This is a genomic window from Halopseudomonas oceani, from assembly GCF_002903165.1.
In the GTDB taxonomy this organism is placed as follows: Bacteria; Pseudomonadota; Gammaproteobacteria; order Pseudomonadales; family Pseudomonadaceae; genus Halopseudomonas; species Halopseudomonas oceani.
Genome location: NZ_PPSK01000008.1, coordinates 114,851 through 161,067, shown reverse-complemented (window position 1 = coordinate 161,067; position 46,217 = coordinate 114,851). Strand labels below are relative to the sequence as shown.

Below are 46,217 nucleotides of genomic sequence, written 5' to 3'. Positions count from 1 at the left end.
TCTATCACGGTCGATGACGGCAATGGCGGCACAGCTACTCAGGACGTGACTGTTACCCTGACCGGCAGCAACGATGTGCCGGAGATCAGCGTGGGCGATGTAACCGGCGAGATCACCGACGGCACCGATCTGACTGACAATGGCTCGATCAGCTTTACCGATGTAGACCTGACCGACCGTCCGACGGCGACTGAGGCGACAAAGTCGGTTACCGCCAAGCGGGCCGATGGCACCACCGATCTGCCGCTGACGGCCGAGCAGCAGGCGGCAATTGAGAACGCCTTCAGCATCACCCCGATAGTGGGTAATGACAATGACGGCACCATCAACTGGACCTACGATATTGATGCCAGCGATCTGGAGTTCCTGGCTGAAAATGAAGTGGTCACGGCGGTGTTTACCATCACCGTGGATGACGGCCAGGGCGGTACTGACACCCAGGACGTAACCGTTACCCTGACTGGTAGCAACGATGCGCCGGAAATCACTGTAGACGCACCGGCCGATTTCACCGAAGCCGCTGATGCCTCCGCGCAGGATCTGACCCAGAGCGGGCAGGTACATTTCAGTGATGTCGACTTGACCGATACCATTGACATTTCCTTCTCATCAAATGGCGACATCAGCTGGACTCGCGGTGACAGCACTGTGGTTGGGCCGCTACCGGCAGGGCTTGCGGAAGCGCTGGTGGCTGCGTTCAATGCCAGCGGAACAGGTCTTGATAATGAAGGCCAGATTGCCTGGACCTTCGATGCTAGCGGTCTTGATCTGGACTTCCTTAACGCGGGCGACCAGATCAACTTCAGCTACACCGTGACGGTTGAAGACAGTGAGGGCGCTACTGATCAGGCTGTCGTGAGCTTCAAGGTGGTTGGTACCAACGATGCACCTGAAGTAAGTGCACGTGAGCTGACTCGTGAGGAAATCACTGTTCAGCTGGGTGACCGCTATGCGCTGGAAGTGGACAGCCTGTTCGCGGACAAAGACTCGACGCTAAGCAGAGAGGATCTGGACTTCAGCATCAGCGGCCTGCCGCGCGGTCTGGTTTACAATCCGGAGACAGGTTCGATCTCAGGTTCGCCGCGTGAGCCTGGCGTGTTCGAGGTTCAGGTAACCGCAATCGATGCCGAAGGTGCCACTGTGACCCGGACCTTCGAATTGACGGTAACCGCCGTAGCAAACGAAGCGCCGGCTAACCCGGACCCGGGCGCCACTCCGCCGTCGGCTCCGCCGACCGATTCCGAGCCGGTTGAACTGCCGCAGTCCGGAATGCCTGACGGGCTGGTCAGCGAATCTGGTGACACGCGGGATCCGGGGGACTCCAGTGGCTTTATGCCGCCGTCCGGCCTTGGCTTCGAAAGTGGTGTTGAAGATGCCATGGGCGAGGGGGACGCGCCGTCCGATGACCAGCAGGGTGCGGGCAACGGTGGTGATGGCCGATCTGAGCAGGTCATTCTGTCCGAGCCCGGTGCCATTGTCGTGCAGGTCAAGAATACCGATGGGTCAACGACCGTTCGTGCCTCTGTAGATGTCAACGTCAATGAATCTGGGCAGGTGGAGTTCACGCAGGTTCAACAGGACGCATTCGATGTCGTCTCGCTGGTGGTAACCAGCATCCAGAGCGACTCCGAAGGGCAGGTGGTCATCGGGATTCAGGACACCAGCACCAGTGGTGGTTCTCAGCGTTACAGCGGATCGCTGTCTAGCGGCGAACAACTGCCTGGCTGGATTCAGCTGGATGCAACCAGCGGATCGGTGACTATCAGCAATCCTCCGGCTGGCCAGAAGGAGGTCAGTATTCGGGTTCAGGCCATCGGGGCCGATGGTCAGATTCGGGTGCTGGAGCTCAAGCTGGACCTGGAGGAACTGTTCAAGCGAGCTGCCACAACTGATGGCGAGGCCGTTGAGTCCAGCGAGAGCGACACTGCTGGCTTCATCCCGCTGAATGACCAACTGGCGGCTGAAGTGGCAATGCGTGATCAATACGGCAGTCGCCTCGTCACTATGCTACAGGCGGTTTAAGGTGGCTCAGTGAGCGACACTGTTGCAGCCCTGCTTGGGCTTGAACAACAACTGCGCAAGGCTTCAGACCTTGCGCAGTTGTCTTACACGCTGGTTAACCAGACGCACACATGTGTTCCCTATACCCAGGCGGTGCTGCTGGTAGGGGAACGCTTGCAGCGACCTCAGGTCGTTGCTGCCTCTGACCTGCCTACGGTCGATTACACCTCTCCCTACATTGCCTGGGTCGAACAACTGTCCAAGTTTTTCATTGGCCAGGGAAATGGGGAAAAGCAGGCGTTGCTGCGCCCCTCTGACCTTGATACCGAGTTGGCTAATGAGTGGCGTGAACTTGAATTGCCTGATTTCGTATTTTGGCAACCATTGCGCGTTGAGGCACGTAATGGCGAGATAGCAGGGGTGCTGCTGCTGTTGCGTGACAAAGCCTGGAGTGAGGCTGAGCAGAGTGTGTTACAGCACCTGGCTGGCAGTGCTGGGCATGCCTTGTTTGCGCTGCGCCGAGGCTACCAGCTGACTCAGCTAAGGACGAGCCTGCAGAATCGTAAGGTCTGGCTGGTGGGCGCAGCGGTATTGTTTCTGGTGATGATGTTGCCGGTGCGTCTGAGTACTCTGGCTCCGGTTGAAGTGGTGCCACGGTCGCCGCACGTTGTAGCTGCGCCGCTGGAGGGGGTTGTCAGGCAGGTGGTTGTCAAACCCAACCAGCAGGTGCAGCCGGGCGATCCGTTGGTCTTCCTTGAGGATACCGAGCTTGCCAGTAAAGAGGCGGTTGCAAGGCAAGCGCTCTCTGTGGCTGAGGCAGAGTTGCGAACGGTGCAGCAGGGTGGTTTTCTCGATCCTAACCAGAAAGCGAAGCTGGCCGAGCTGGAGGCCCAGGTTCGCTTGAAGCAGGCTGAATGGCAGTTCGCCAGGGATCAGCTGGAGCGCTCAAGTATCAAGGCAGATCAACCCGGTGTTGCGGTTCTCGACAACCCGGACGAGTGGAAGGGACGACCGGTTCGGGTTGGCGAACGCATCATGCAGGTAGCCGATCCCGCCAGAGTTGAATTCAAGGTCATGCTGCCGGTGAAGGATTCGATCTCCCTGATCCCGGGGGCTGAGGTGAAGGTCTTTCTGGACAATGATCCTCTGCACGCGTGGTCTGCTCACCTGAGTGAGTCCAGCTATGAACCTAAGACCACGCCGGACCAGCAACTGGCGTACCGTTTGATTGCCCAGCTGAGTGAGGCTGAGCAGGGCAATGAACCGCCTCGCATTGGTTTGCGCGGGACGGCCAAGGTGTACGGTGAAAAGGTAAGCGTGTTCTTTTATCTGTTCCGGCGTCCGATCACGTCGGTACGGCAGTGGCTGGGATGGTAGAACTGCGTCTACCGGCACTCAGGCAGGACCTGAAATTGTTGCCGGGTGGGCATGATGAGGATGGCGCGCCGCGTTATCTGCTGCACGATCGCGTGCGTAATCGCTATTTCACCCTGTCTGCGGACGCGTTGGGGTTGATTCGCCACTGGCAACCCGGTCGTACCCTTGATGACATGCAAACCCATTTGCAAGCTCAGGGGCTGGATCACGAGCCTGATGAGATTCGTGCTTTTATCGATTTTTTAATCGCCAATAATCTGGTGCTGGCTCGCAGTGAAGGGGCGTGCAACACCTTTACACAGCAGCGCGAGAGCAGCCGGCTCAGTCTGTGGCAATGGCTGCTGCACAACTACCTGTTCATTCGCATCCCGCTGTTTCGCCCTGACGCCTGGTTGAATCGTATTGGGCCAAAGCTGTCCTGGCTGTTTACCCGCACGGCCCATCGGGTGGTTGTCATGCTGGGACTGATCGGCTGCCTGCTGGTGCTACGTCAATGGGACAGCTTCAGTGCCACCTTTATCTACTTTTTCAGTCTTGAAGGCTTCCTGCTTTATGGCTTGACGCTGGTTCTGGTAAAGAGTGCGCACGAGATGGGACACGCGCTGGTGTCGCAACGGCTTGGCTGCCGGGTGGCATCCATGGGCGTGGCGTTCCTGGTGATGTTTCCGGTGCTCTATACCGATACCACCGATGCGTGGAAGCTGCGCTCGCGGCGCGATCGCTTGCGGATTGTCACCGCCGGCATGAGAACAGAGATCTACCTTGCATTAATTGCAACCTTTCTCTGGGGGCTGCTGCCTGACGGCTCACTGCGCAGTGCCGCGTTCTTTGTTGCGACTACCAGTTGGATCACATCGGTACTGGTCAACATCAGTCCATTCATGCGGTTTGATGGCTACTACGCGTTCTCTGACTTGATCGGGGTGGAGAATCTTCAGACCCGGGCGTTTGAGCTTGGCCGCTGGCGTCTGCGGCGTTGGCTCTGGGGCTTGGATGATCCTTTGCCGGAGCCCATGCCGAGAAGCCGCGCGCGGCTGCTGATCCTGTATGCCTGGGGCACCTGGCTGTATCGGTTTTTTCTGTTTCTAGGGATTGCTCTGTTGGTGTACCACTTTTTTTTCAAGGTACTGGGTATATTCCTTTTCATTGTCGAGGTGCTTTGGTTCATTCTCATGCCCATACTCAAGGAACTACGAATCTGGCGAGAGCGCCGGTCGGATTTTCACTGGACAGGTTGGCGCATTGCAGCATGGTCTTTACCTCTGCTGGGGCTGCTATGGCTGCTCCTGCCGTTGTCGGTAGACGTTCATGTCCCTGCAGTGCTGCGTGCTCAGCAGGTCCAGTCGTTGTTTGCAACGGAGCCTGCTCAGGTTACCGCTGTCGGAGTTGAATCAGGCGAGCATGTGACTGCAGGGCAGGTGCTGGTGCAACTGGAGTCGCCTGGGTTGAGCAGGCAATTGAGTGAAACCCTGGAACAGCTGCAACTGGTTCAGCTGAAATTGTCCCGCCAACCGGTGTCCCGTGATGATCAGACGGCGCAGGCGATCAACCGGGAGCGCCTGCAGCAATTGAATGAACAGCTGGCCGGGCTTCGTCTGCGTGAGCAAAAGCTAACTATAACCGCGCCATTTAGTGGCTTCGTCGGGGCGATGGAAAGCTTGTCCGAGCATCAGTGGGTTGGTCGTGATGAACCAATTCTGACGCTGGTCAATAGTGAGCAGATGGTCGTCGAGGGGCTGGTAAACGAGCGCTATCTGACATCGGTTGAGGCTGGCCAGAGCGGCGTTTTTATTGCCGCTTCCGGTGAGGAGTCGGGGATTCCAGTCAGACTTGAGCAAATCGATATCAGTGCGGTACCCGCGCTGCCTTACGCTGAACTTGGCTCTGACGCGGGCGGGCCAATTGCGGTGCGCCGGCAAGACGACCTGCTTGTTCCGGAGGCTGCTCACTATCGTGTCGAGATGGCGCTGGCCGAACCCGCACCGACAGCGCTTCAGCTGAAAAGGGAAGTAGGTGTGGTGGTGGTTGAAGGCAAGCGCCGGAGTGCACTGCTACACCAGTTGCAGCGCCTGGCTGCCTTGTTTATTCGTGAGTCCGGGTTCTAACACCAGCAGGACTCAGGCAGGTGCGCATCAGCGGATACACAGACAACCCCTAGCAAGCAGCCCGCCCAGTTCCTGCATGACTGCAGCGTTATCATGTTGACTGGTGATCATCGCCTCAGCCAGCGTGCAGCCGGTGCCGAAGCGGTTCAGAAGGTTGGCGCACAGTGCACTTACCGGTTCGGTGCGCAGTTCGAACTGCTGTCGCCATATCAGTACGGTTTCGGCCCGCCAGTTGTCCGCTGTCGGCATCGGTTGGTCTGTCATCTGGCTGTGCCATATCTGAAATACCGGGCTCTCGGCTGCTAGCAAGGTGACCGAGGGGTGCCAGACCAGGCATTGCTCCAGCTGGGCAGCAAGCGTGTCGTTGGTTTCGGCAAGCTGGACAGGGGCGCGGTTTGCCGCGTGGAACGCCCTTACCCGCGCGGCTTCGAGTTGGGCAACGTCACCCAGCCAGGGCATGTGTTGCAGCGCGGGGAACTTCAGCAGGTATTCGCCAAAACCCTCGCCATAGTGGTGCAGTGCCGGGTTGCTGGGTGGTCGGCTTGCGACAAACACGGCGGCGACGGCAGTAAAGTAGTTGCTCCCGAGCAGGCGTTCCAGTACCGGGTATATCTGTCTTAATGCAGCGGTCCGCGCGCTGCGCACGTTGTTGCGGTAGATCTCGAAGCGTTGTGCTGTTTCAGCGGCATCGCCGCTGAACAGGTCAGTGGGTATGGCGCTTTCCGGCGCTGTCAGCGCCCGGATAAAGCGTTGCTGGTGCAGTGTATTCATCCGTATGCACCCGCAGCAGGCGTTATTGCCTTGCGCTGGTGACGGCGTGCCCGTTCGACTTCTCGGGTGAGGGTTGTCCAGCTCGGTACATCAGTGTCCCACTCGATAATGGTAGGGCGCTGGCCTGCAATGCGCAGGAACTGTGCGTAGAGCGCCCAGGTCTGATCAGCGACGGCGCTGCCATGGTCATCAATCAGCAGAGAGCGGCCACTGGCGAGGGTATGCATGCTGTGCCCGGCAAGGTGGATTTCGCCCACCTCGTCCAGCGGTATCACCTGCAGGTAGGCATCGACGTCGCCGCCATTGTTGTGGCAACTCACTCTCAGGTTGTTCAGGTCCAGCAGCAAGCCGCATCCACTGCGCTGTACCAGCTCAGCCAGAAACTCGGCTTCGGGCATAGCACTGTGCGCGAACGTCAGATAGGTGGCCGGGTTCTCAATCAGAACGCGACGCCCCAGCGTGTCCTGCAGCTGGGCGACGTGATCTACCGTGCGGTTGAGCACCTCCGGGGTGTAGGCGATGGGCAGGAGGTCTGCAAGGAACTGCTCGCTGTCGCCAGCCCACGCGAGGTGCTCAGACACCAGTGCGGGCGGGTGACGCTCACACAGGCAGCGCAGCTGAGCCAGGTGGGCGGCGTCAAGCGGGGCGGCTCCGCCCACTGACAAGCCGACGCCGTGGATGGACAACGGCAGCAGCGCATGCAGCCGCTCCAGCTGATGATGCAGGATTCCCCCGTCGCCGAAGTAGTTTTCCGCGTGGATTTCCAGCAGATCAATACGGCTGGTGTCGTTGATCAATTCCGCAAAGTGTTGCGGCTTGAATCCGACACCCGCACCGCGGGTCAGGGGGACGTGTTGCATGACCTGCTCCTATGGCCGCTTGACCGGGGTCAGCGAGCCCATACCATGCGGAGTTTCGATGCTGGTGCAGGTACCGGTTGGGACCAGCGTCCAGGCATCACCCTGGTAGTCAATTTTGGATGTTCCGGCGCAGGAAGTACCGGGGCCGGCGGCACAGTCATTCTGGCCTGCCAGGGAGATGCCGTAGCATTTTTCCTTGCCGGCATTGATACCGGCGGCACTGGCGTGCTGGCTGGCGGCAAGTACAGCGCCGAGCAGCGAAGCGGCAAGCGCGGTGTTGAAGTGTCGACGATCCATGATGAATGTCCTCTTTAAATGGATAGGGGTGAGCTCGCGCATAGCCCGGCGCTTAACGCGCCGGTGTGCAGTGCAGGGCTCGTGGAGTGGATACCGGGTGTAGCCAGCGGCTAATCAGGTGATCAAGCGACAGGCGCCCACCGCCGTGCAACAGCAACAACAACAGTGGGACCGCCCAGGTGCCATGGGTCGCCCAAGCTGATGGGTAAACCAGCAGCTGGATAACCAGGGTCATCACCAGCAATCCAAGGGCACCAAGCCGGGTTGCCAATCCCAACAGCAGCATCACCGGTAGCAGGTGTTCGCCGATCGTTGCCAACGCAGCAGCAATCACCGGATCAATCAGCGGCAGGCGATACTCTTCCTGAAACAGGTACAAGGCTGTGTCGTTGAGTTGCCAGCCATCGACCTTGGTGCGGCCTGACTGCCAGAACACAGCACCGGGGAAAATGCGTGCGACCAGCAGCAAGACGTCCTGCAATGGTGCTTGCAGGGACCAGGATGCAGTGGGGGAAAGCATGATAAATACCTCTCGATTGGGTAGTGCATGCGGCTACGTCAGCAGGGCCGGGCAGCCGCATCGGGTTACAGCGCGTTCGGCGCCAGGTCCTTGATCAGCGGCCAGTTGGCGTCAGCCTTGGCAATGTTGCCCGACACGTCTTCGGCCCACTTCTTGAACACATCGGCGTTAACATTGAGGTACAGCTTGCCGTCGACAACCTTGTACTGGCTCGGATCTACATCCAGTTTCTTGCCCAGTGCGGCGCCCATCGCGCAGTAACCGCCGTATTGCGGAACGTAGGCGGTGGGGTTGGCCTGAAAGGTCTTCATGTTCTCGGCGTTGGCGAAGTAGTAGAGGGCGCCTTCGTGCTCAACCGCGAAGCGGCTGCTGCCCTCGGCTGGTTCGCCCTGGAAGTAGGAAACGGTGTCGTAACCCTTGAGAATGACGCGCTGCTCATCGACGTTGATCGCCGATGTAGAGGTTTCGTCATAAGCGTAGGTGCTGGTCGCGGTCAGCAGTGCAGCACCGCCAAAGCCCAGGGCAACGGCCAGCGAACTGGCGATAAATGCGTTCTTCAGTGTCATGGTGTAGCTCCTCGATTAATGCAAATTCAGTGGTGTGTTTTGTCGTGCTGTGCAGCGACGGTTTGAACTGTAAGTGCATTCAAAAAATCAAAGAACAGCCTTATTTTGAAAGTTACTATTGTTAAAAATGAAATAGTTGGTCTAGGCTGGCCGGTATCTAGTGGGAGCTGCAGATGGACAGATTCAAGGAAATGCAGATTTTTCAGGCAGTTGCGGAGGAGCAGAACTTTTCCTCTGCTGCGCGTCGGCTTGGCATGTCTGCGCCCAGCGTAACGCGTGCGGTCGCGGCGCTGGAGCAGCGTTTGGGCACACTTCTGCTGGCTCGAACTACCCGCAGCGTCCATGTGACGGAGTCAGGCCAACGTTACGTTGAGGACTGTCGACGCATTTTGGCTGAGCTGGATGAGGCCGAGGAATCGGCTGGTGGTGTACATGCCCAGGCAAGAGGGTTGCTGACGGTGACAGCGCCGGTCTTGTTCGGTGAGCTATTTGTGACCCCGGTGATGGTGGACTATTTGGCAAATCACCCGGCGGTACAGATCAAGGCGCTACTGGTCGATCGGGTCGTCAATATGCTGGACGAGGGGATTGATGTTGCCGTTCGTATCGGTGATTTGCCCGATGGCAGCTTGCACAGTGTTCAGGTCGGCGAGGTGAGGCGGGTGGTGTGCGCGTCGCCCGGATACCTTGCCCGTCACGGTCGGCCAACCCACCCGCGTGATTTGGAGGCGGCGTCGGTGGTGATGTCCGCCAGCAGTACCTTGCTGACCGAGTGGCGCTTCGACGGTCCAGATGGCTGCATTCAGGTGGTACCGCAGCCACGCCTGGTGGTGACCGCCAACCAGGCTGCCATCAACGCTGCCCGGTTGGGGTGGGGCATCACCCGGGTGCTTTCCTATCAGGTGGCGGAGCTGGTCAAGGCGGGGACCCTTGAGATTCTGCTGGATGATTACGAGTTGGCGCCGTTACCGATCTATGTTGTCCATCAGGGTGGCCGACGGATTCCGGCCAAGGTGCGTGAGTTTGTCGACTTTTGTGTAGAACAGCTTTCAACCAATACTGCTCTGCAGGGCAAGGGGGCTCGCTGATGGATCGCTTTCAGGAAATGAGTGTATTCGAGGCGGTCGCGGATGAACTCAGCATGTCGGCTGCTGGACGCCGGCTGCAGCTGTCGGCGCCAACAATCACGCGCGCCATCGATGCACTGGAGAAACGGCTCGGCGTCGCGTTGCTGCGGCGCAGTACCCGCGGCGTCGAAGTGACGCCGGCTGGTGAGCGCTTTCTGGCCGATTGCCGCCGCATCCTTGCGGAGGTTGCCGATGCTGATCGGTCCGCCAGCGGTCTGCATACCTCTCCTCGTGGGCGGTTACAGGTATCCATGCCGCTGTTGTTTGGGCAATCACTGATGACGCCTATTCTGCTCGAATACCTGCAGGCCCACCCTCGGGTCGAAGTGTTTGGTGTCTATCAGGACCGGGTACCCAATCTGCATGAGGAGGGGATAGAGGTCGCGGTGCAGGTGGGGGCGCTGCCGGACTCTTCGCTGTTCGCCGCCAAGGTGGGTGACGTGCGACGTATTATCTGCGCCAGCCCGGACTATCTGAATCAGCATGGTACACCGAGCCACCCCGAACAGTTGGTCGACCATCAGATCGTGCACTCATCTGCCGATGCCCGCACGCCTGAGTGGCAGTTTGTGCAGCAGGGTGGTGTCAAGCGCTACCCCTTGCTACCGCGCTTGAGCTGCGCCACTAATCACGCAGCCATCGCTGCCGCCGAACGTGGTGCCGGGCTGGTGCGCTGTATGAGTTATCAGGTGCATGAGTCGCTGATGGCGGGTAGCCTGCAACCGGTATTGCAGCGTTTTGAGCTACCGGTTTTGCCTGTTCATGTGGTGTACCGCGAGGGACGGAGAGCGGCTGCTCGGGTGCGCAGTTTCGTCGATTTGGCGGTAGCGCGTTTGCGGGTTCATCCAGCGTTGAATAGCGATTAATTTCATTTTTCGCAATAAAGGATTGTGAACTTAGGTTATTCCGCACTTCTGTGTAAGCAAAGCAAGATAAGACTCCCGAGGGCGTGTGCACTGTCGTACATGCCCGTTTTGCCAATCGCAAGCAATGGAGTCTCCGATGTCACACCCTATCAAGTTCTACCGTTATCCGCTGTCTGGCCACGCGCACCGCGTCGAATTGATGCTGTCGCTGCTGAACGTCCCCCACGAAACGGTGTTTGTCGACCTGGCCACCGGCGCGCACAAACAGCCGGCGTTCCTGTCATTGAATGCGTTCGGCCAGGTGCCGGTCATCGAAGATCGCGGCATGGTGTTCAGCGACTCGAACGCCATTCTGGTCTACCTCGCCAGTCAGTACGACGAGGCTGCTCGTTGGCTACCCCGCGACCCGGCAGGTGCCGCCCGGGTGCAGCGCTGGTTGTCGGTTGCTGCTGGTGAGTTGGCTGCAGGACCGGCGCGGGCGCGGCTGATCACGCTGTTTGGTGCACCTTATGACGCCGAATCGACGATCGCAGCTGCGCACGACCTGTTCCGTCTGCTTGAGCGCACTCTGACCGCCAGCAGTTACCTCGCAGGCGAACAGGTGACCATCGCGGATATCGCGCTCTACAGCTACGTGGCGCACGCACCCGAAGGTAACGTGTCGCTGGCCAACTACCCGCGGGTACAAGCCTGGTTGGCGCAGATTGAAGGCTTGCCCGGATTTGTCCCGATGGCCCGCTCGGCAGTAGGCCTGCAGAGTGCGTGAGGTGGTCAACGCAGGTTACAGAGGAGGTTGTCATGAGTAAGGCACAAGTCTGGCATTCGGGAGAGCGCGAATTGCAGCGTCGCCTGGGTGTTGCCGAGCGCATGGCCGAGATCGGACCGCGCCTGCTTAATCCGGTACTGCCGGAACAACATCGCGGGTTCTATCCACTGCTGCGCTTTGTTGTGGCGGGTGCGGTTTCACCGGATGGCAACCTTTGGGCTGGCCTGCTGGAGGGAGAACCAGGCTTTGCCTGGTCTCCCGACCCCACGTTGCTCCGGCTGAATACGGTAGTCAGTCGTGTGGATCCCTGCGCGGATGCCTTGCTGGCGACTGGCGCTATTGGTCTGCTCGGAATTGATTTGCAGACACGACGGCGCAACAGGTTGTCCGGCCAGATCAGCGAAGTCGACTCGAAGGGAATCAGCGTTCGGGTTGAGCAAGCGTTTGGCAATTGCCCACAGTTCATTCAGCAAAGGCAGCTGGTGGCCGGTGCCGAGGCGCCGGCGGCCGATTCCAGCGTGGTTAGCTCGAATCTGCTGACCCCTCGTATGCGGGAGCTGATTGCCGCTGCTGATACCTGCTTCGTCGCCAGTTGTCTGCCGCGAGAGGGGGGCAGCCCGGCGGTGGATGTCTCCCATCGAGGCGGCTGGCCCGGTTTTGTGAAGGTCTCTGAAAACCGTTTGACCCTGCCCGAATTTGCTGGCAACCGCTTCTTCAACACCCTTGGTAATCTATTGATGAACCCGCGCGCGGGACTGCTGTTTGTCGATTTTGCCAGTGGTGATCTGCTTCAGTTGACCGGTCGCGTCGAGCTGGAGTGGGAAGCACCTGATGCCAGTCGGTTTGAGGGGGTTGAGCATCTGTGGCATCTGGAGGTCGAGCAGGTTGTGTGGCGTCCGGGTGGTTCGCGGTTGCGCTGGCAGTTCGAAAGCTTCTCCCCCGCACTGCGGCGTACCGGCGTCTGGCCAACGGTGTGAGCGGCGGGGGCCTGGCTGAGGTGGTCAGCAGGGGGCAACCGCGTCGACCTTGACGCGTTGTCTCCACTGCGCCGGCGACACACCCATACGCCGGCGAAAGGCGCGACTGAATGACGACAGGTCGCTATAGCCAAGCATGTCCGAGAGACTGGTGATGTCACAGCGCGAGGCCTGCAGATGCCAGCAGGCCAGATTGACCCTGACGTCCTGCAGCAGGTCTCGAAACACCAGGTGCTCCTGCTTTAGACGCCGCTGCAAGCTGCGCGGATGCAGGTTGAGGAGGGCGGCAATGCTGTTGACGCTGATCTCTTTCAGACCGAGCAGTTCCGTGATCAGGTTGCGAATATTCAGCTCCAGATTTTCTTCCAGCTGGTCGCGAGCAGCCTGAATGTAGCCTGCGCGCTCAACTTTGTGCCCGTGTGCCAGCACGGGCAGTGGGCGCCGAAATACTGCAGCCGGGTAGTTCAGGCTGTCGTGCTCCTGATCGAACAGTACCTCGCAACCAAAGTGCTGCTGATACAGCTTCATCGGCCCGACCTGACTGTGTGCAAAGGTCACGCGCAGTGGTCGCAGTTGTTCGCCACTCAAGAGGCAGGACATGCGGTGGAACACGGCGAGGGCCATCTCGTGGTACTGCTGGGCCTGATGATCAGACTGACCCAGCTCAACACGCGCCACCTGAACCCGTCCGGCGAATTGATGCAACTGCCAATGCTCGGCGGAGCTGTGCAGACTCATGTAGCGCTGGGCAATGGCAAAGGCTTCACGCAAGGTTGCGGCGCAGCTCAGTACTTTGCCGAGCAAGCCAAGGTCTCCAACGCTTTGATGTTGGGCCAGGCGCATGCCCAGATCCGGCCGATTGAGTCGACTGGCTGCCAACGCCAGCATCTGGTGCAACTGGCCGATTTCAATCGGGTTATCGGCAACGCTGAGCTGGTCGGGGTCGACGCCAACCTCACGCAGAATGGGCTCGGCATGCTCACCGACCTCGGCGAAGAAGCCGTTGATACTCGCGCTGCGTACCACGTATCGAGCCGCCATCCGTCTTCCTTTGAACAGGCACTGGTAGTCTGTTCAGGCTATCGACTGGCAGCAGAATCTCAAGTTCGAATCGGCCAATAATATGATCAAAGTGGCCAATTTTGCGGGTAATCCCTGCGTGGCTATTTGTTTGTTGGCGATGGCTTGCCGTTGCTGTTTCTGGCCGCCTTGAAGCGCCGCCGCCACTGGGCCGGAGACACCCCCATGCGCCGTTTGAATGCGCGACTGAAGGAGGAGAGGTCACCGTAACCGAGCATGTCAGAGAGCGTGGTAATGCCGCAGCGCGACGCTTGCAGGTGCCAGCAGGCCAACCTGATACGCACATCCTGCACGAGATCACGAAATTCAAGCTGTTCTGCTTTCAGGCGCCGCTGCAGGTTGCGCGGGTGCAGTTCGAGCAGGGCGGCAACCTGATCGAGCGTAACCTCTCCGAGCCCGATCAGCTCGGTAATCAGGTTGCGCACCTGCAGTTCGAGGTTGTCTTCGAGTTGTTCGCTGGCGGAGCGCAGGTAGTCCTGTTCAGTGCCTCCCGGGTCTGTCACTTGCTGTGACACCGGTTGGCTGAACAGGGCTTCAGGGTAGACCAGGCTGTCATGCTCCTGATCGAACCAAACATCGCAGCCGAAATGGCTGGTGTACTGCCTGAGCGGGCCGACCTGGCTATGAGCAAAGGTTACCCGCACCGGACGCTGCGGGCGACCGCTTATCAGTTGGGTGAGCCGGTGAAACACCGCGAGAGACATCTCGTGGTACTGCTGAGCCTGTGGGTTGGTCGTACCGTGTTCTGCGCGAATGACATGGACTTGGCCGGCGAGGGTTTGCAGCTGCCAGTGTTCTGCGTTGCTGTGCAGGCTCATGTAGCGCTGGGCGATACCAAACGCCTCCTGCAGCGTCCGGGCGCTGGCCAGCACATTTCCCAGCAGGCCCAGCATATCGAGCCCCTGATGGCGGGCCAGGCTGATCCCCAGATCGGGACGGGCCAGACGTACTGATGCCAGCGCGAGCAGGCGCTGCAGCTGGGTCACGTCAACCGGCAGATCGGCGGCATCGAGTTGCTGCGGCGTAATGCCAGTCTCCTGCAAAAGTGCTTCTGCGGCACTGCCTGCCTCTGTCCGAAAGCCGCTGATGGCTGCGCTGCGCACGACATAGCGGAGTGTCATTGAGAGATCCTGCGCGAGGGGAATGGATACTGGAAAGCTAATCTCAGGTCGTAAAATGTCAAGTTTTGAGCTCGGCTGGTATTTAGTCTGGTGCCTCAATAAAAACAACAGAGGCTCCAGGCATGTTCGACGTGGTTATCAAAAACGGGCGCTTTTTCGACGGGACGGGTACGGCCTCACGCATTTGCAATCTGGGTATTCGCGACGGCGTGGTGGCTGAAATATCGGATCGCCCATTGCCTGAGTCAGGCGCGCGGGTGATCGATGCCAGCGCGTGCTGGGTTACTCCCGGCTTTGTCGATACGCACACTCATTATGACGCCGAGTTGATCATTGCACCGGCTTTGTCTGAGTCGGTTCGCCACGGCGTGACCACGGTACTGGTCGGCAGCTGTTCGCTGAGCATGGTGTGCTCTGAGGCTGAAGATGCTTCCGATATCTTTACCCGCGTTGAAACGGTGCCACGCGAGAAGGTGTTGCCGATTCTGCAGCAGCACAAGACCTGGAGCCGCCCCTCCGAATGGGTTCGGTTTGTCGAGCAGCAACCACTTGGGCCCAATATCATCAGCTTCCTTGGTCACAGTGACCTGCGGGTTTCGGTGATGGGCCTGCATCGCTCGACTGACCGCGCCATTCGCCCGACCGAAGCGGAACTGCAGCAGATGGAAGGGTTACTGGAAGAGGCGCTCGATGAAGGCTTCCTCGGGATGTCGAGCATGTGCCTGAAGTGGGACAAGATTGATGGTGACCGCGAGTGGTCAAAAAGCCTGCCAAGTACCTATGCCCGCTGGAGTGAGATGCGCCGCCTGAACCGGCAGCTGCGGCAGCGCGGTCGCGTGCACCAGGGGGCGCCGAACGCGGCCAATCCGCTACAGATTTTCCAGTATCTGGGGGAGGCGGTGGGGCTGTTGCGCAAGCCACTGAAAACCACCCTGATTTCGATGCTTGATCTCAAGGGCAACAAGACCGTCGCGCCAATGGCCAAGTTGGCCGCCCGAGTGACCAATATGCTGGGTGGCGACTTTCGTTGGCAGGTGTTGCCAACGCCATTCGCGATCTATGCCGATGGTATCGACCATGTGGTGTTTGAGGAGTTTGGCGCTGGCGAGATGGCGCGCAACCTGAAAACGGAAGTCGAGCAGAATGCGCTGTTTCAGGATGAGGCTTACCGCCGCAAGTTTCGCAGATTCTATGCCGAAAAGTTCTCGCCCCGGGTCTGGCAACGTGATTTTGGCGACGCCATCATTCTAGAATGCCCGGAGCCAGGTTACGTGGGCCGTGACTTTGCCGATATCGCGAACGAAAAGGGCGTGCACGTAGTCGACCTGTTTCTCGATCTGATGGTCGCATACGGCCGCAAATTGCGCTGGTTTACCGTGATCGGCAACCACCGCGTCGACAAACTGCGCAGCATGGTCAGCAATCCCGATACCCTGATCACCTTTTCGGACGCCGGTGCGCACATCCGCAATATGGCGTTCTACAACCTGCCGCTGCGCTTTCTGCAGCTGATCAAAGAGTCGATTGACCAAGGCGAGCCGGCCATGACCATGGAGCGTGCGGTGCACCGTTTGACGGGGGAGCAAGCCCGGTGGCTGGGCGTTGACGCCGGAACGCTGCGGGTGGGGGATCGTGCCGATGTGGTTGTCATCGATCCGGCAAAGCTCGATCAGCCGCTGGATGCCCAGTGTTGGGCAGAGATGGAAGGCTTCAACATGGAACGTATGGTCAACCGCAATCCCGGCATCGTTCGAACCGTATTGATTAACGGCAAGGTTGCCGTGGAAGAGGGAGAGCCGGTTGCGGCGCTGGGCAGGACGCAGGGTTATGGCAAATTCCTGCGCGCGGGTGAATGCAGCAATGGCTGATGCGCTGCCCGGCCCGGTTATGCCGGGGCCGGGCTGTCGCTGATCAATGATCAGGCCGGGTTTGCAGCAGGTAGTCGCTTGCCAGCATGCTCAGTGCTCGCACGCCGGTGACCAGCGCCGCATCGTCAACCAGGAATCCGGGTGAATGGTTGGGCGCGGCCTTGCCCATCTGTGCCATGGGCGTGACGCCGAGGAAAACGAATAGACCGGGTGCTTCATTGGCGTAGAACGAGAAGTCTTCCGAGCCGGTGACCATGGGCGATACCACCACGTGGTCATTGGCAGCCCGGCGCAGGGTCGGCACCATGCGCTCGGTCAGTTCAGGGTTGTTGGTGGTGGTCAGGTAGCTGTCGATGATCTTGACCTCGGCCTGTGCGCCGGCCGACTCTGCGATGCCCTTGGCGGTGCGTTCAATGCGCTCGTTCACCCGCTGCTGCACCTCATCACCGAAGGTGCGTACGGTGCCGGTCATGACCACCTCTTCTGGAATGATGTTGTGGCGGGTGCCACCATTGATGGTGCCGATGGTCACTACCGCCGGGGCGGGCATGATGTTGGTCTGGCGGCTAACGACGGTCTGCAGTCCGTTGATGATCTGCGCACTGGTGACAATAGGGTCAACGCCATCCCAGGGCTGCGCGCCATGGGTCTGCTTGCCATGAACACGAATGTGCAGATCACCGGAGCTGGCCATAACCGGGCCGCTGCGGTAGCCGATCAGGCCGGTTGGCATGGAGGCAGTCACATGGAGGCCGAATACCGCTGCAACCTCGGGGTTTTTCATCACCCCTGCCTCGACCATCTGACGGGCGCCGAAATGGCGTTCGCCGTCATACGCATAGTCGCTCGGGCCTTCCTCTGCCGGCTGGAAGATAAACTTCACGCTGCCGGGCAGATCCTCTTTGACGCCGGCCAGTACCTCGGCGGTTGCCATCAGGATAGCGACGTGGGCGTCATGACCACAGGCGTGCATGACTGGACGCTCTTCGCCGAGATACTGCTGGCGTACAGTGGAGGCGAATGGTAGCCCGGTTGCCTCCAGCACGGGTAAGGCATCCATGTCGGCACGCAGGGCCACTACCGGGCCCGGCTTGCCACCTTTGAGCAATCCAACAACGCCGGTGGTGCCTACTCCGGTCTGCACCTCCATGCCCAGCTGACGCAGATGTTCGGCGATCAGCGCAGCAGTGCGCTGCTCCTGGTTGCCCAGCTCCGGATGCTGGTGGATGTCATGACGCCAGGCGACCGCCTTTGGCTGGATGGCCTCGGCACTGCGTGCGAGGCGTTCATTAAGTGAGTCGTCAGCGGCGTTGGCGGCTAGGGCCAGTGGTAGCAGCAGGGTGGGAAGCAGGACGTGACAGCGCATGGGGGTGTCCTTTTGTTTTGGTCGTTTTTGAGGTCAGGCGGGCTCGCAGACGGCTCGGCGAGCAGCCGAACCAGAAGCGAAACTGGCGATAGAACTGGCTGGTCTGGCGGTAGCCCAATAACAGTGCCAGGGTGTCGTCGGCATGATCGGAGCGCAGATACTCCAGGCAAAGCTGCTGGCGTACGTCGGCAAGGAGGTCGCTGAACGGCTGCTGTTCGGCGGTCAGCCGCCGCTGCAGGGTCCGCGGCGCGACTGCCAGCAGGCTGGCGCAGCGTGAAAGCCGCGTCTCGCCGCGTGGTAACAGGGCCGCGAGCAGTAACCGCACGGATTCGCTCCAGCAATGATGGACGCTGCTGCGAATCAACTGGCGCTCCCTGCGCGCCAGGCGGCCGATGTTGGGCTTCCTGGTAGTTAGTGCGCGAGCGAGCTCCAGCGCCGGGAACCGGAGCTCCACTCGCCGCGTGCCCGGCAGCGCCACTACCGGTATTCGCAGCCAGCGCCGGCCCGCGTCCAGTGCATCGGCAGAAAGTCCGGCAATGCCTGCACTGGCCTGTTGCAGGCCAAGCCCCTGGCAGGTGCGCATTACCGCGTAAAGCGCAGCCAGCAATTGCTGCTCCGTAGCGTTGGCAGCAGGGTTTGGGGTGACCACGATGCTGGCCTGGGCTGCGTTTTGCTCAAGAATCAGGCTGGCCAGATCACTGTTCTGAGGAAAGTAGCGTTTACTCAGGTTGATCGCATCGCGCAGGGTTCGGGCGTTCCCCAGGTAGGTGGTCGCGAGAAATGCTTCGGTGTAGTCCAGATGGCTAAACGCGCGCACCAGCAGCCAGGATTCCTGCTGCTCCTCTGCCAGTTCAGTTACCAACTGACGGATGGCTGCCAGCGGTATCCGGCCGGCCTGCGAGGCAGCGTCCAGTTGATTGCGTAGCAGCGCGGCATCCAGCTCCTGGGCGGGCACGCAGGAACGCAGGCCTTTGATGACCTTTTCAAGGTGCTTTCTTGAAGCTGTTGGCACTGCTTGTAGCATGACTGAGGCAAAAACCAGAACGGCTTAGGAACAGTAAGTGTCGCCAGCGCAGCCCGAGCCAACAAGTGCGGATTGCGCCATTCTATCAATGCTTGGCCCAGCTCATTGCTGGCGCCAAAGGCGAGGGGCTGTTTATCCGCCCGGCGATGCATGAGTCAACCATCACCGGGTACTCGCTGCCCGGTGATGGCTTTTATCGTTCCGGGGCGTGGGAGCGCTGGTAGTCAGGAAAGACCGCCTTGCGAATAATGGCATGTACCCCGAGGTTGCCGTCCACCACCTGAGTGATACCAAAGTCCACCGCCACCGAGATCAGCGAAATAGCCTCGTCTTCCGTCAGTCGATGCTCGGTCATCAGGTAGTTGCGGGTCTTGCGGAAGGCGTCGCGCATCGCGGCCTCCAGCGACGAGCTTTTATACACCTGGGTCTGTGCGCTGGGGCCGAGTTCGGATTGGTAATCGGCAAAGCTCATGCCCTGCAGCACCCACTCGTTATCGGTCTCCAGAAACGGGTGGCTGAGGCTGCCGAGAAACTTGCCTGCCAAGTCGCGCTGTTTGTGCAGCACTAACTGAAAGACGCCGGTCAGTGAGCATTCGATGGCGGTGCCGCACAGCTCCGAGTCCCCTTGCGAGGCATGCGGGTCACCAACCGAGAACAGCGCGCCAGCGACTGATACCGGCAGGAACAGACGGGCACCTTTGCCTGCGCGCCAGTTGTCCATGTTGCCGCCAAAGTAGCTGGGCGGAATGGAGTCGACCATGCCGGATTCGCGTGGGGCGACCGCCATCACGCCAAAGTGCGGGCGCACCGGGATGCGGGCCTTTTCCAGTACCCCGAACTGCTTGTCGATGGTGTTGTGATCAACGGGCACGCCGGGGTAGTCGATGGTCGGGTGAACCACGCCGAACGGGTCGGTCTGCGGCGTCCAGCGAAAGCTGTAGACCGCCTTGGCGTGGGGCGGCTGGGTGTGCTGGTGCACTTCATAGACGGTAACCACCTCGCGCTTGCGTGGTTCGGTCAGCAGGTCGTCATACTGAAATCCCCACCAGGCAGCGGCGTTGCTGCCGAAGTGGCGGCCTTCGTGGGCTGGATGGCAGCTCGGGCGCGGCAGGATATCGAGAATCCGCACTTCCAGTACATCGCCGGGTTCGGCGTCGTGAACGTAGACCGGGCCGGTGCAGATATGCACGCCAAAGCCCTCGCCGCAGCCGCGGCCGAAAATGCTGGCGTCGGCCGGGCCAGCGCCGCGGCGGTCGACGTTTTTCTTGTCGCGGGTCCAGTGAAAGACACTTTCAGCGCCGGGGTCGCCAGCGACCATCCGCTCGCAATCGTCGGTGGCGTGTTGTGACAGGGTTTCGATGGTAACGATGTCGCCGGAGCGCACGCTCAGTGCGGGTTTCAGGTCGCGGCTGAAATAGCCCCAATGTACCGTCTTGTCTGAAGCGGGCAGATAATACTGGCTGCTTCCGGCATGGCGGGTTTCGTCGGCCGGCAACGGGTGACGCTTGGGCGCAAGCCGCAATGACTGGGCATAGCGCGCGTGCTCGTCTAGCACGTCGAGAAATGAGCGGCGGTGTTTCTGCAGATCATCCTCGGCGGGTTGCTGCGCGGTGACCGACGAGCGCACGGCCGGGGCAGTCTGTGGTCGTCCACGCTGCAGCTGCGCCTGCAGGTCACTGGGCGGTGCGGCGCGGTAGGCTTTGGGTGACATGCCAACGTACTGGGAAAAGCTGCGGCTGAAATTGGCCGCGTCGTTGAAGCCCCAGCGAAAGCAGAGCTGCGCGATGCTGAACTGGGCCAGCGCCGGATTGGCGAGGTCCAGACAGCAGTGCTGGATGCGGCGGCCCTTGAGGTACTCACTGAAGGTCGTGCCGCTGTTCTTGAACAGCTTCTGCACGTAACGGGCGGACAGTCCTTCCTGCTCCGCGAGTTGTTCAATATTCAGCTCTGGGTCTTCCAGGCGAGCGTCGATGGTACGACAGACCCGACGCAGATGGGCGAGTTGCACGTCGGTGGTTTCGTCACTGCCGTTACCCTGCGGTTGCGACAGACTGGCTACCAGCAAGTCGCCGAGGGTGGCTTCCAGCGCCGGCAGCTCGGCGCCGTCGAGGTGCTGGAGTTGTTCGGCCAGCGATTCGAGCAGGCGCAGGCACACGGCACCCATGCCGCGGCTTGCGCTGATGCGGTTGTCGGCCAGTGCGCTGTTGCGCACCAGTCGCAGGAGAAAACTGGCGGACTCGAGTCGGACCAGCATGGCGCGAAAATCGGTCTGCAGCACCAGCTGCCAGTGTTGGCTCGGGTCCAGCAGGATAATGTCTCCCGGGGCCAGCGCGAGCGGATGATCGCTGGCCAACAGGTGTGCGCTGCCGCTCAGCAGGGCAACGACCAGCACGCTGTTGCGGCCGTGGCTGGCGGGCAGGGGGGTGAAGCTTTGTGGTGCAGCGTTCATGTGAACGAACACCGAATTGTGCGCCGTGGCGCATAGCGCAGCGTGATCACTGCTGTCGCGCCGGGCCGGAGCGGCGGACCTGCTGGCCAGCCCGATCTGGGTGAGAATGTCATTCCAGACGGGCTGGCGCAGTGCTTCAGGTACGTTGTTGGCGGAGAAACGTTTCAGCTCGGTCACGCGGGTGTCCGTCGCAGGTTGAGTGTCTTTCCACGGAGCAAGTCCTGTGCCATAGGTTCAGCTCCGACGAGCGGGGAACATCGATTTTTTCAGCACGGCGTGCACGCCCCAGTTACCGTCCACCACCTGAGTAATGCCGAAGTCGACCGCAACCGACATCAGTGAGATGGCTTCGTCTTCGCCCAGATTCTGGGTGGTCATCAGGAAGTGGCGCATCTTGTGGAAGGCATCGCGCATGGCCAGATCCACCGAGGACTTGCTGTAGATATCGTTCTGCGCGTTGGGACCCAGTTCGGCCAGGTAGTTGGCGTAGCTGAAGCCGTGCAGAACCCAGTCGTCCTGAGTTTCCAGCAGCGGATAGTTCAGTTCGGCCAGTGCGGTTCCGGGCAGGTCGGCCTTCTTGTGCAGGATGAACTGGAAGGTGCCGGTCAGCGAGCACTCGATCGCTGTACCGCACATCTCGGAGTCACCTTGCGAGGCGTGGGGGTCGCCGACCGAGAAGTTTGCGCCTTCGACCGCGACCGGGAAGTAGATCTTCGCGCCCTTGCCGATGCGCCAGTTATCGATGTTGCCGCCAGTGTGATTCGGCGGGATAGAGCTGACCATGTCGACTTCGGCCGGCGCAACGCCGATGGTGCCGAAGTGCGGGCGAATCGGAATACGGATGTCGCGCAGGATGTTTTCGTTGTGAGAAACGGTCGCGTGATTGACCGGAATGCCCGGGTAGTCGATGGTCGGATGCACCACGCCGAACGGGTCGGTCTGCGGCGTCCAGCGGAAGTTGTACACCGCCTGCGCCCAGTTGCGTTCACCGGTGGCATCGACTTCGTAGATGGTGACGACTTCGCGCTTCTTCGGCTCGCTGAGCAGATCGCCGTACTGGAAGCCCCAGTTGGCAGCAGCGTTACTACCGAAGGTTTTTCCCTTGAAATTAGGGTTGCCGCTGGGGCGTGGCACCACGTCAGCGATGCGCACCTCGAGAATATCACCGGGTTGCGCGCCCTTGATGCGCACCGGGCCGGTACAGATATGCACGCCCGCGCCGCCACCGGCACCAATCGGCGCGTCCATCGGACCTGCGCCACGACGGTCGACGCCTTTGCGGTTGCTATCCCAGAAGAACACCGCTTCGGCACCCGGATCGCCCTTGACCATCCGTTCAGCGTCGTCGTTAGCGTGGTGGGTAAGGGTTTCCATGGTGACGTAGTCACCGGATTCGATTTCCAGCACCGGCTTGGCGACTTTACTGAAGTAACCCCAGAGCACGGTGTCCGGGGTGGCCGGAATGTAATAGTGACGTGGGCCCGGTGCATCCGGGTCGCTGCCGGCGACGCCGCTTGCAGCATGTGCCATCGGCGTCATGCCAATGCCCATGGCGCCGAGCCCGATGGCTCCGCCGCCAACCAGCGTATTGCGCAGAAAGGAGCGGCGTGCGGTGTCGAACTCTTCCAGCACGTCCTTGCGGTTGTCTTCGGTGATACCGTGGGTACAGCCCGGTGTGCAGATGTGATCGCTCATGTTGGTTCCCCATGTCAGGTTTCGACCGCTCTGGCGTGCGGTTTGTATCCGGATTATGTGGCGACACGGAAAACCACTCTTGTCAGTAGGCGCACTAATCCTTGTCGAGCCGGCGGGGGGTGTGGGATTCGCCTTGGTTGTTCGCGCAGGGGAAACCAGTAAAATGCGCCGTTCGCATTTTTCCTGTCTGCTCCTGGAGTTGCTGCATGTCCAACCTGTTAACCCCGCCGGCGCGTCTGGCGCCGCTGTGTCTGGCCTGTCTGCTGGGTTCGCCCGCGTGTGCGTTGGCACAAGATGTTGCTGAACTGGACGCCGTTACGGTAACCGGTGAGAGCTTTGATGCGGTTGCCAGGGCGCGTGATGCTTTGAGCGAGGTGCCGGGCGGCACCAACGTGGTCGACATGCAGCAGGTCGAGCAGGGGCGAGTGGCCGGTGTGGCCGATGCGCTGGCCTATCAGCCGGGTGTGTACGCGCAGTCGCCGGGTAACGAGGGTGTGAAGATCAGCATCCGTGGTTCCGGCATCAACCGTGGGCCGGGTGCACATGCCTCCGGTAACCATATTCTGCTTGATGGCCTGCCGCTGACCGGCTCGGGCGGTACGCCCTATGAGCTGCTGGAGCCGTTGTGGCTCAATCGTGTTGAAGTGCTGCGCGGGGCTAACGGGTTTGACCGTGGCGCATTGGCACTGGGCGGCGCGGTCGACTACATCACCCGCAGTGGTTTCGACGCGCCGCGTCTGCAGCTGCGGCTGGAGGCGGGCAGTGATGGCTACCTCAAACGGCACCTTGCGTCCGGTCAGGTCATCGGTGATCTGGATTATTACGTCGGTATCACCGACTTGCACTACGACGGTCAGCAGGATCACGCCGCCGGCAGTGGCAAGGGTGTGGTCGCCAATGTTGGTCTGCAACTGACACCGGATCTGGAGACCCGTTTCTACCTGCGTTACCGCGAGACTGAACACCAGACGCCGGGCCGCCTCACCCAGTCGCAGATTGACGACGATCCGACCCAGGCCAATGCAGGCAATATTGCGCGCGATGCCAAACGTGAGCAGCCGGGCAGCACCTGGCTGGCCAACAAGACCACGCTGCGCCTGGACGACGTCAGCACGCTGGAAATGGGGCTGGTCTATCACCATTACCCGATGGATCTGATGGAAAGCCCATATCGCATCCGGGTGGATTACAGCGATATCAGCGCCACGCTCAATTACAAGCGTGAGCACCAGCTTTTTGGCCTGAACGCCAATACGACTGTCGGCTGGCGCACGACCACCAATTTGCCGAGTAGCGATGCGAAGGAGACGGCCTATCAGCCGCTCAACGCCAATGGCACCGTCTACCCGGTCGGCACTTTGATGCGCGAGTACACGCACCAGGGCTCGGACAACGTACTGCACGTCAGCAATGAACTGGAACTGGCTCCCAGGTTGTGGCTGACCAGCGGCCTGGCGCTGATCTACACCCAGCGTGAGGTCGAGGTCACCTGGCCCGACACCAATGAGAAACTCAACGAAGACACCTGGGACTACGCGCCGCGGCTGGGCCTGCGTTACCAGCTGGAGTCCGGCACCGAGGTGTATGGCAATCTGTCTCGTTCGGTTGAGCCGCCGCACCCGTGGTCGATGATTTGGGGGTCGCCGACGCGCTTCCCGGTCAGCAATCAGCCCTGGAGCAATCGCCAAAGCACTCCGGTCAGTCTGGATAACCAGACTGCAACGACCTTCGAACTGGGCGCGCGCGGGGACTCTGCGGTCGGTTTGTGGGATCTGGCCTGGTACTACTCGCGGGTCAATCACGAGCTGCTGACCATCGAGATTGAGCCGAATATCTTTGCCGAATCCAACGCCAGCGCCACCGTGCATCAAGGCATCGAAGCCGGGCTCACCAGTACCCTCTGGCAGGGGGAGGAATTGGGCACAGTGGCACTGCGTCAGGCCTATACCTTCAGTGATTTCCACTACCGTGACGACGACGCCTTCGGCAGCAATGCGTTGCCGGGGCTGCCGCGTCACTACTATCAGGGCGAGCTGCGCTATCAGCATCCGGTCGGCGTTTATGTAGGCCTGAATACCCAGTACGCATCCAAGGTGCCGGTGGATTACGCCAACTCCTGGAATGCCGACTCGTACACCACCTTTGGTGCGATTGTTGGTTATGACGCGCCTAAGCAGGATTGGCAGGCCTGGCTGGAGCTGCGCAACCTCACCGACGAGCACTACGCCGCAACCGTTACTCCCGGGTACAACGATAACGGCTCGGAAGCCGCGCGCTTGACGCCCGGTGAAGGTTTCGGGGTATACACGGGCTTGTCCTGGAGCTGGCTGTAAGACCAGGCGTAACCAGTTGACCGCTCATCCAATCGACTGGAACCTGAGGGTGGGTCTGCTTGACTGAATTAGTAGGTACATACTGATTCAGTCAGGAGGCACGCTATGTCATTTGATCAACAGCACCCGGGCGAAAACAACCTGCCGCATTCGCCGCTACCCGAGCTTGAGCCGCCCCACAGTCGGTGGGAGGGGCCGCTTGAAGGTGAAGAGCTTAACGAACTGGATGCGGGTGAGGTCTGCCGCAGGCTGCATGAGGACGATTGAGCACGAACTGCGAAATCGTAGTTAGACAGTCAGAGTGGCAGCTCCTGCGAGCGTGCTGAGTGGCACCGGTTTACTCAGGTAGTAGCCTTGCACCATGTCGCAGCCCAAAGCGCGCAGTGTTTCCAGCTGCGCGGCGGTTTCGACCCCCTCGGCCACGACCTGCAAATCAAGCTTGTGGGCCAGCAGGGTAATGGCTTCGACGATGGCAAGATCGTTGCCGTCGTCGGGCAGCCCCGACACGAAGGTGCGGTCCACCTTCAGTACGTGCAATGGCAGACGCTTCAGGTAGGCCAGTGAGCAGTAACCCGTGCCAAAGTCGTCAATCGCTACGGTAACGCCGAGTTCCCGCAGCGATTCCAGGGTCGCGCGCGACGATTCCAAGTCGCTTATTAGCATCTGTTCGGTGATTTCCAGCTCAAGTTGCTCTGCTGGCAGCCCGGTGTCGCGCAACACGCCTGCCACCTGCTCGGCAAGCCGCTGGGAAGAGAACTGGCGTGCCGACAAGTTGACCGCCACCCTTGGCGCATGACCGTGCTCTGCTGCGAGAATGCGCATGTCCTGGCAGGCCTGGCGCAGTACCCAGAGCCCAACGTCATCAATCAACCCGGTTTCTTCCAACAGCGGGATAAAGTCGTTCGGTGCTACCAGGCCACGCTCGCTGTGGTTCCAGCGCAGCAACGCTTCAACGCCGCAGACTTTACCGCTGCGCAAGCTCGCCTGGGGCTGGTAGTGAAGGACGAACTCCTTGCGCTCCAATGCACGGTGCAGCTCGGACTCCAGCGCCAGTAGCCGATGCTGGCGCTCATTCATGGCCGGGGCATAGAAACGGAACGAGCGCCCACCGATGGCCTTGCTCTGGTACATGGCCGAGTCGGCGTTGCGCAGCAGGGTTTCGACGCTATCGCCATCATCCGGGTAAACGGCCACGCCGGCGCTGAAGCTGACAAAGATATCCTGGCCGGCGATGCGCACCGGCTGTTCGAAGGCGCGTTTGACCTTGTCGAGAATGCCCGGAATGGTGTCGGCATCTGTCAGGTCGCTGGCAACAATCACAAATTCGTCGCCACCGTAGCGGGCGAGAATATCGTTGGGTCGAATATGTCGACCGAGGCGCACGCTGATTTGCTGCAGCAATTGGTCACCGATACTGTGGCCCAGGCCGTCGTTGACGCGCTTGAAATTATCCATGTCGAGAAAGATGACCGCTGTCAGGTGTTTAAGCTGCCGCGCGCGGTTCATCTCGGTCTGCAATTGCTCGGCCAGTAATACTCGGTTGGCCAGTCCGGTCAGCAGGTCGTGGGTCGCCTGGTGCTGAAGTTGGGCCTCGAACTGCTTGCGTTCGCTGATGTTGCGGGCAATGGTTGAGTAATAGGCGATACGTCCGCTCTGATCGCGGTGCGCCATGACCACCTGGTGCAGATAAATATGCTGTCCTGAGGCATTCTCCAGCATCGACTCACGCTCCCAGACGCCGTGCTTTTCTGCCTGAGCAAGAGCCCCCTGAATCAATTGCTGGGCTGCGTTGAGGGCATTTTCCGCTCTTGCCTTTCCGGGCTCGTCGTCAGTCAGGTTGAGGGCGGTAGCGAGCAGGGTGTGGCCTGCCTTGTTAAGGTAGATTACCTTGCCTTTGGCGTCTGCAATGGCAACTACATCGGTGGTAGCTTCAAGAATCGCGTTCAAGCGGGTACGGTCTTCGTCCGCCTGGACACGGTCGGTGATATCTCGGCCGGTGGATACAAAGTGGGTAATCTGACCATCCTGGTTGACCAGCGGGGTAATGACTTTTTCCTCGAAGAACGTCTCGCCACTCTGCTTGCGATTGATCAGGGTGCCGCGATAGACCTGCTTGCTCAGCACGGTTTGCCAGAGTTCGGCGTAGGTGGATGGGTCCTGGTCCTGTGATTTGAGCAGGGCAGGGGTTTGCCCGTGGGTACTGGCTGGCCCATAGCCAGTTAGCTGCTCGAAGGCCGGGTTAACGTACTCAAACTCACCCTCGCGATTGGTGATGAAAATGCTGTCTGCGGCCTGCTCAACCGCCTGGGACAGCTTGCGCAGCACCTCCTGTGCCAGTCGATGCCGCTTCTGCAGCGCCTGATCGGCGATTGCCCGTTCAACGGCTGGCGTCAGCCGGGAGAGGTCATGCTTGACGATGAAGTCCTGCGCCCCGCCCTTGATTGCCGCCACGGCGGCCTTTTCGCCGAGCGTGCCGGAGACGAAGACAAAAGGAATATCCGGATCAAGCTCCCGGACGACGCGCAGCGCGCTCGCACCGTCAAATAGAGGCATGGTGTGGTCGGACAGCACCACATCCCAACCGCCGTCGGCTATGCGCTGGCGCAGATCCTTCTCCGTTTCCACGCGATCCCAGCTGATCTCACAACCCTGGGTTTCCAGGTGATTGACGATCAGCAGTGCGTCATCTTCGTTGTCCTCAAGCATGAGGACCTTCCAGCTGTTACCAGATGCGTCCCTGGCCATAATGGTGCTCCAGTCAGGTGTCGATCGCTGGTTGGTTCAAACCGAGCCAGTAGTGGCCCAGCTGTTGTGCGACCGTGACGAATTCATCAAAGTCTACCGGTTTGCGTATGTAGCTATTGGCGCCGGACTGGTATGCCTGCAAGCGGTCACTTTGTTCCAGAGATGAGGTCAATACAACCACGGGAACCAGTCGTGTGCTGTCGTTGGCGCGCAACTGGCGCAGAACTTCAAGTCCATTGAGTTTGGGCAGGTTAAGGTCGAGCAGTATCAGCGCCGGTATCTGTCGATGTTTGTTGTGTTGCTCTCCGTAAAGCTGCTGCAGTGCTTGTTCTCCGTCTTCAGCGATCATCACCGGGGTATTGATGCGGTTGCTCTTGAGTGCGTGCAGCATCAGGGCGATGTCGTCAGGATTGTCTTCGACCAGCAGTATCGGGCTTTCCATCATTGCTCGCTCTCAAGAGTTTTGAACTGCAGGTAAAAGGTGGCCCCCTGTCCGACGCTGGATTCAGCCCAGACCCGGCCGCCCAGCTTATTCATGACGCGTGAGATCGATGCCAGGCCAATACCTGTGCCGGGAAAATCCCGTGCGCTGTGTAGTCGCTGAAAAGGAATGAACAGTTTGTCAGCATAGCTCATGTCAAAGCCGACTCCATTATCACGCACGAAGACGACGTCGCCGTCTTCACTCCCGACCCGCCCAACCTCAATCCGGGGATGTTCGGTGCTACCAGTGAACTTGAAAGCGTTCCCCAGCAGGTTCTCCATTGCAACGCCAAGGAGTGCGGGGTCTGCGAGCACTTTGATGCCGGGTTCGATGTGTACTTCAATCTCGCGCTCTGGTTGACTCTCACGGAGGCGCTCGATTGCGCCGGTCGCAACGCGGCTCAGGTTGACACTGGCCAGTTTGACGTCCGCGCGAGTCACACGGGCAAGCATGAGCAAATCGTCAATCAGCGTGCTCATGTTCTGAGCGGCCTTGCGGATCCGGCTGAAGTAATCGGCTTCCTGATCGTCGAGTTTGCCTTCGAGGCTGGTTTGCAAAATCTTGCTGAAACCGTCGATGGCCCGAAGTGGGGCTCTGAGGTCGTGGGAAACCGAATAGCTGAATGCTTCAAGCTCTCCATTGACTGCCTGCAGTTCCGTGTTTTGTCGGGCCAGTCCGTCGTTGAGTTGACGAATCTTGCGCTCGGTCGCACGGCGCTCGGTCGCGTCTCGAATGGCGCAGAAGACCAGCGGGCCGTTTGGGGTCTGGATCGGGCTCAGGCTGATCTCGACCGGTAGTCTACTGCCGTCCTTACGCTGGGCGCTGAGGCTTAGCCCCATGCCCATCGGTCGCGCTTTAGCGTCCTGCACATAGCCTTGACGGTGGTGGACGTGGCGGTCTGCTACTTCGGTTGGAATGAGTACCTCCACTTTCTGGCCGATCAACTCCTGCTGGCTGTAATCGAACATCACCATCGCCTGCTCGTTCATCAGCGTGATAGTGCCCTCGGTGTCGGTCATGAGGATGGCGTCCGGCGCCGCTTCGATCATTGCCCGGAACTTGGATTCGCTGCTGGCCAGGCTGGACTCGCTGGCGCGGCGCTGGGCAATGGAGCGGGCAAGCATGAGTGAAAGCAGGGCAAACAGGAGAATGACCAATCCCGCAGCCTGCCAGAGCGTTCGTCTGGCAGGCTGATTGCTGCCATAGAGCTGGTCGTAGGTCAGCTGGGAGACCAGATACAGGCGCCCCAGTGATTGGCTGAGGGGAATGTCGTTGCGTGGATCGAAGTCGACGCTGGCGAACCGATAGACGGCATTGTTCGTTGTGGCGCTGCCGTCATTGTCTTCCCGAATCATCTGACTCCACAGCGATACGTGTTGCTGTGACAGATTGGCGTTGCTGCGCTCCGGTAGCATGAAGCCCCACGTTTGTTCAGGGCTATCGGCTTTCAACCAGTAGCCATTGGCATTGACCAGCCATAGGGCCGCACCATTGGGTTTATCCATTGCGGCAAGAGCATCGAGCAGATACTGACCCCGGTAGTTGATCACCAGCAGACCACGAGTTCGGCCGTCTGCGCCGGCAATCGGAGTCGCGACGCGGATGGTTGGTTGAAAAGGGCGCTCGACCTCTCCGTGTTCTACATTCAGGTCGAATGGCGACAGATAGACGCTGCCGACGGGCTGTTGCAGCCCTAACTGAACATAGTAACGGTGGCTTTTGTCCTGCAGTTTTGCCGGCGGCAGTACCTGAGGCTGGCTGCCGACCAGTTCGACGCGAACCTGTTCGTAGCCGTACTCATCGAGCAGGCGAATTTGATAGTACTGAGGATGGAAGCGCTGAAAGGTATCAAAGGTGGCTGCTGACTGCGCATCGGACTCAAGCAGAGCGAGCTGTCCTGCAAGGTAGAGAATGTCAGCCTGGATGCTTTCCAGTCGGTCACTGAGCAGCGTCCGGGCGGAGATTACCTGCGCTTGCTGCTCAATAGCCGCGCTGTCTCGAAGGCTCTGCCGCTGGTTATAGAGCAGGCCAACCGTTACGACGACGGCCAGCAGTGTCAGCGGTAACCAGATGAGCAAGAAGTACCGCAGCGTGTCTCTACTCTGTGCCGAGCGGGTTTGCATTGTGTGATCATCCATGGTGCACGTGGGAACAGAGATCCTGACTTCTAGGCAGTATAGGCAATGCCCCCGATTGTGTTGCTCAATCTCGCGTCAGTTCGGCTCTGAATAACATTTCCAGCCGCAGGCTAAGGGCCCAGCGTGGCTTGAAGTCCGCCTCGCGTGGGAAATGCAGCTCGGGGACTAGGTCCCAGAACAGGTACTGGCGATGGATGTCGCGGCGATAGTTGGCCTGCAGGTAGTAGTCATTGACCCTGGGACTGGACGCGCTACCGCCGACCATGACTGCGGCGTAGCGAATAGCACTTCGTTTGCCCAGTACCTTGTTGAGTTGCGCGCTCTGCGAAAATTCCAGCTTGTCGTAATCCTCCTGCCATTGCAGTTGGCTGACAAAGCGCAGGTGGCGTGTACTGTCCAGTGGCCGACCGACGTCCCAACGGGAGCGCGCAGAATAACCGTCATGTTCGAACCAGGAGGCGCGGTTGTAGCTGGATAGTTGCCACGGACTGTCGCCCAGCTGCCAGAGCCGCTCGGCGCTGTAGCGCAGGTACGGATTGACCGGCCAGTGCAGTTTTACGCCGGCACCGAGCCGGGTCTGCCAGCCCTCGCGCTTGTCGCGGCTGCCGATTCGGCTCAGCCCTGCCACTGTGCTACCCAGATCATTGGTGTCATTGCGCAGCCGTTCGGCACCTTGTTCTTCCAGGGTGCCACGGCTTTCTTCAGGGTCGCTCTCAATAATCAGCCGCAGACGTTCCTCAGTGGTGGGGACATCCAGTTTGAAGCGGATGCCCTGATCAATCTCCAGCCCATCGGACTCGCGCCAGTCAACATCGGTGCTCAGACGAAGGTAAGATTCATTATCGATGGTGTGGCTGTCGATGGTGCCGAAAAAGCCGTCGATATTGCGGGCGGTGTTGTCGACCCAACGGGTAACGCGGTCGTGAATAGGGGTAATAGTGTCGATGGCCCAGGGCGCCAGGTCGGAGTCGTCTGCTTCGTCTGCGCTGGTGGCGCTGGCAGTTAACAGCAACATCAATGCAAGGATACATCTGCTCATGCTGTTTTCTCCTTTCTCCATGGCTGAGTATAGCTATTGTGACGGATGGCAGCGATGCGCCAAGGGTGTAGACTGCGAGCCTGTAGGGCGCTGTATTCAACGGCGATCCGTTGGGGAGGCGTCATGCTGGAGACTGTGCAGGCTTTGATGGTAGTGCTGGTGTCGCTTTGGGCGATCCCGGCGCTGTGGTTCCATCGTCCGCGTCGTCTGTGGTTGCGTTATCTGCCGCTGAGTTGCTGGCTGCTGGTTATGACCGTGGTGCTTAGTCTGAACTCCCGTGGTGAGTCGCTCGATGCTTTCCTGTGCTTCCTCGCCGCCTTTGGGCCTGTGCTGCTCTGGTGGCGTGGCGTCCTGCCTCGGGGCGACTGCGACTGGGCTGATGACATGGCCTACACCACCACGGGGACAGTGGACGGCGATACCCTGCGGCTGCAGCGGGTGCGCTGTTTTAACTGGCGTAGTGCCGAGGATTACGACATCCGCTGGCAGAGCCGCGAGTACGCGCTTTCGACGCTGCAATCGGTAGATATGCTGCTGTCGTTCTGGGGCCATCGCTCAATTGCCCATATGCTGGTTTCCTTCGGTTTTGCCGATGGTCGGTATTCGACCTGGTCGGTTGAGATTCGCCGCGCCCGTGGCGGAGACTATTCGGCGATTGCCGGGTTCTTCAAGCATTTCGAACTCAATATCGTGGCCAGTGAAGAGCAGGACATCATCAAGGTGCGCACCAACTACCGGGATGAGGACATGTATCTTTATCGCACCCGATTGACGCCAGCCGCAGGCCGGGCGCTGCTGCTGGGCTACGTTGAGGTCGCCAACCGGCTGGCGGTGTCGCCGCGCTTCTATCACACGCTACACGCCAACTGCACCAACGTGGTGTTCCGTCTGATGCAGCGTATTCGGCCTGATTTGCGCTCGGATATTCGTTTGCTGCTCAGTGGCTACCTGGATGCCTATGTGTATCGCGAGGAGGGGCTGCAGCCGGGCTATTCGTTGGCGGAGCTTCGGCGCCGTGGCCGGATAACCGAGCGGGCGAGGGCAGTGGCGCCGGACGACGACTTTTCCGCCTGCATCCGCAAGGGGGTGCCGGGCTGTGAGGATGAACACCAGGCAGGACGCCAATATCAAGTTGCTGGCGTAACGGCGCCGTTTTGAGGAAAGGAACACGCATGAAAGTAGGTCTGTTGCAGTGTGATGACGTGAACGAGAGCCTGCTGCCCGCGCACGGTAACTATCCGGAGATGTTCGAACTGGCGTTGCGCAAGCGTCTGCCGCAGATGGACTACCGTATCTATCCTGCGCATAAGAGCGAGTTGCCCGGCGATCCTCATGAGTGCGATGTGTACCTGATTACCGGCAGTAAGCACGGTGTCTACGAGGAGCAGGAGTGGATCCGCGAGCTTGAGCGCTTCATTACTCAGCTGTGGGATCTGCGCAAGCCGCTGATTGGTGTTTGCTTTGGTCATCAGGTCATGGCGACAGCCATGGGCGGGCAGGTTGAAAAATCCGACCGTGGCTGGGGTGTAGGCGTGTCGTTCAACCAGATTCTTGAGCCCAAGCCTTGGATGCAGCCGGTTCAGGATAAGCTGGACCTGATTGTCAGTCATCAGGATCAGGTGGTCGAGCTGCCGCCGCAGGCGCAGGTAGTCGCCAGCAGCGATTTTTGCCCGAACTATCTGCTGCAGTACGGCAGCCACTTCCTCAGTGTGCAGGGGCACCCCGAGTTCGAGAAGGGCTACTCCGAAGCGCTGATGGATATGCGCAGCCTGACTATTCCTCCTGCCAGAGTGCGCGCTGGCAAAGTTTCATTGCATGCAGACCTCGACAGCGACTTGATGTTTGACTGGATTATCAACTTCCTGCGGCAAGCCCAGGGCTGATCCGGCTTTTGCCTGACGCGCGGCATCGGCGTATGCTGCGCGGGTTGACGTCTGCGCGGGAGCGCCGGCGTTTCAGCTTATACACCAACGGTGCCGCCATGATTTTTATCTCCAATCAGGTTCAGCTCGGCGACTGGGAAGTCGAAATGACGGCCGTGCGCGCGCAAGGCGCGGGTGGCCAGAACGTCAACAAGGTTTCCAGCGCGATCCACCTGCGCTTTGATATCAACACCTCCAGCCTGCCGCTGTTCTACAAGGAACGTCTGCTGGCGCTGCGCGATTCACGCATCACCAGTGATGGCGTGATTATCATCAAGGCGCAGCAGTTCCGTACCCAGGAAATGAACCGCGAGGATGCCATCAACCGGCTGCGTGAGATGATTCTGGCTGCGGGAGTGGTACAGAAGAAGCGCCGCCCGACCCGCCCGACCCGCAGTTCGCAGGTCAAACGGGTAGACGGTAAGGTCAAGCGGGGGCAGACCAAGCAACTGCGTGGCAAGGTCGATATCTAGGGCCGTTTGCCCGAGCAGCCGCAGCTCGGGCAAACGGTCAGGCTCGCACAGCCGCTAGCTGATGACCGGCACCAGCACCCTGTTGGCCGCGCCGGGCAGCGTACGCAGACTTTTGGCGCGCGTAGTATCCAGACTCCAGGTAGGTGCCTTGATGGTATCAACGAAGCGCCAGTCAGCAACCGCATCATTGGCGGTGAAGGTCACCATCAAATAGCCGCGCTGATTGGCATTCAGATAGTCCAGGCCGTCGACCAGCGTGATAATGGCCTGCTCGGCAGCTGGCACCTCGGCATCGCTCAGCCCCAGATACTCTTCCAGGCCCGGTGAGCTGACTGACGCGGTCGCAAATTCCACGCCGACCGCATCACCGCTGAGGGTGGCCAGGTTGTTAGCCCAGGCGTTGTGGGTGTCGCCAGCCAGTACAACCAGATTCTGATTCAGACCCCGAGCGGTGCCCAGCAGCACTTCGCGTTCGTAAGCGTAACCATCCCAGGCATCGAGGTTGTAGGGAATCACGGTTTCAATACGCGCGATTTCCGCTGCTGTCAGTGTCGGGTCGCCGCCTTGCTGGCGCAGTTTGATGGTGACCAGCTCGGTCAGCAGGGTAGTCAGATCACCTGAGCCGGGGTTCTGCAGTGCTGTCAGCATCTCCGCTGGCAGCAGCATACGGCCCATCAGGATCTGTTGGCCCAGCACTTGCCAAATGGCAGTCGAGGTCGCGAGCTGGGTCTGTAGCCAGTCCAGCTGCGTCTGGCCGAGCAGGGTGCGGTTGCTGTCGCTGACGTCGGCAGCAAAAGCCGTTGCGTCAAAGCCACCGGCGCCTATGTAGTTGGCATAGTCCAGTTGCTGGTCGCGGCCAATGATGCGGGTATCAAGCATATGTAGGCTGACCAGATCACCGAAGTCGAAGCGGCGATAGATGGTTTCTTCGTCGTCGGCCGAAGCAGGGCGCACTGGCATCCATTCAAAATAAGCCTGCAGCGCTGCCAGTTTGCGGGCGGTAAAGTCACCTTCGCCGTCGTTGTGGTTTTCTGCACCATTACGCCAGGTATCGTTGGCAACCTCGTGGTCATCCCACACAGCGATAAAGGGCGCGGCTGCGTGCAGCGACTGCAGGTCGGTGTCGGTGCGATACAGCGCATAGCGGCGGCGGTAGTCGGTCAGCGAAAGAAGCTCGCCGGCATTGTTTTCGGGCAACAGGCGGCCAAGCGCTGCCGCGTCTTGGGTGGCGTATCCACCATTGCCGTATTCGTAGATGTAGTCACCCAGGTGAATGACCGCGTCGACATCCGCTTCCGCCGCAGCGGCTGCGTAGACGTGAAAGTAACCCGCCGGGTAGTTGGAACAGGACATCACCGCGAAGCGCACCTGATCGATGCTGCCTGCCGGCAGGGTTTTCATTCGGCCGACCGGTGAGATTACCTCTGCGGCCTTAAACCGGTAGTAGTAGGTGGTACCTGGCAACAGGTTCTGCGCATCGACCTTCAGGGTGTAATCCCGCGCAGCGCCGGTGGTTGCTGTGCCGCTGTGAACCAGGTCGGTGAATGCCGCGTCAGTCGCTATTTCCCAGCCGACACTGATGTCGGCGCTGCGGCCATCGAGCGGAGTCACACGGGTCCAGATGATGACGCGGTCAGCGAGCGGGTCCCCGCTGGCTACGCCGTGATTGAAGCTCAGCTCGCGAGCAGCGTCGTCTGAAGAACTGCTGGAAAGGCAGCCTTGAAGGCCGCTGGATACCACGATGGTGCCGACAGCGAGCGCTGATGCACGAAGAAAATCACGCCGGTTGAGTCCGCTCATTTCCTGCTCCTGATGATGTTTGGGCTGGGGCAGAAGGGTGGCAGTGTGGTGTGACAGGCTGACGACGGGATGGTTAAGGCTTGTCGACAAACCACAGGTCGATTGCCTGCCGGGTGAGCAGATCGCGGTTCCGAGCAGCTGGAATCCAGTTTTGCCAGCAGCGGGTGGCGTTGGTAAGAAACTCGAATAGTGGCAGATGCTGGCGCAGGACCCGGCGCTTGCGATGGCTGATGACCGGGTTGAAATAGCCGAAGTAGTCGAACATCTGTCGCGGATTCTTGCGCACCCACAGCCAGGAGCCCATTTCCAGGGTAAAGGGCAGGAACAGGTTTTGCGGGTGGTGTTCCAGACCGTGGTCGTAGAGGTAGTCCCAGAGGTCGCCGTGGGTGGTGTAGTTGATCGACTGCGGCTCGATGATATACGGGTGGTGGTGCGGATAGGTCTGCTCGAACAGCTGCTTGAGGCTGAGCACCTCGGCGATATTCTCAATCGGCTTGTGGCTGCGTGCGTAACTGCACCAGAGCCGGTCGCGGCGACCGAAGCCGCTGTGGCAGTCGACACTCATTGCGAAGGGGGCTGACAGCAGCCGTTGCTGCACGACGCTGACCACCGCCGCCGACTCGGCTTCCATCGGGGCGCCCAGCTTGCCGCGATACCACGGCAGACGCCGGCTGATGCGATGCCCGCTTACCAGCCAGGGTACCGGCCCCATCGCATCCACTGGCGCGTTACGCATCAAATCCACCCCATTGAGGTTGCTGCGCCGGTGATGCCAGATCCCGCCGGGGTTGATCATCGGCATGAACAGCAGCCGCACGCGCTCAAGCTGCTCGCGCAGCTGATCGTCCCAGTCCAGCCGGTTGACCAGACTGTGTAGCCAGGAAATGAGCACCTGCGTGCCGATCCGTTCAACGCCGTGTACGCCCCCAAAAAAGCCGATAACCGGCGCCTGCGGTGAGCGGCTGCCGAGTTCAATCACCCGGATTGGGATATCCAGACCGTTGACAGGCACCTTGAGTGGGGTGGTAACGCGCAGATGACGTGCCGCCTGATGCAACAAGGCTTCGAGCTGGGTGTGCTCTGGGAGGTGACGTTGGATCAGGTGTTGCGCGTCGCTCATGATGCACTCGGGCGTGGGATAGCCCGATGGTGGCAGGGGAGTGTGACGATTGGGTGACGGATTGGATACGGTGTGTTGGGCTCTTTAATGTGCGCTCTGGACGTCACTATTTCGCCTTTGCCGGCGAGCCAAGGGGGACCGCTTGCCCGGCCCCCCTTAGCAATCCCCCCGAGCAACGCAGCGAACCCGAAGGGCCGCGCAGCCGGGGTGCCATAGGGGTCGTTAGGGAAAATGGGCAAGTATTTCCCCTGACTCGCCGTAAAGGCGAAAACGAATCACCTGCCGGCTTGGCAATCGGCCTTAACGACGAACTGCAATGGGTTGAGACTATCCAGCGGCGCCGGTGCCATACGGCAAAGCAGCCTGCAAACCTCAATCCACCAACGCGCCATTGATGATCGCCCGCAACTCCTGCCTTACCGGATAACTCGACGACGGAATCAGCTGGGTCATAAACACCATCAACAGATCCTCAACCGGGTCGACGAAGAAGTTGGTGCTGGCCATGCCGCCCCAGCCGTATTCGCCGATGGAGCCGTTGGTCTGCGACTTGGCGACGTCGATCTTGACCGAGAAGCCGAGGCCGAAGCCGCTGCCGTCGTAGGGTGTTTCGCTGAAGGAGCCGACGGATACCCCAGGCAGGTCCTGGTTGCCGGGCAGGTGGTTCATGCGCATGAACTCGAGCGTCTTGCGGCCGATGATGCGGGCGCCGTTCAGTTCACCACCGTTGGCCAGTGCCTGGGCAAAGCGGTAGTAGTCGTCGATGGTCGAGACCAGACCGCCGCCGCCGGAGAGAAAGCCGTGGGCTTTGGTGAAACTGGAGTCCTGCGGATCGTCCTGCAGACTGAAGCTGCCACCGGGCTGGAACTGATAACAGGCGGCGAAGCGCGGGATGCGGTCGGCCGGGACGGTGAAGAAGGTGTCGGTCATCTCCAGAGGATCGAAGATATGGCGCTTGAAGTAGTCGTCCAGGCTCAAGCCCGACAGTACTTGCACCAGATAACCGCAGACGTCTGTCGCCACCGAGTAGTTCCAGGCGGTGCCGGGCGAGAACTCAAGCGGCAGTCGTGACAGTTCGTCGATCAGACGGTCGAGGGTCAGGCCGGGGCCGCCATCGAGTTTGAGCGCCCGGTAGGCGGCGTCGACGTTGGTGCGATTCATGAAGCCATAGGTCAGACCGGACTGGTGGGTCAGCAGGTCACGGATGGTCATGGGGCGCTCGCAGGGCGTGGTCAGAATGTGCGGATGGCTGCCGGTCTTGTAGACGCGCAGGTTGCTCCAGCTGGGGATGTACTTGTGGACCGGGTCATCCAGCAGAAAGCGACCTTGTTCGTACAGCTGCATCAGGGCAACAGAGGTGACCGGCTTGGTCATCGAGTAGATGCGGAACAGCGTATCGCGCTCGACCGGCAGGCCGCGCTCTACGTCTCTCAGCCCTTGTGCTTCGCAATAGACAACCTGGCCACGGCGCGCCACCAGAGTCAGAGCGCCGGGCAGCTTGCCTGCGTCAATATAGGCCGATTGCAGGTGAGTGCCGATGCGCGAGAGCCGTTCTAGGTCAACGCCGGCGATGCAGTTGCTGTTTGCCATGGATCTATCCGTCTTGTTCGTGAGCCGTCGATAGTAGCCTGTCCGGCGGCGAAGCAGAAAGCGCTGCGGCGGCCAAATGGTCTGCCATCCAGCGTCGTGATGGTGGTTACAAAATAAAGTTCGGGGCGCTGTCTCCGGGCTCTTGTGCGGCGACGCGGCGCGGAGTAAAAAACGCGCTCCGGAGCAGCATGAGGATTGCGATGAAATGAGCGACCATTCGCCCTGTCTGAACTGCGGTGCCTGTTGCGCCACATTCAGGGTGTCTTTTTACTGGGGAGAAACTGACAGTGCCCCAGGGGGTGACGTACCCACCCAGCTTACTGAACAGATAACACCGTACCGTGCCTGCATGCAGGGCACCAATCAGCCCCAGCCGCGTTGTGTGGGTCTGATGGGAACGGTCGGTGAGGGCGTTCGCTGCAGTATCTACGAGAAGCGCCCGAGTCCTTGCCGTGACTTCCCATTTCACGGTGAAAACGGGCTGGACAGCCCGGACTGTCAGCGCGCCAGAGCCGCTCACGGCTTGCCCCCGCTGCCGTCCAATCCGACCCGCCCGCGCCTGATCCCGATCGTAGCTGCCTGATTGAGGTGTCCCGCCGCCGAGGTGTTGAGCTCTCGGCAGCGGGGGGCCTCAGCTCGCGCTCTGACTCTGGCTCTGATTGAGTTCCTGCTGGGCAAAGTAGGTCTGGCTGATTGCCGCGTGCAGGTCGTCGAAATCGATCTGGATTTCATCGACAAAGGCGTGCAACTGATCCGGTTCTGCAGCCAGCAGCGTTACGTCCGGCTTGCTCAGGTCCTGCCGGCAGGTTTCGACTTCCTTCAGTGCCAGTTCATGACGTGGCAAACCTTGCAGCGCTTCTGCCAGACGGTCCATGCAGCAGGCGACGCTGCGCGGGAATAGCTGGTCCTGCAGCAGAAAACTGAGCACGTCCGGCCCGCGGATACGCAGGCGTACATGCTGGCGGTACATCTGGTAGCCAGTCAGTGACTTGAGCACACTCATCCACTGCAAGGTCTCGAAGGGCTTGAGGTCTTCTGCGCTGCGCGGCAGCAGATTGGCCGAGCGCACATCAATGATGCGGGTGGTCATATCTGCCCGTTCGAGCTGTCGTCCGACGATCAGAAAGGAGCGCACCGGCGTATAGCTGAGCGTACCTTCAATGAGACCATTGACGGTCTGACAGCTGCGGATCACCCGGCCCAAAAATGCATCGCGCCGGCGCGGAGTGATACCTGAGCCAACCTGCTCCTTAACGCTCAGGTACAGCTGGTTGACCTCTTCCCAAATCTCCCGCGGGATGACGTCGCGGGTGGTGCGCAGGTTCTCCCGCGCGGCGGCCAGCGAGCTGAGGATCGAGCCGGGGTAGCGACGGTCGCCACACATGAACGACAGCACGCTGGCTTCGTCACGGGTGGGGTAGAACTCGTCGAACAATTCGTCATTGCCGGTAATGGCGATGATTTCGGACCAGCCGAGCTTGGTTGCGCGCGGCAGGTCCAGCAACAGGTGGCTGTTCACACTCAGCAGGCGAGCGGTATCTTCGGCGCGCTCCAGATAGCGGGCCATCCAGTAAACGTTTTCGGCAACTCGTGAAAGCATTGGTCAGTTCCCCGCCAGGTCTACGATCCAGGTGTCCTTGCTGCCGCCGCCCTGAGAGGAGTTGACGACCAGCGATCCCTTGGTAAGTGCGACCCGGGTCAGGCCGCCGGTGGTAACCCAGGTAGACTCCCCGGACAGGATGAACGGCCGCAGGTCGACGTGACGTGGCTCCATCTGGTTGTTGCCGCACAGGGTCGGCGAGGTCGAAAGACTGAGGGTTGGCTGCGCCATGTAGTTGCGCGGGTCTGCCTTGATCAGCTCGGCAAAGGTCTCGCGTTCCTTCTTGCTGGCGTGCGGGCCGATCAGCATGCCGTAGCCGCCGGACTCGTTGGCGGGCTTGACCACCAGCTTGTCGAGGTTGTCGAGCACGTATTTGCGGTCGTCCTCGAACATGCACAGGTAGCTGGGTACATTCGGCAGCAGCGGCTGCTCGCCGAGGTAGTACTCGATGATCTTGGGCACGAAGGCGTAGATCACCTTGTCATCGGCCACGCCGGCGCCCGGCGCATTGGCCAGTGCCACGTTGCCCTTGCGCCAGGCGCGCATCAGGCCGTGCACGCCGAGCATGGACTCGGGGTTGAACACCTCGGGGTCGATGAACATGTCGTCGACCCGGCGGTAGATCACGTCGACCCGGGCCAGCCCGTCGATGCGGCGCATGTAGACGCAGTCGTCGTCGCCAACCACTAGATCCGTGCCCTCAACCAGCTGCACGCCCATCTGCTGGGCAAGGTAGGAGTGCTCGTAGTAGGCGGAGTTGTATATGCCGGGGGTCAGAATGACGATGCACGGGTCGTCGCCGGGACGGGGCGAGAGTGACGCGAGCATGTCGTACAACTGCGCGGTGTAGTCGTCGACCGGCTGAATCTGGCCGGTGGCGAACAGGTCGGGCATCACGCGCTTGGTGACGTTGCGGTTCTCGAGCATGTACGACACACCAGACGGCACACGCAAGTTGTCTTCCAGCACGTAGAGGGTGCCGTCCTTGTCGCGCACCAGGTCCGAGCCGCAGATATGTGCCCAGACGTTATGCGGCGTGGAGATGCCGACGCACTGCGGACGGAAGTTGACCGACTGGGCCAGCACTTCGCGCGGCACCACGCCGTCCCTGACGATCTTCTGGTCGTGGTAAAGGTCGTCGATAAACATGTTGAGCGCCTGTACCCGCTGCTTGAGTCCGGCGTCGGTCTTTTGCCATTCGGCCAGCGGGATGATGCGCGGCACGATGTCGAAGGGCCAGGCCCGGTCGATCATGTTGCCTTCGGTGTAGACAGTGAAGGTGATGCCCATCAGCTGGATGGCAACTTCGGCCGCCGTCTTGTGTTCGCTCAGCTCGCGGGCATCGAGGTTGGCGAGGTATTGGCACAGCAGTTCCGCCTCCGGTCGCGGCTGCCCTGGTGCCTTTATCAGTTCATCGTAGAAGCCTTCGGATGTGTAATCGTCCCAGTTTACTTTGCTCATTCAGCTACTCTGTCCGCCAGGGGAAGGGATACTCTGCAACTTGCAATTGCCATACCAGATGCACCGGATCAGGGCATGAGGCGCTGGGTGCACTCGAATAATTGTCACCCAACCGTGTTAACAAAATAGGACGCTCGCCGATTGGCACAGCCATTGCTTCGTTGATCGGCTGGATGAATTGACCGCATACATTGATGGGATAACGGAACATGACTATTCGCGTTGCACTCCGGCATGAAACCCACTACGAGTTCGACAAGCCGATTTCGGTTGCGCCCCATCTCATCCGCTTGCGTCCCGCACCGCACTGCCGCACGCCAGTTGATGCCTACAGCCTCAAGGTTAGCGGAGGTGAGTACTTCATCAACTGGCAGCAGGACCCGTTCGGCAACCATGTGGCGCGCCTTGTGTTTCCTGAAAAGATGACCAGCCTCTCTATTGAGGTGGAGCTGATCGCACCGATGACGGTGATCAATCCCTTTGATTTTTTTGTCGAGGAATACGCCGAGCAGTTCCCTTTCGACTACAGGGACGAGCTGAAAAAAGAGCTGGCGCCCTATCTGGAAACGCCAAAAGCGGGCCCGAAACTGGCTGGCTGGATCGGCAAGGTTGACCGTGAAGAACGCTCGATTACGGATTTCCTGGTCTCGCTGAATCAGCGTCTGGCCAATGAAATTCAGTACATGATCCGGATGGAACCCGGCGTACAGACCCCGGAACAGACACTCACGCTGGGCAGCGGTTCGTGCCGTGACTCGGCCTGGCTGCTGGTGCATATCTGCCGTCATCTGGGGCTGGCAGCGCGCTTTGTTTCAGGCTATCTGATTCAACTGACGGCCGACGTCAAGGCGCTTGACGGTCCGTCCGGTACCGAAACCGATTTCACAGACCTGCACGCCTGGACCGAGGTGTTTGTGCCTGGAGCAGGCTGGATCGGGCTGGATCCAACCTCGGGCCTGTTGGCTGGCGAAGGGCATCTGCCGCTGGCCGCCACGGCAGAGCCTGCCAGCGCCGCGCCCATTAGCGGTGCAACCGAGCCCTGCGAGGTGACGTTTTCCTTCGATATGAGCGTCACCAGGGTGCACGAAGATCCCCGTGTAACCAAACCGTACACTGAAGATCAGTGGGCAGAGATTCTCGCGCTGGGTGAACAGGTAGATGCGCAGTTGCAGGCGCTGGACGTACGTTTGACCATGGGCGGCGAGCCAACCTTTGTCTCCATTGATGATATGGATGCACCAGAATGGACCATTGCTGCCCAGGGGCCAACCAAAAGAGGGCTTTCCGAGACCTTGCTACGGCGTCTGCGCCCGCATTTTGCGCCCCAGTCGCTTATTCATTATCAACAGGGAAAATGGTATCCGGGTGAGCCACTGCCGCGATGGGCGCTGGCGTGTTACTGGCGCCGCGACGGTAAGCCCATGTGGCAGGACGACCGCTGGCTGGCCGACATGGATCGGGACTACGGCGTGGACGATGCCAAGGCGCTGCAGTTTGCGCAGGCGCTGACACGGCGCCTTGGCGTCTCGGACTCGCATCTGATCCCCTGTTTCGAGGATGCCTACTATTACCTCTGGCTGGAGCGCACGCAACCGATTGACGTCGATTTGCGCGGCGAAGACCTCAAGGACGATGACAACCGTCTGCGCCTTGCGCGGTTGCTGGAGCGCGGCCTGGATGCGCCGGTCGGCTACACGCTGCCATTGGCGGCGACGCAGGGCGGCTGGCTCAGCGGCAGTTGGCCGTTGCGTCGCGAGCAGCTCTATCTGGTGCCCGGCGATTCACCGATGGGCCTGCGGTTGCCGCTGTCGGCGCTGCCGATCGCCCGCCGCGAGGAGCCGCAGCCGACGTCACTGTTCGAGGAGCAGGCGCCGCTGGCAGATCTGCATGGCGAAGTGGCCAGCCGCTACAGTGCAATGTACGCCGACGGGGAGGGTTCGCTTCACCACGTTGCAGCCGGACAGGACTGGCAGGAACAGCGGCCGGAGCTGATCGACTGCGGCGTTATCGGCACCGCGCTGTGCATTGAGCCGCGTGACGGCAAGCTGTTTGTCTTCATGCCGCCACTGGCTCGGCTGGAGTCCTACCTGGAGCTGCTGGCTTCTGTTGAACACACCGCCGCCGAGCTGAATCTGCCGGTCTGCATCGAAGGCTACGCCCCCCCATCGGATAACCGCATCGAGAAATTCATGATCACTCCGGACCCAGGGGTGATTGAGGTGAACATCATGCCCGCGGCCGGCTGGCCTGAGCTGGTGCGCAATACCGAGACTCTCTACGAGGAAGCACGACTGACGCGGCTCGGTACCGAGAAGTTCATGCTCGATGGCCGCCACACCGGCACCGGGGGCGGTAACCACGTTACCCTCGGTGGTCGCACGCCTGCCGAGTCACCTTTCCTGCGCCGGCCGGACCTGCTGGCGAGCATGCTGACCTTCTGGCAGCACCATCCGAGCCTGTCTTACCTGTTTTCCGGCATGTTTATCGGCCCGACCAGTCAGGCACCACGGATTGACGAAGCCCGGCATGAGGCGCTGTATGAACTGGAGATTGCGCTGGCGCAGATGCCGTCCGGCGAGGTACCGCAGCCCTGGCTGGTTGACCGCCTGGTGCGCAACCTGCTGACCGATATTACCGGCAACACCCACCGCGCCGAATTCTGTGTCGACAAGCTGTATTCGCCCGACAGCGCGACCGGCCGGCTCGGGCTGCTGGAGTTGCGCGGGTTTGAAATGCCGCCGCATGCGCGCATGAGTCTGATGCAGCAGTTGCTGATTCGAGCGCTGGTCGCCCGCTTTTATGCCGAGCCTTACCGCCAGCCGCTGGCGCGTTGGGGCACAGCGCTGCATGACAAATGGATGATGCCGCATTATCTGTGGCGTGATCTGTGCGATGTATTGCGCGACCTGCGTGCCCACGGGTTCGATTTCCGTGACGAGTGGTTCGCGCCGTTTCTGGAGTTCCGCTTCCCGCATGCGGGTGAGGTCCAATACGGAGATACCCGCATCGAGCTGCGCCAGGCGATTGAACCCTGGCACGTGCTGGGGGAGGAGGTTGCCGGTGGTGGCACCGCCCGTTATGTGGATTCCTCGGTCGAACGGCTGGAGGTCAAGGTGCATGACTTCAATCCGGCTCGCTATCAGCTGACCTGCAACGGCTTCAAGGTGCCACTGCAGGCAACCGGCGTGCCGGGCGAACTGGTAGCCGCGGTGCGTTACCGCGCCTGGCAGCCACCGTCCGCGCTGCATCCGATGATCAGTGTCCAGGCGCCGCTGGTGTTTGACTTGATCGACAACTGGAACGGCCGCTCGGTTGGAGGCTGCACCTACCATGTGGTGCATCCGGCTGGCCGCAATTACGAGCATTTCCCGGTTAACGCCAATGAGGCTGAGGCGCGGCGCATGGCGCGGTTCTGGAGCTATGGTCATAGTCAGGGCAAGGCAGGGGAGGTGCGGCAGGCGCCGGGTCAGGAGTATCCGCACACCCTGGATTTGCGCCGCGCTGTCGTTGGCAGCTCTGGTTTATAATCGTCAGTCACCCAGCACACTCGGCTGACCTCAGCCTGAACCAGGAACCGCTCCATGCAACACCTCGCCAATCTGGACCCCGCAGTCAATGCCATTCTCGGGGACTATCCAGGGCATGACGGACATGACGAGTTGCTGAGCGACAACCAGCAGCCGCGCGCTCACTGGCAAGGCGTGCTGGATGATATTGTCCAGCTCGGCCCCGACGTGCTGGCTGCTCGCTCGGAAGAAGCGCAGAACCTGCTGCATGAAAATGGCGTCACCTTCAATCCTTACGAGGACGATCCGGGTCAGTTGCGGTCCTGGCAACTCGATTGCGTGCCCTGGGTCATTCCCACTCAGGAATGGGATGTGCTGGAGGCTGGGCTGAAACAACGCAGTCGTCTGCTGGAGCATATTCTTGACGACCTCTATGGTGCCCGGCGAATCATCAGTGAAGGCCTCTTGCCCCCCGAGTTGATCTACACCCACCCCGGGTTTCTGTTCTCGGCGGCCGATGACCCACCGCAGGTTGAGCGCCCGCTGCTGATCTTCCACGGCACCGACATCATCCGGGACAGCAGTGGCGGCTGGCAGGTGTTGGCTGACTGGACCCAGTCGCCTGCTGGGGCCGGTTACGCGCTGGAAAACCGGATTACGCTTGCCCGTGCGCTGCCGAGCCTGTATCGCGATGCACCGATCAAGCGGTTGGCGGGTTTTCTGCAGGCTCAGCATCGCTGCCTATCCAGCCTGGCCAGCACCCAACGAGAACAAGCGAATATTGTATTGCTGTCGCCGGGGCCAGGCAGCCCGGGGTATTTCGAGCACGCCTGGCTGGCCAACTACATGAACTTTTCGCTGGTCGAAGGGGATGACCTGGTGGTCCGCGATGGCCAGGTTTCCATGCGCACGCTCGGTGGCTTGAAGCAGGTGGATGTCATTCTGCGGCAGATCAATGATCCCTGGTGTGACCCTCTGGAGTTGCGTCCTGACTCGTTGCTCGGGGTTCCCGGTCTGTTGCAGGCCGCGCGCTGCGGCAACGTGCATATTGCCAACGCGTTGGGTGCCGGTGTGCTGGAGCATCCTGGATTACTGGCCTTTCTGCCGAGTCTGTGCCGCGAGCTGCTGGGGGAAGAGTTGCTGCTGCCATGCCGGGAAACGCTCTGGTGC

Annotated in this window: 36 protein-coding genes (1 of these 36 cut by a window edge); 16 read left to right on the top strand and 20 right to left on the bottom strand. The window is 60.3% G+C overall.

Translation table 11 applies throughout. From position 1 onward, the window contains the following. From C1949_RS10475 to C1949_RS10465, 3 genes are all read left to right on the top strand, one after another. Window positions 1–2,022: Ig domain-containing protein (locus tag C1949_RS10475; protein ID WP_211287120.1), on the top strand; the 2,022-nt coding region annotated here is incomplete at its 5' end. A gap of 9 nt (window positions 2,023–2,031) precedes the next feature. Further along, window positions 2,032–3,378: an efflux RND transporter periplasmic adaptor subunit gene (locus tag C1949_RS10470; RefSeq protein ID WP_104738427.1), complete on the top strand. Its 1,347-nt coding sequence runs from the start codon at window positions 2,032–2,034 to the stop codon at window positions 3,376–3,378. Then, window positions 3,372–5,483, top strand: coding sequence for a site-2 protease family protein (locus C1949_RS10465; RefSeq protein WP_211287119.1), 2,112 nt, complete (start codon window positions 3,372–3,374; stop codon window positions 5,481–5,483). Before C1949_RS10470 ends, C1949_RS10465 begins: the two co-directional genes overlap by 7 nt. 27 nt (window positions 5,484–5,510) lie before the next feature. Here C1949_RS10465 and C1949_RS10460 read toward each other — a convergent pair whose 3' ends face one another. The 5 genes from C1949_RS10460 to C1949_RS10440 form a co-directional block, all read right to left on the bottom strand. Beyond that, complete coding sequence (locus C1949_RS10460; RefSeq protein ID WP_104738426.1) at window positions 5,511–6,254, bottom strand: HvfC/BufC N-terminal domain-containing protein; 744 nt, start codon at window positions 6,252–6,254, stop codon at window positions 5,511–5,513. Then, window positions 6,251–7,114: an MNIO family bufferin maturase gene (bufB, locus tag C1949_RS10455; RefSeq protein WP_104738425.1), complete on the bottom strand. Its 864-nt coding sequence runs from the start codon at window positions 7,112–7,114 to the stop codon at window positions 6,251–6,253. Before bufB ends, C1949_RS10460 begins: the two co-directional genes overlap by 4 nt. A 9-nt stretch (window positions 7,115–7,123) precedes the next feature. Continuing rightward, complete coding sequence (locus C1949_RS10450; protein WP_104738424.1) at window positions 7,124–7,411, bottom strand: BufA1 family periplasmic bufferin-type metallophore; 288 nt, start codon at window positions 7,409–7,411, stop codon at window positions 7,124–7,126. A gap of 52 nt (window positions 7,412–7,463) precedes the next feature. After that, window positions 7,464–7,931, bottom strand: coding sequence for a DoxX family protein (locus C1949_RS10445; protein ID WP_104738423.1), 468 nt, complete (start codon window positions 7,929–7,931; stop codon window positions 7,464–7,466). A 65-nt stretch (window positions 7,932–7,996) separates the two neighbouring features. After that, the gene (locus C1949_RS10440; RefSeq protein WP_104738422.1) at window positions 7,997–8,497 is read right to left on the bottom strand and encodes a YHS domain-containing (seleno)protein; all 501 of its coding nucleotides are present in this window, start codon (window positions 8,495–8,497) and stop codon (window positions 7,997–7,999) included. A gap of 173 nt (window positions 8,498–8,670) precedes the next feature. On the opposite strand from C1949_RS10440, the gene C1949_RS10435 reads away from it, so the two are divergent. The 4 genes from C1949_RS10435 (at window position 8,671) to C1949_RS10420 (ending at window position 12,233) form a co-directional block, all read left to right on the top strand. Beyond that, a complete protein-coding gene (locus C1949_RS10435) occupies window positions 8,671–9,585 on the top strand; it encodes a LysR family transcriptional regulator (protein ID WP_104738421.1) in 915 nt (304 codons plus the stop codon). Next, on the top strand, window positions 9,585–10,490 hold the full coding sequence (locus C1949_RS10430; protein ID WP_104738420.1) for a LysR family transcriptional regulator: 906 nt from the start codon (window positions 9,585–9,587) through the stop codon (window positions 10,488–10,490). The genes C1949_RS10435 and C1949_RS10430 overlap by 1 nt, the downstream gene beginning before the upstream one ends. A 136-nt stretch (window positions 10,491–10,626) precedes the next feature. After that, a complete protein-coding gene (locus C1949_RS10425; protein ID WP_104738419.1) occupies window positions 10,627–11,256 on the top strand; it encodes a glutathione S-transferase family protein in 630 nt (209 codons plus the stop codon). Between the two features lie 32 nt (window positions 11,257–11,288). Further along, on the top strand, window positions 11,289–12,233 hold the full coding sequence (locus C1949_RS10420; protein WP_104738418.1) for a pyridoxamine 5'-phosphate oxidase family protein: 945 nt from the start codon (window positions 11,289–11,291) through the stop codon (window positions 12,231–12,233). 24 nt (window positions 12,234–12,257) lie between these two features. On the opposite strand, the gene C1949_RS10415 is transcribed toward C1949_RS10420, so the two are convergent. Both C1949_RS10415 and C1949_RS10410 read right to left on the bottom strand, forming a co-directional pair. Then, a complete protein-coding gene (locus C1949_RS10415) occupies window positions 12,258–13,274 on the bottom strand; it encodes an AraC family transcriptional regulator (protein ID WP_104738417.1) in 1,017 nt (338 codons plus the stop codon). A 122-nt stretch (window positions 13,275–13,396) separates the two neighbouring features. After that, a complete protein-coding gene (locus C1949_RS10410) occupies window positions 13,397–14,434 on the bottom strand; it encodes an AraC family transcriptional regulator (RefSeq protein WP_104738416.1) in 1,038 nt (345 codons plus the stop codon). Between the two features lie 122 nt (window positions 14,435–14,556). On the opposite strand from C1949_RS10410, the gene C1949_RS10405 reads away from it, so the two are divergent. Then, the gene (locus C1949_RS10405; protein ID WP_104738415.1) at window positions 14,557–16,302 is read left to right on the top strand and encodes an N-acyl-D-amino-acid deacylase family protein; all 1,746 of its coding nucleotides are present in this window, start codon (window positions 14,557–14,559) and stop codon (window positions 16,300–16,302) included. Between the two features lie 43 nt (window positions 16,303–16,345). Here the strand turns inward: C1949_RS10405 and C1949_RS10400 are convergent, their stop codons facing one another. The 4 genes from C1949_RS10400 to C1949_RS10385 all read right to left on the bottom strand — a co-directional run bounded on the left by C1949_RS10400 (window position 16,346) and on the right by C1949_RS10385 (window position 22,836). Then, window positions 16,346–17,668 carry an amidohydrolase gene (locus C1949_RS10400; protein ID WP_104738414.1) on the bottom strand — a complete coding sequence of 441 codons (1,323 nt, stop codon included), beginning with the start codon at window positions 17,666–17,668 and terminating at the stop codon, window positions 16,346–16,348. After that, entirely contained in the window at window positions 17,604–18,623 is a 1,020-nt protein-coding gene (locus C1949_RS10395) for a helix-turn-helix transcriptional regulator (RefSeq protein ID WP_170063055.1), read from the bottom strand. The genes C1949_RS10400 and C1949_RS10395 overlap by 65 nt, the downstream gene beginning before the upstream one ends. Window positions 18,624–18,885: 262 nt before the next feature. Further along, complete coding sequence (locus C1949_RS10390; RefSeq protein WP_104738413.1) at window positions 18,886–21,318, bottom strand: acetamidase/formamidase family protein; 2,433 nt, start codon at window positions 21,316–21,318, stop codon at window positions 18,886–18,888. A gap of 57 nt (window positions 21,319–21,375) precedes the next feature. Further along, window positions 21,376–22,836, bottom strand: a complete 1,461-nt coding sequence (locus C1949_RS10385) for an acetamidase/formamidase family protein (protein ID WP_104738412.1) — start codon at window positions 22,834–22,836, stop codon at window positions 21,376–21,378. Between the two features lie 206 nt (window positions 22,837–23,042). Here C1949_RS10385 and C1949_RS10380 point away from each other — a divergent pair, with 206 nt between their 5' ends. Together C1949_RS10380 and C1949_RS19420 are read left to right on the top strand one after the other, a co-directional pair. Beyond that, on the top strand, window positions 23,043–25,169 hold the full coding sequence (locus C1949_RS10380) for a TonB-dependent receptor family protein (protein WP_104738411.1): 2,127 nt from the start codon (window positions 23,043–23,045) through the stop codon (window positions 25,167–25,169). A 105-nt stretch (window positions 25,170–25,274) separates the two neighbouring features. Continuing rightward, entirely contained in the window at window positions 25,275–25,436 is a 162-nt protein-coding gene (locus C1949_RS19420; protein WP_170063054.1) for a hypothetical protein, read from the top strand. A 21-nt stretch (window positions 25,437–25,457) separates the two neighbouring features. On the opposite strand, the gene C1949_RS10375 is transcribed toward C1949_RS19420, so the two are convergent. The 4 genes from C1949_RS10375 to C1949_RS10360 all read right to left on the bottom strand — a co-directional run bounded on the left by C1949_RS10375 (window position 25,458) and on the right by C1949_RS10360 (window position 31,575). Then, complete coding sequence (locus tag C1949_RS10375; protein ID WP_104738410.1) at window positions 25,458–27,914, bottom strand: EAL domain-containing protein; 2,457 nt, start codon at window positions 27,912–27,914, stop codon at window positions 25,458–25,460. Window positions 27,915–27,927: 13 nt separating this feature from the next. Continuing rightward, window positions 27,928–28,356, bottom strand: coding sequence for a response regulator (locus C1949_RS10370; protein ID WP_211287117.1), 429 nt, complete (start codon window positions 28,354–28,356; stop codon window positions 27,928–27,930). Next, window positions 28,356–30,521, bottom strand: coding sequence for a sensor histidine kinase (locus tag C1949_RS10365; protein ID WP_170063053.1), 2,166 nt, complete (start codon window positions 30,519–30,521; stop codon window positions 28,356–28,358). Before C1949_RS10365 ends, C1949_RS10370 begins: the two co-directional genes overlap by 1 nt. 79 nt (window positions 30,522–30,600) lie before the next feature. Further along, window positions 30,601–31,575 carry a hypothetical protein gene (locus tag C1949_RS10360; RefSeq protein ID WP_104738407.1) on the bottom strand — a complete coding sequence of 325 codons (975 nt, stop codon included), beginning with the start codon at window positions 31,573–31,575 and terminating at the stop codon, window positions 30,601–30,603. 123 nt (window positions 31,576–31,698) lie between these two features. On the opposite strand from C1949_RS10360, the gene C1949_RS10355 reads away from it, so the two are divergent. From C1949_RS10355 to arfB, 3 genes are all read left to right on the top strand, one after another. Further along, window positions 31,699–32,733 (top strand): Lnb N-terminal periplasmic domain-containing protein, encoded by a 1,035-nt coding sequence (locus tag C1949_RS10355; RefSeq protein ID WP_170063052.1) that lies wholly within the window; start codon window positions 31,699–31,701, stop codon window positions 32,731–32,733. Between the two features lie 14 nt (window positions 32,734–32,747). After that, window positions 32,748–33,458 carry a type 1 glutamine amidotransferase gene (locus C1949_RS10350; protein WP_104738405.1) on the top strand — a complete coding sequence of 237 codons (711 nt, stop codon included), beginning with the start codon at window positions 32,748–32,750 and terminating at the stop codon, window positions 33,456–33,458. A gap of 98 nt (window positions 33,459–33,556) precedes the next feature. Next, window positions 33,557–33,970, top strand: coding sequence for an alternative ribosome rescue aminoacyl-tRNA hydrolase ArfB (gene arfB, locus C1949_RS10345; protein ID WP_104738434.1), 414 nt, complete (start codon window positions 33,557–33,559; stop codon window positions 33,968–33,970). A 54-nt stretch (window positions 33,971–34,024) separates the two neighbouring features. On the opposite strand, the gene C1949_RS10340 is transcribed toward arfB, so the two are convergent. The 3 genes from C1949_RS10340 to C1949_RS10330 all read right to left on the bottom strand — a co-directional run bounded on the left by C1949_RS10340 (window position 34,025) and on the right by C1949_RS10330 (window position 38,480). Next, complete coding sequence (locus C1949_RS10340; RefSeq protein WP_104738404.1) at window positions 34,025–35,770, bottom strand: alkaline phosphatase D family protein; 1,746 nt, start codon at window positions 35,768–35,770, stop codon at window positions 34,025–34,027. Window positions 35,771–35,843: 73 nt separating this feature from the next. Further along, complete coding sequence (locus C1949_RS10335) at window positions 35,844–36,890, bottom strand: DUF2817 domain-containing protein (RefSeq protein ID WP_104738403.1); 1,047 nt, start codon at window positions 36,888–36,890, stop codon at window positions 35,844–35,846. 372 nt (window positions 36,891–37,262) lie between these two features. Beyond that, window positions 37,263–38,480: a serine hydrolase domain-containing protein gene (locus tag C1949_RS10330; RefSeq protein ID WP_104738402.1), complete on the bottom strand. Its 1,218-nt coding sequence runs from the start codon at window positions 38,478–38,480 to the stop codon at window positions 37,263–37,265. A 205-nt stretch (window positions 38,481–38,685) separates the two neighbouring features. Between C1949_RS10330 and C1949_RS10325 the strand changes: the two genes are divergently transcribed. After that, a complete protein-coding gene (locus C1949_RS10325; protein ID WP_088277872.1) occupies window positions 38,686–39,063 on the top strand; it encodes a YkgJ family cysteine cluster protein in 378 nt (125 codons plus the stop codon). Between the two features lie 48 nt (window positions 39,064–39,111). Here C1949_RS10325 and C1949_RS10320 read toward each other — a convergent pair whose 3' ends face one another. Continuing rightward, window positions 39,112–40,080 (bottom strand): alpha-E domain-containing protein, encoded by a 969-nt coding sequence (locus C1949_RS10320; RefSeq protein ID WP_104738401.1) that lies wholly within the window; start codon window positions 40,078–40,080, stop codon window positions 39,112–39,114. Between the two features lie 3 nt (window positions 40,081–40,083). Then, window positions 40,084–41,541: a circularly permuted type 2 ATP-grasp protein gene (locus C1949_RS10315; RefSeq protein WP_104738400.1), complete on the bottom strand. Its 1,458-nt coding sequence runs from the start codon at window positions 41,539–41,541 to the stop codon at window positions 40,084–40,086. A gap of 209 nt (window positions 41,542–41,750) precedes the next feature. On the opposite strand from C1949_RS10315, the gene C1949_RS10310 reads away from it, so the two are divergent. Continuing rightward, the gene (locus C1949_RS10310; protein ID WP_104738399.1) at window positions 41,751–45,068 is read left to right on the top strand and encodes a transglutaminase family protein; all 3,318 of its coding nucleotides are present in this window, start codon (window positions 41,751–41,753) and stop codon (window positions 45,066–45,068) included. A 54-nt stretch (window positions 45,069–45,122) separates the two neighbouring features. After that, on the top strand, window positions 45,123–46,217 hold the 5' end (the start) of the coding sequence (locus tag C1949_RS10305) for a circularly permuted type 2 ATP-grasp protein (RefSeq protein ID WP_104738398.1). 1,494 nt of this gene lie beyond the right edge of the window; only the first 1,095 of its 2,589 coding nucleotides appear in the window; the start codon lies at window positions 45,123–45,125; the stop codon falls past the right edge of the window.

Coding starts and splice junctions, on each gene's coding strand:
- C1949_RS10425 (WP_104738419.1), top strand. CDS start 10,627: ATGTCACACCCTATCAAGTTCTACCGTTATCCGCTGTCTGGCCACGCG.
- C1949_RS10370 (WP_211287117.1), bottom strand. CDS start 28,356: ATGGAAAGCCCGATACTGCTGGTCGAAGACAATCCTGACGACATCGCC.
- C1949_RS10465 (WP_211287119.1), top strand. CDS start 3,372: ATGGTAGAACTGCGTCTACCGGCACTCAGGCAGGACCTGAAATTGTTG.
- C1949_RS10380 (WP_104738411.1), top strand. CDS start 23,043: ATGTCCAACCTGTTAACCCCGCCGGCGCGTCTGGCGCCGCTGTGTCTG.
- C1949_RS10430 (WP_104738420.1), top strand. CDS start 9,585: ATGGATCGCTTTCAGGAAATGAGTGTATTCGAGGCGGTCGCGGATGAA.
- C1949_RS19420 (WP_170063054.1), top strand. CDS start 25,275: ATGTCATTTGATCAACAGCACCCGGGCGAAAACAACCTGCCGCATTCG.
- C1949_RS10460 (WP_104738426.1), bottom strand. CDS start 6,254: ATGAATACACTGCACCAGCAACGCTTTATCCGGGCGCTGACAGCGCCG.
- C1949_RS10420 (WP_104738418.1), top strand. CDS start 11,289: ATGAGTAAGGCACAAGTCTGGCATTCGGGAGAGCGCGAATTGCAGCGT.
- C1949_RS10315 (WP_104738400.1), bottom strand. CDS start 41,541: ATGAGCAAAGTAAACTGGGACGATTACACATCCGAAGGCTTCTACGAT.
- arfB (WP_104738434.1), top strand. CDS start 33,557: ATGATTTTTATCTCCAATCAGGTTCAGCTCGGCGACTGGGAAGTCGAA.
- C1949_RS10320 (WP_104738401.1), bottom strand. CDS start 40,080: ATGCTTTCACGAGTTGCCGAAAACGTTTACTGGATGGCCCGCTATCTG.
- C1949_RS10355 (WP_170063052.1), top strand. CDS start 31,699: ATGCTGGAGACTGTGCAGGCTTTGATGGTAGTGCTGGTGTCGCTTTGG.
- C1949_RS10360 (WP_104738407.1), bottom strand. CDS start 31,575: ATGAGCAGATGTATCCTTGCATTGATGTTGCTGTTAACTGCCAGCGCC.
- C1949_RS10450 (WP_104738424.1), bottom strand. CDS start 7,411: ATGGATCGTCGACACTTCAACACCGCGCTTGCCGCTTCGCTGCTCGGC.
- C1949_RS10310 (WP_104738399.1), top strand. CDS start 41,751: ATGACTATTCGCGTTGCACTCCGGCATGAAACCCACTACGAGTTCGAC.
- C1949_RS10405 (WP_104738415.1), top strand. CDS start 14,557: ATGTTCGACGTGGTTATCAAAAACGGGCGCTTTTTCGACGGGACGGGT.
- C1949_RS10365 (WP_170063053.1), bottom strand. CDS start 30,521: ATGCAAACCCGCTCGGCACAGAGTAGAGACACGCTGCGGTACTTCTTG.
- C1949_RS10410 (WP_104738416.1), bottom strand. CDS start 14,434: ATGACACTCCGCTATGTCGTGCGCAGCGCAGCCATCAGCGGCTTTCGG.
- C1949_RS10400 (WP_104738414.1), bottom strand. CDS start 17,668: ATGCGCTGTCACGTCCTGCTTCCCACCCTGCTGCTACCACTGGCCCTA.
- C1949_RS10330 (WP_104738402.1), bottom strand. CDS start 38,480: ATGGCAAACAGCAACTGCATCGCCGGCGTTGACCTAGAACGGCTCTCG.
- C1949_RS10375 (WP_104738410.1), bottom strand. CDS start 27,914: ATGGCCAGGGACGCATCTGGTAACAGCTGGAAGGTCCTCATGCTTGAG.
- C1949_RS10325 (WP_088277872.1), top strand. CDS start 38,686: ATGAGCGACCATTCGCCCTGTCTGAACTGCGGTGCCTGTTGCGCCACA.
- C1949_RS10440 (WP_104738422.1), bottom strand. CDS start 8,497: ATGACACTGAAGAACGCATTTATCGCCAGTTCGCTGGCCGTTGCCCTG.
- C1949_RS10340 (WP_104738404.1), bottom strand. CDS start 35,770: ATGAGCGGACTCAACCGGCGTGATTTTCTTCGTGCATCAGCGCTCGCT.
- C1949_RS10335 (WP_104738403.1), bottom strand. CDS start 36,890: ATGAGCGACGCGCAACACCTGATCCAACGTCACCTCCCAGAGCACACC.
- bufB (WP_104738425.1), bottom strand. CDS start 7,114: ATGCAACACGTCCCCCTGACCCGCGGTGCGGGTGTCGGATTCAAGCCG.
- C1949_RS10415 (WP_104738417.1), bottom strand. CDS start 13,274: ATGGCGGCTCGATACGTGGTACGCAGCGCGAGTATCAACGGCTTCTTC.
- C1949_RS10350 (WP_104738405.1), top strand. CDS start 32,748: ATGAAAGTAGGTCTGTTGCAGTGTGATGACGTGAACGAGAGCCTGCTG.
- C1949_RS10445 (WP_104738423.1), bottom strand. CDS start 7,931: ATGCTTTCCCCCACTGCATCCTGGTCCCTGCAAGCACCATTGCAGGAC.
- C1949_RS10385 (WP_104738412.1), bottom strand. CDS start 22,836: ATGAGCGATCACATCTGCACACCGGGCTGTACCCACGGTATCACCGAA.
- C1949_RS10435 (WP_104738421.1), top strand. CDS start 8,671: ATGGACAGATTCAAGGAAATGCAGATTTTTCAGGCAGTTGCGGAGGAG.